Below are 57671 nucleotides of genomic sequence, written 5' to 3' on the forward strand. Positions count from 1 at the left end.
CCACATGTTCGTTCTTATGAGGAGTTACGAGAGGTGTTGGAAGAGAATATCAGCCTCTATCTTGAGTTCTTTGAAGCACTGAAGAAATACCAGTAGACTACTTAGAAGTTATAGGGAATCATCTAGAATTTTCTAGGTGATTTCTTTTTGGTATGGTAGAATAAATGTGTAGATTTTTGAAAACTTTATACCATGCCAAACAATTATATTCGATAAAGTAGATATAATTGGAGATTGATATGAAATATGAAGATGTAAAACAAAGATTATTTGCTATTATTGATAGTTATATTGATGACACCGAAATTCGAAAAAAGCTTTTGGAACAGGCACAAGCAGTGCGATTAGTAAGAGGGGTGTTGTACAGTTTAGACAAATATAAAAATAGAGATTTTACGATATCAGATTCAGAGTTTTGTAAAGATTTATTTTTCCATTTTGGATGACAAATTGTAAATTTGCTACAATATATATAAGAGGTTATCCTCAGTTAATTACAGATAGAACAAAAAAATATAAACTTTAAAGATGTAACAATAATAGGAGATTAATTTGATGTTGAGTTACACAGAAGCAGAAAATATTTTATTAAATATTTTAAATGACTATATCAATGGAGTCGAAAAAGCAATAATTTTAGAGTTAATTAAATCAGGTTCATGGAAGGCGGCAATATATGAAATTGATAAAAAAAATCAAATCATTAACCCAAAGTGATCATCAAAAATTAAAAGAGGTCTTTGGGCTATATTGCTAGATTAATAATTGTATATCAAAAATAAATAGGACCTGCTATTGCAAAACTAACCTCTCAGTCAAGTTATGACATTCCTAAAAATGATAAGGGTTATACTAAATCAAATTTAAAATTGTGTCAAGATGTCCATAAAGAATATAAGGCAGAGAATGTTTTAAAAGGATATAGAGAAAAAGAGTTTACTTTACCAAGTGGTAAGAGGGTTGATTTTATTGATTTTGAAAATAATATTGTTTATGAGCTAAAACCTAATAATAAAAATCAAATTAGGAAAGGGGATAAGCAACTACAGGGCTATATTGACGAATTAATTTCTGAAACAGGTGAACAATGGACAGGAGTACTGGATACTTACTAATTGAGGTATAAAATGGAGTTAAAAGAATTTAAAAATATTGTATTTGATATTTTGAAGAAGAATGGTTTTAAATATATAAAAAGTAAATATTGTTTTGAGAACGATGAACTATTAGTTTTTATTGAATTCCAAAAGTCTAACTTCTCTAACGCTTACTATATTAATTACTATTTCGTCATTAAGGACTTGCACAAAAGAATTGAAAAATTGACTATAAAAATAAGAGACTTTGGAGCAAGGTTTGCTTATTATAATTATGAAGGTGAACTTGTTAATAATGAGTTTGAACTTGAAGAGATTTCAAATGAGAATTTAACATTTTCTATACAGAAGGAGTTAGATGAAGAAGTGTTTCCTGCATTTAATAAGGGAATTTATGATTATTTGAGTTCTAGACCTATTATGAAGAAAATGAGCAGCAAAGCTACAAAAAAATATCTTGAAGAACAGACAAAAATATCTTGAAGAACAGACAAAAATATCTTGATTAAGACTGGTTGTTTGAAGAAAATGTAAAAAAAGTAATACGTAAAAATCCAGCTATGCTATATAAAGATTTTTGGAGGAATTTTGGAAGATGGTTTATAAATTTGGGAGAAATGCAAATTTTTTAGATACTACTTCAGTCGTAATTCTTGATGATAGCAACATAAAGGAAGTTTGTTATTTAGATTATAAAAAAGGGTGGTTTAAATTAGCATTTAAAGCTGGGGAAATGCTTGAACTATCTTTGATTCCAGAATTGATATTTTATTACAATTCATCTGTAGGTGGAGAATTTTATGAGACTATAATTAATGCTTTTGGTCTATTGACTATTCGATCTGATGTGATGGAGGCTTTTATAGAGAATGGAGTAACTGGATTGCAGTACATCCCTATTATTATTGAGGATAAAGAAACGGGTTATCGAAATACAGATTATTACATTGTTAATTTTCTGACCCAATTAGATGCTGTTAATTTAGAGTTTAGCAAGTTTAATTATAATGCAAAATATAATATGTATTCGTTTTGGGGAAATCGAATTAGTTTTAATTCTCATATTATTGATGGTATAGATATATTTATTGATAAGAAAGCAAGTATGTCAGTTTTTGTCTCTGAAAAAATTAGGCAAATTTTCATAAAAAAGAAATGGAATACAATGATATTTACTGAATTAAATATTGTTTAGAATTTTTCTTTAAAAATCTTATTACCCCACTACGGGTACAGCAGGTGAGTTCTTCTATGTTAATGATATTTACCGTGTAATTACTGGTACAGACCCTATTACTGGTGAGAAAGCTAGTCGTTTGGAAGCAGCGGCATGGCTGGCAACGGACCTCATTAGCATGGGAGGTTCAAAATTCGGTAAACTGGCTAAAGTTGCGACTAAGGCTGACAATCTATTTGATGTTGTTAAAGGTTCAAAAATTATCACTCGAGCTAACAAAGCGATTGATAGTACCAAAACCTTCATAAAATCGAATGTAGGCAAACTTCTCGACACCCCATTTGGTTTCCCTCCGCAACTCGCAGGAGTTGGTGGTATGACCATGAACGCAGGTGGAATCACTTTGCGTGAAGTTGGACAAAACGCCAAGAAAGGTTTTGACAATCTTTGAGATGATCCTACTTAAAATAGAGGACCACATTTTAATGGTATGGAAGGAAATCACTATGATTATTGAAAAAGAGGAAAATATTGATATTTCATATTTAAATGTTAATCTCTCTGAAAATATAGTTGCGACACGTTGGGAAATAAGTAGACAATGTAATAAAAGAAAAGAATACTTAGAATACATGGTTAATCAACTTTATATTTTTTCGAAAAAGATTCGATTTAAATTGGTTGTTGCAGTAGGGGATGATGATTTTAATGAGTCAACTAGGATTATTAACTATTATAAACTTTGGAAATCGTTATCAAAATATAATCTAAATGTGATAAATGGGAAGTACTCAGAAGAAATATCTCTTAAAAAAGATACTATGATTAGATTCTTTGGTGGAATTGAACTTTTAGAGGAACAGTCAGTTTCGGGTTGTGTTGATGTTATACTTACAAGAATGACTTCACATTTATTACTATTACCTTCTAATTTGAGTGTAGAAGAGATAATAAAATCTGGTTTTTCTAGGGGTTTATCTGAAAATAGTAGCTATATTTCAAATGTTGTCAATCAAGGGGGAGTTGTGCTATTTCGAGAAGGATACTTTGATGATATAAATACTGGTTTTATAGGCTTTGGACCCGAAAGATTGATGAGCCAAACATTGTTTGGAAATTAGAGCTTATATTGTTATTTTCAATTATTTATTGATAATTTTTGGAAAATCGCTCTAGTTCACGAAATCATCTAGACTTTTCTAGGTGATTTCTTTTTGGTATGGTAGAATAAATTTGTAAACCTTTGAGAACAGATTATCATGTGGAAACTGTCTAGATAGCTCTGCTATTTTCACAAAAGCTAAAAACTCTTAAACACGTATCCACACTTATAGCTCAGTTTTAATGGATAAAGGAATACCACGAATGATGGCGTGGTTGTATGATATGTGTGACTTAGACATGGGAACAATAGCGTATGGATAAGTTATGGCAAAATAGTAAGGATGGTTTCTCATTGTTGGAATTTCAGTTTAAAATTCCTTACAGGGGTCGATACTGATATTAGAAGTAGGGGGTAAAATCGTGATTAATGATGTGAAGGAAAAATCTCAGGATATCATTCGCAATTCTAAAGTGCTAGATGTTAGTGCTGAAAAATCAAGAAACGAGATACGTTTACGTTGGGGTGAATTAGTAGAAGATAGATATACTGCGGAAGCAAAATTTGGTGAGAGTAGTGATTTTGAAATCGCAATGATTGCATTAAAAGGCAACAAGTCTGAAATTGTCCTTGATTTTCCATTTTGTCATTTTTATAGACTAACAGAACGAGAATTATCTCTGTACCTATATCAAGTTCCAAGCGTATCCGAACTAGGGATAGAGTACCCTTTGTATAAAATAGTTAATAGTTTGCTGGTTGAACAAGTGGTTCAAGTGGCTGGTGGGGTATTGGAAAAAGAAGAATTAGAACATTATCAAATTCTCTCAACAAATATAGTTATTGACGTCATTCTATACAAGGGAGAAGAAATTTTAATTCATGATGAAGGGATAAATGATGGCCAAGTGGGTTGATATAGGAGGCAAAATTGAGAATGATTGGTACCAAGTTCGATGTCAGATAGATCAAGACATGAACCTAAAAATTTATCTTGATGGGTTGAAAAATCAAGAAAATCATTTCTGCATAGATTTTGAGAAAATATTATTTTGTAAAGTTATTGATGAAGGGTGGGATTTGAATCCGTGTGAATATTGGGATGATCCTAAAAATATTCCGATGATACATAAAGCTATTTTGGTAGAACTTCTTGATAGCCATTTAAAAAGAATTATACGAGAAAATCATCAGGTCCCATTCCGTCATTATCAAATTCTTGGTATTAATTTTGGTATCGATGTTATTTCGGATAGTCAGCCAATTATCAACAAGTTAAAGGAGAATTAGAAGGTTTAAGGATGTTAATTGACATTGAGGAGTAGTAATCTGTACTTCTCATTGTGGAGAAAGTTAAAATAGCTAAGCTAACATATCAAAACTCTAGAATAGTTATTGAAATCATCTAGACTTTTCTAGGTGATTTCTTTTTGGTGTGGTAGAATAAATGTGTAGACCTTTGAGAACAGATTATCAGGTGGAAACTGTAATGAATTTAATAAAAAATAAGAAGAACTACTTTCTGTGTGTTCTTGCAATCTTTCTAGTACTATTTATTACTATTACTTGCTCAAGAGTTTTTTCAAACAATGTGTATTATTTAGATGCTGACGGGAAGATTGAATTAAATATTAAGGGGAACTATGATAATCTTGATGCATATATGACGTTTGAGATTGCTAGTGAGTCGAAAAATGGAAAGATACGACTATCAGGTAGAAATATTTTGGCAGATATAGACTCCAATATTATTTATAATATTGAAAAACAGCAAATTGAAAAATGGATAGATACAGATAACGACGGGGTGTCAGAATTAACTATTTTACCAAATGATACTTCGCAAAGTATATATATAGATTCAAAAGGACTTGTTATAAAGCTACCGAATCAATATCGTTTTTCAATAAATTCTCCTAAAGATTTTTCAATTGTAGTTGAGAATATATCAAATACTTCAGTATCGTTTTCTAAAAATGTAAAATATAACTAGTAGGTTAGGTTGTTGCGGACACCTACGATGCCTTCCTGTTTTACAATATGCAATAATTATTTTACAGATTAAGTACTTATTAGCTTATGCTAAAGTATTGGTGAGGGGCAGTCGGATTAGTTTTAACATTTGAAACGCTATCAATAATTTTATCGACTTGAAATCATCTAGACTTTTCTAGGTGATTTCTTTTTGGTATGGTAGAATAAATTTGTAAATTTTTGATAACAAAATATCAGGTGGAAACTGTTAAGTAGCTCATCAATTTATTCAAGATTTGAGCCAATGATGTGGAGGTATATATGAATCACAAATTTTCAAAATATTTTTTTATAATTGTCATAATTGTCACGAGCTCATTTCTGATTTTTAAAGTTTTTAATTACTATAGTCAAAAGGTAAAATATAATTCCTTAGAGAATGTATTCTTAGAAATGAACTATGCCGAGGTATATAGTGGGGCACTGAAAGGCTTACCAGATTTGAGTACTGTTTTAGGAAGTCCGCAATCATTTAGAGAACCGGATAGAATAACAGAGTTGCCCGTTCTTGTTAATGCCCCAGATGGAGGGGAGGTATCTATATTTGTTGGTCTGGAACAAGCGTTCAGTATTGAGTATTCAAAAAAATTAGGGAATGATACTTATTTATATATAGACTATGAGTATAGGGATAAGAAATTACTAGGAAGCATTGAAATTTCTAATTCAAATAGCTCTTTAGTATGGGCTAAGTCTGACTATTGGATAGATAAAAAAAGGGGTGAAGCGGTAAATCTGCAAGAACATCTAGAGAGTTCCTATTGGTTTTCTTCCTCCAAAGGCCTCCCTTCTTTGCAATTAACTGAAAAAGAAGAAGTATTAAATTATTTGAAAACGTATGGTATAGATGCTACTTGGTTAAGGGAAAAATCATCCTATATTTTGAATAATGTTGTTCTCAAGACTTGGTTTGAAAAGGGGAGTCAACGCTATTCGTTTGACAATCTTGGGGATGTTAAAATTATAGAATCAAGTGTATTAAAATAAATTGCAAACTTATCTATTGTAGTACAGATTTCTTCATTTTAGAGTCTAAAATCTGACAGTTTCACTCAAAGTCCATGTTTCTCATTGATAAACCACAAATATAGAAAAAAAACGGATAGCTCCAAGAGAAAATACTACTTGTATTGTTATACTGATAGTAGTTAAAAGTCTTTTATTTGCTAGAGACTCTCATCTTAGTAAGGAAGGGATAGTCTAGAAATGGGACGATTAGCTTGCCAATATTTTTGTAGCTAGCGCAAAAATAGATCAAATAAAAGAAGGAGACTCTTATGAGCAAACGTAAAATTATATCAAGTTTATTTTTAAGTGCTACCGTACTGGGAGGATTGCTGTTTACACAGACACCAACCGTAAAAGCAATTGCGTCAGACGGAAATGTGCAAATAACAAATAACACCCCTCAAAATTCACCTATCTTTTCTCTAGGGGATCCTATTCAAGAAACTAACTATAACGAATCGGTCAAAAAGTCAGTATCCATTGATGCAACGATTGGAGACTCTGAAAATGAAGTAAAATGGACGGTAAACTTTGATTCTACCCTTTGGAACCTTCGATATGATAAGGGAGGATATTATTTTATCATCCCTGATGGTATGCAATTGAAAAAACTTGTTAATAAGAAAACAGGAGAAAACTTGTTGGACAAATTCTCAACCGATGTTAATGATGATAAAAATGGTTCAGACAGCAAGTACCGTCACTTTAAGAAGGGTAAAGAAACACATTGGGAACGAAACTTTGATAGCCAATGGGGTTGGTCAGCAGGACGTGTAGGCAGTTGGCAAGTAAACCAATGGAAAGATGAAAATGCGTTTTCAGATATTTATTATATAGATAATCCTAGCAGTGATGGTCTGGCAACCTATGAATTGGTCACAGAAGTAACAGATCCAAGCAAAGCTAACAAATCCTTCCCTCTGGTAGCAGTCATGAAGAACTATTACGCTAAAACTTGGTATCTTGGTGAACCAGCTTCGTTGGCAGGACGCGAGGTAACTATTGAACCTCGTCAAACGAATTAAAAAGATTCGCAAGGAAATGTTTTTTCTAGGATTTTGGCACCAGTATTCCTTCAAAATTGAGAAGGTTTGAGGGTTTTAAGCCAACCAGTGGCAATCGTGTGTAGTTAAGGCTACTACGATTGCCTTTTTCTGCGAGTCCTCGTCTTTTTGCTTGAATAAACTAGTTCTTGTATAATATGATGAGGAAATGGGTGTATCCAGGGCTGTTGATACTCAATAAAAATCAAAAGTAGCCTAGGAAACGAAGCCGATGACAGAACTCTGTTGTTTTCTTATTTCAAGGCAACAGGCTAAAAAGCCCCACAGGAGTTTTTCACTCATCGAGGCAAGTTGACAATGGATAATTTTGATATTTAAAGAGTATGAAATCTGAAAAACAGTATAATAGAACCTAGGACACAGAGCTATTTTTTTAGAAACTGTGGTATACTTTAGACATACTGCCTGACATCGCTTCAGTAATCTCTGCTTAGAAAGGATTTATCATCTTGCAATACAAACACCTACTCTTTGATCTTGACCATACTCTTCTTGATTTTAGCCGTGGAGAAGAAGTAGCCTTAACCCAGTTTTTGACAGCTATGGAGGTTGAAGATATTCAAGCTTTTAAAGAAGTCTATCGACCGCTCAACCAGGCCATGTGGAAGGATTTGGAAAAAGGGAACATTACAAAGAAAGAGCTAATAAACACCCGCTTTTCACGGACCTTTGCCCACTTTGGTCGGCAAGTTGATGGAAGGGAGATGGCCTTGCGCTACCAAGAATTTATTGGGCGGCAGGGACAAATTTTTGTAGGTGCAGATAAGCTTTTGCAGGAATTGACACACCGAGGCTACCAGATTTATGCGGCGACCAACGGCGTGACCTATATACAGGAAAATCGCTTGCTTCACTCACCGATTCAATCGTATTTTAAAGAAGTGTTTATTTCTGAGCAGATGGGGACGCAAAAGCCTGCGGCTGATTTTTATGAAAAAATAGCAGAGCAGATTTCAGGTTTTCAGTTTGACCAAGCCTTAATGATTGGGGACAGTTTGACAGCAGATATTCAAGGCGGCAATAATGCTGGCATGGATACTGTTTGGTACAATCCGACTCATATGATAAACAAGAGTAAGGCAGTTCCAACCTATACAATTAGTAGCTATCAAGAATTATTGGACTTACTATAAAATGTTTTAAAATTCTATAAGATTTTTCGTATATTTGTAATAAAAAACACACTATAAGGAGGAAAACGTGAAAAGATTACTGAGACGCATTCGTCCAACCAAGCCCCTAAAAGAACTCACTTGGATAGATTTGATTATTATCACAACGATTTTATGTGGTAATGCTATTTATACCTCAACCATGCAATGGATAGCATCATTTTCCGCAACAGAAACCGTTGAAACAGGGGTTCTATCGTTTAGTCCAGCCGATAATTGGTGGGCTCTAGCCAATCAAGGAAAGTTATTCCTGTTTGCCCTGGTTTATTTATTGATTCGGAATTATGATTTCAAGCAGCTAAAAGTAAAATTAGAGTGGAGAGTTTTACTCTGGGGACCACTGATTTTCATCGGTGCTGGTCTGATTAGTGATTTGGCATTTACAGCTTTTTCATATATTCCAGGTCTGACTGGTGGGTATAATTTCCTCGGATACTTGCCTTACTATGACTGGAATATTATGACGGTGCTCAACCGTTTCCTATCTGTTGACTACAGCACAGTTATCTATTCCTTGTTTAATGGCTTCTATGAAGAGTTCTTTTTCTTAGGCTTATTGTTGAGTACAGATAAGAAAAAGCGTTCGCTGGTTTTACTCTTTTCAACAATTGTCCGTATATCTTTCCATACCTATCAAGGAATGGTATCTGCTCTTGTTATTGGTGTAGCCTTCGGTCTTTTCTATTACTACATGTATACAAGGAAAAATGATAATTTATTGCCCTATTTCTTAGGACATGCTCTTGCGGATATGGTTGGTACAAGTTTCTTCTCGTTGTTTATTGCAGGATAAACAATGCAGAGAACGGACATCAAGCTAATCGAGAAAAATTTCTTTCTCCCTACAGCTGACAAACGGATGATGATATGTAGTTTCTATCAACTCGGTATCATCACCCGTTTTATTGTGCGGATATTTAGTCATTTGAATTAGTTTTGCTACATGGTCTCTTTCGATTGCTTTATCATATTTTTTATCCCATATTTTTTTGAATTAATGGTTTATTTATGTTAGAATGTATTTTTATACATCAAAAAGGAGTATAGATATGAAACAAATAAAGAATCGTTTAAAAAAACATATGTTTTGGATTGGACTCGTTTCGTTGGTATTGATGCTCGTTGATAATGTCCTATTTTGTTATTTTAATATTGAATGTAGTCGTACCTTAAACCAAATCGAGCAGACGATTTGTATCATCCTTAGTATTCTTGTATTTTTAGGAGTGCTAAATAATAAACCGGATGTGAAGGTAGAAGACATCCTAAAAAACGGTATGTCATCTAAAAATCAACAATAATGTTTGTTTAGAAACTACTGATGAGGTATCTAGTTGTACTTACAGTTCAGTATCTCTAGCTAAGACGGATTTTTCAAAATATAGTCAGTATTTCCTCAAAAACTATTTTGTATGTAAATTACTTTACTTGTGATACGACTATTTAACATCATATATGTCCACCAGTCGAAAGGCTGGTGTTTCTATTTATGACACGTAGGTTATCAGGAATGCCAGTATTTGAAGGAAAAGAATCGAGAGAAATTCAATGAACACTAAAAATATCAATAGTAGTTAAAATCATAAGCCGTCATTAGACGGAGTTTTATGATTGTGCTACAATAGACATAATTATAAGAGAACGGGGTGATGATAATGAAACGTACTATTCTATTATGCTTGCCGACTATACTGTTACTAGCAGCATGTCATCAAAAGCCGGATCAGACCAATACTACAAAAAAATCGTCAACAGTTATTTCGACTACTTCAAGTCAGTCTACTTCAACAACTTCGGAGCAGTCAACAAGCAGCTCTACATCGGTGGAAACGAATCAAGAAGTAACAAGTACAGAGACTCAGGTAAATTTTAACGGTTCCTATTATAGTGTACAAGGAAAATATGGCGAAGTGATTATCGCCAATAAAAAACATCCGCTTGCAGCTGATTATGCACCGGGCGAAAATCCTGAAGCCTTAGCAGCTTTTCAACGTTTAATAGCAGATATGCAGGCGCTAGGATTTGGTATCTCCAATAACTACAGTGGATTTCGTTCCTATGAAACTCAGGCAAACCTCTACCAGTCCTATGTAAATCAAGAAGGACAAGCAGCGGCAGATACGTATTCTGCAAGAGCTGGATATAGTGAACATCAGACAGGATTAGCCTTTGATTTATTGGATACAAGTGGTAATTTATTAGAAGAACCCAATGCTTCTCAGTGGTTGGCTACGAATGCACATCTATATGGCTTTATTGTCCGCTATCTTCCAGGAAAAGAATCTAGCACAGGCTATATGGCAGAATCCTGGCATGTGCGATATATTGGTCAAGAAGCGACAGATATTTACAATTCAGGCTTGACCTTGGAAGAATATTTTGGTGTACCAGGTGGAGACTACTAATATTACATTTAGTCAGAAATAAGTCGAAAAATTTGTCCGTATAACTAACTCGTGATATAATAAACCATCATAATTTTGGAGGTCCATCATGCTTAAAGCAATGGAAGTATACTTGGTTACTAATGGTAATGGTTTGGAAGCTATCGAGTTTTATAAAAATGCTCTTGGGGCAACAGTGGAGCAAGTAAATCTATTTAAAGATTTCTTACCAGACTGCCCTGCTGAACTAGAAAATTACGTGATGAATGCACAGTTTCGTTTGAATGGTCAACGGTTTATGTTGTCAGACAACAACCCAGAAATGCCTTATACAGTAGGTGACAATATTACAGTTGCGCTTATCACAGATGATGCTGAGACAGCGCAGGAACTATACAGCAAGTTATCCGTAGATGCAACTGCTATCAATATGGAACTTCAAGCAGTTCCTTGGTCTCCTGCCTATGGCAATGTAACAGACAAGTTTGGTATCTCTTGGCAAATCAACACTGAAGTAGAAGGCTACGGTCAGGAATATTACGCAGAAAACTAAAATAGATTGGACAAGGCATTGTCCAATCTATTTTAGTTTTTGCCAATAAGCTTTGTAGATATATAGTTGAAGAGCAGCAGATAGGATGAGCAGTAAGGTCATCAAGGCTGAGCTTACATAAGCAGCACCAATAGTGCCAGCTAATATGATGCTGACAACTAGAATGATGGCTCCGAGAAACATTGTTCCTATGATCGATCCAGCAATCAACCATTGACCCGCTCCGCGACCAAATAACTGGTTACTATTTTGCCAGTTGAGCATGAGGAGTCGTTGGTCACGCCAGTAATAAATCTGACCAGTTAGCAGGGCTGAGATAATGATGCCGATTGTAAAGAAGAATGCTAGAATGAATTTGACTTTCATGAAACCTAGCGCCAAAGCAAAGTAAAGTAGAGTCGGTAGTGCAAATTGCACGGCAGCCAATACCCAGAATTTTTGGATGATAAATTTTTTGAAACTTATAGGAAGTGTTCGGATGAAATGATAATTTTCCTTCTCCAATGACATGGCGACTCCGATGAAGGTTGTAGAACCAGCAAATAGACTGCCAAGCAAGAATCCAGCTAATAGAGCAATACCAAAGAAATCCCATTCAACTGAACTCAGACCACCATTCTCCATGAAACGGCTAAAACTTGGAAAAAGAGCCACTCCCATGATGATTGGTTGTATCATGGTTTGGACCATGAGGTTGCTATCTTTAAGAGTAGATAGGTGGTGTTTCACTAAAGCCTGGTTGAGATTGCTAGGAATCTTGGCAGATTTAGCATTATTGGTCCGTTTTGTCGAAGCATTTTCAATCGCCAAAACTTGATTAAAGTAGTTGGGAATGACAGTTTTAAACGCAAACACAATAAGTCCAATCATCAAAATGAGAGGAAGTCCAAAATGAAGGAGTGTTTCTAGTGAGATAGTATGGCTGACCAAGTAATGGAATCCAGCAAATATAGGTATGATAGGAAAATCAACAAAGCCACCAGATTCGAGTGAAACGGTCTGCTGAGATTGCAGGAACATGAGTGCAGCAAAAGCCAGCAAGGAAGAACCTGTCATCAGGATTGTAGAAATCAATGTTTTACGAGGGCTTTTTGTCAGAACTTCCCCAACAAAGTGCATGATAATCAGATTGACTAAATTAACTAAAATCCAGAGTATCAAAAAGGAAGGAATGGAAGCTAAGGCGAGGAGCGGACCGCCAATTTGCCAGTAAGTGATTAGAAGTAAAGACAGACATGGCATGAGGAAGGGTAAGACCATCCCTTGTGCAGAGAGGATTTTAGCGAGGAAGACTTCTTGTGGCTTCAGGGGAAGTGCTAAATACAACTTTGTATCCTTACTATCGTAGAAAACGGAGAAGAAACCTGTAAAACCGTAGACAATAGCAATAATGGTAAAGAGCGCTAGTTGCAGAGAAAAGAAACCGATGGACTGACTATAATCTACTCCCATGAAAAAGACAGAATAGAGAAGTCCGAAACTCAAAACCATAAATACTTGTTGCAAGAGGACACTTTTATAGGCTGAAAAGGAGGTGTCTTTGCGCTTGCTTTGTTTCTTCTTGACGGAAGCTAGAAGTTGAGGATTGGAATAAAGAATATTAATCTTTACTAGTTCCCAAATGATGGATTTACTCATACTTCCTCACCTGCCTTCACTTGTTGGCGTCCAGCTAATTCCAAATAGATGGTCTCCAAATCTTTATCTGGATACTGTGATTTGAGTTCATCTAGACTTCCTACGAAAATGAGTTGCCCTTTTCGAAGAATAGCAATGCGGTCACAGAGTTGTTCAGCTACTGAAAGGACGTGTGTAGAAAATAGAACGGTGTGACCAGATTGAGCATGTTCTTTCATCATTTGTTTTAGGTCGAAAGAGGCCTGAGGATCCAGTCCAGTTAGGGGTTCATCCAAAATCCAAATATCAGGGTTAGGGATCAATGCACCAATAATAATGGTTTTCTGACGCATACCGTGTGAAAAACTATCAATAGGTTCATGCTGGCGCGCGGTCATATCAAATAGACTAGATAGTTTAGTGATACGGTCATCAACTGCATCCTTTTCTACACCATAGACCTTGCCCATAAAGTGCCAGTATTCAAAAGCTGTTAGGTGTAGGAAGATGTCTGGCGAATCTGGAACGTAGGCTATCCGTTTCTTGACTTCATCGCGGTTCTCCTCTAGATTTAAACCATCAACTGAGATAGTTCCATAACTGGCTTCGATTATCGAAGTCAATAGACTGATTGTCGTTGTTTTTCCTGCCCCATTGTGACCAATTAAACCGAAAATCTCGCCGCTTTCAATTGTCAAATTTAGGTCATCAAGTGCGATTGTTTCGCCGTATGTTTTTGTGATATGGTCAAATTGTATCATAGTAACCTCCTTGTTATTCGTGAACTAAAAGTAGGAGCTTGCTAGGTATTCCAAGCCTTATTCCAATGTTCTTCGAATAATATATACAATTAATTACATTTATTATACTGCTGAATTAGTACAAAAGCAATAGTTTCTATCAATATTTTTGTAGTATGGATGCGGATATATTCCAAGAAGTCGAGTATCGTCATTTAGTTTTTCTTTTATTACTTCGACGTAATAGGAAACTCCGTTTCCTTATTTCCAACTTCAAACACTCCACTGGATTGTTTGAACTCGCCTTGCCTAACTTTAGTTATGCCTGCGGCTTTTGAAGCGAACTTGGTTCGCGCTATTTCCAGCCTTCAAAGGTTCCCCAAACCTTTGAAGCGAGTACTAAAAGTAAACTAAAAGACTATATACAATGGAGTGGAATAAGCTCGATTATCAGAAAATTTGCTATAATAGACCTATGAACGATTTGATCAAGCATAAGTTGGAGTTGCTGCCGGACAGTCCGGGTTGCTACCTCCATAAAAACAAGTACGGAAAGATTATCTATGTGGGCAAGGCCAAAAACCTGCGCAATCGGGTGCGGTCTTATTTTCGTGGCGCCCATGATACCAAGACAGAGGCCTTAGTATCTGAAATTGCCGACTTTGAATTTATCGTGACGGATTCCAATATCGAGGCGCTCTTGCTGGAAATCAATCTGATTCAGGAAAACAAGCCTCGCTATAACATCATGCTCAAGGATGATAAGTCTTATCCCTTTATCAAAATTACCAAGGAACGTCATCCACGGCTGATCATTACACGGCAGATAAAAAAAGATGGCGGTCAGTATTTTGGTCCCTATCCAGATGTGGGTGCGGCTAACCAGACACTCAAACTATTGGAGCGTCTGTATCCTTTCCGCAAGTGCAAATTGCCTGAGAATAAGTATTGTCTTTATTATCATTTGGGGCAATGTCTGGCCCACGGGGACAACCAGCCCAGCCTGTCTGACTATGACAAGATGAGTAAGGAAGTGGCCCAGTTCTTGACAGGTCATGATGATAAGATTGTCAAGGAAGTGCAGGAAAAGATGAAAGTGGCTGCTGGCAATTTAGAATTTGAAAAGGCTGCGGAATACCGAGATGTCCTGCAATCCATTTCCACCCTGCGGACCAAGCAACGTGTGATGGCTCATGACTTGCAAAATCGAGATGTCTTTGGCTACTATGTGGACAAGGGCTGGATGTGTGTGCAGGTTTTCTTTGTTCGGCAGGGGAAACTGATTGAGCGGAATGTCAATCTTTTTCCATACTACAATGATGCGGACGAAGATTTTTTGACCTACATCGGTCAGTTTTACAGGGACCAGCAACATTTGATTCCGTCGGAGGTCTTGATACCGCAGGATATTGACCAAGAAGCCGTAGAAGCTCTGGTGGATACGAAGGTGCTTAAGCCCCAGCGTGGCGAGAAGAAGCAGCTCATCAGTCTGGCGACCAAGAATGCGCGTGTTAGTCTGGAGCAGAAGTTTAATCTGTTGGAGAAAAATCTGGAGAAGACTTATGGTGCTGTGGAGAATATCGGTCAGCTTTTGGGGATTCCAACGCCTGTGCGGATTGAGGCTTTCGATAACTCCAACATCATGGGGACCAGTCCTGTGTCGGCTATGGTGGTCTTTGAAAATGGGGTGCCTAATAAAAAAGAATACCGCAAGTATAAGATTAAGACGGTGGAGGGGCCAGATGATTATGCATCCATGCGAGAAGTTTTGCAGCGGCGGTACAGTCGGGTGCTGCGGGACGGTTTGACACCGCCTGATTTGATTATCATTGACGGTGGTCAGGGGCAGGTCAATGTTGCCAAGCAGGTCATCGAGCAGGAGTTGGGGATGTCCATTCCCATTGCAGGTTTACAGAAGAATGACAAGCACCAGACGCACGAGTTGCTTTTTGGCAATCCATTGGAAGTAGTTGAGTTACCTCGCAATTCACAGGAATTTTTCCTCCTGCATCGGATTCAAGATGAAGTTCACCGCTTTGCTATCGAGTTTCATCGTCAGGTTCGGTCAAAAAATTCCTTCTCATCCAAATTGGACGGCATAGAAGGCTTGGGACCAAAACGCAAACAGGCTTTGATGAAGCATTTCAAGTCTATTGGCAATATCCAGTCAGCAAGTTTGCAGGAAATCGCAGAAGCAGGAGTGCCGTATAAGGTGGCGGAGAAGGTTAAGGAGAAGTTGAAGTAAAACCAAACGGTGTAATAATATCCAAAAATCTAATAAAAATACATCAAAGTGCTTTACAATTTTGGTAATTTATATTATAATATATATATAAAGTACTTGATAAGCTTCAATTTATTGCTAATAAAATAGAGGGTTAGGTAAGGTTATGCAAAGATATATCACACATGCAGTTGGATTGTTGTTCATATTGTGTATGTTACTGCCGTTTGCATATACTACGGACAGTGAAAATTATTCTGTTTTCCTTGTGTCAGGTTGGCGGTATTTCAGCCAAAACTTGTTTTCCTTGTCCTCTATTCTAATCTTTTTAGCATTCTTTTTCATCAATTATCAAGGTCATAAAAATATTCAACTGGTTATTTTTGTCATGACTTTTATGCTTACATTGTATTTTTATTGCTTACCCATTCTGGCTCTAGGAGAAGAATTCTGGAGTCGTATAATCGAATTGCCTATTGCTTATTACATTTGTGGTTTACTTATGCTTGTTGGAGTTGGATTAAAAGTAAAACGTTTGGTATCTGTTTAATTGCCTAATATTTCTGAAAAGCACGAGGACTGTCTTTCTAGTCAAAAGCTGGAAAGCAGTCCTTTTTAGATAATCTGGTAAATCTTGTCTTCTGGCAGGTAGAGATGAGATTTGAAAGCTATACTAATTTATGGTAAAATGAATTATCAATGACTGATTAAGGAGAAAGCAATGGCGTTCGGCGAAGAAAAACACAAGAAAACAACATTTGAAAAAGTAACTTTAGTAATTGTTGTCGTGATGGTTGTCGTGACATTAGCTGGCTTGATTTTACCAGCCATTAATGCATTGATGAATTAAGAATCTGTATTCACTGTTCAGCACTTCTATACTAAGGCTAGTTTTTAAGCACTCATCGTTAGTTTTTTAAGAAAATACAGTCAGTATTTTGAAAAACTACCTTGATTGGCTAAAAACGATTTCTTATATATAAGCACTTCGCTTGTGAATACAGGTCTAAAACGCTTTTAAGCGTTTTTTTCTAGGAAAGAATAGGGTAAATTATGAGTATGTTTTTAGATACTGCCAAGATTAAGGTCAAGGCAGGGAAAGGTGGCGACGGGATGGTCGCCTTCCGCCGTGAAAAGTATGTACCTAATGGCGGTCCTTGGGGCGGTGATGGTGGCCGTGGCGGAGACGTTGTTTTTGTTGTAGATGAAGGCTTGCGTACTCTCATGGACTTCCGTTACAACCGTCGTTTTAAAGCTGACGATGGTGAAAAAGGGATGACCAAGGGCATGCATGGTCGTGGTGCGGAAGACCTGATTGTTCGAGTACCACAGGGGACAACTGTTCGTGATTCGGATACTGGCAAGGTCATCACCGACTTGGTTGAAAATGGTCAAGAATTTGTTATTGCCCACGGTGGTCGTGGTGGTCGTGGAAATATTCGTTTTGCGACACCTAAGAATCCAGCGCCCGAGATTTCTGAAAATGGAGAACCAGGTGAGGAACGCAATCTTGAATTAGAATTGAAAGTGTTGGCTGATGTAGGTCTTGTAGGTTTCCCATCAGTTGGTAAGTCAACGCTTCTCAGTGTTATTACAGCAGCTAAACCTAAAATTGGTGCCTACCATTTTACAACCATTGTGCCAAATTTGGGAATGGTTCGGACCAAATCTGGCGAGTCATTTGCTGTGGCAGACCTACCAGGTTTGATTGAGGGTGCTAGTCAGGGTGTTGGATTGGGAACGCAATTCCTTCGTCACATCGAGCGGACACGTGTTATCTTGCATGTTTTGGACATGTCAGCAAGTGAAGGTCGTGATCCTTATGAAGATTACGTAGCCATCAACAATGAATTGGAAACCTACAATCTTCGCCTCATGGAACGTCCTCAGATTATCGTTGCCAATAAAATGGATATGCCAGAAGCGGCAGAAAATCTGGAAGAGTTCAAGAAGAAATTGGCAGCCAACTACGACGAATTTGACGAACTGCCACAGATTTTCCCAATCTCAGGGATTGCTCACCAAGGTTTGGAAAATCTTTTGGAAGCCACAGCTGAGTTGCTCGAGAAAACGCCTGAATTCTTGCTCTACGACGAATCAGATTTCCAAGAAGAAGAGGCATACTATGGCTTTAACCCAGATGAGCCAGAATTTGACATCAGTCGTGCAGACGATGCAAGCTGGGTTCTATCTGGTGATAAACTAGAAAAACTCTTCACCATGACTAACTTTGATCGTGATGAATCTGTCATGAAATTTGCACGCCAGTTGCGTGGCATGGGTGTCGATGAAGCCCTCCGTGCCCGCGGAGCCAAAGACGGCGACACAGTTCGCATCGGCAAGTTCGAATTTGAGTTTGTGGATTAACGTAGCAGTTTGACTGCAAGTTAACTTGCTAGTCAAACTACGCCAAGTCCTAGGGGACCTTGGCTAGCTACCTTACTAACTTCACCCAAATGGTAGTATCGACCATTTGGGCTCCGTGTCGTAACGTTGGAACTACCTCTAAGTCCTAAAGGACTTGATGTAGTACGGTAGCCGCTATGGCGGACTACCTACCAACCTTACTAATTTCATTCAGTTAATGATCGTTTGTAAACAATCTATAAAATAGTTGGAGGTTTATATGGGTGATAAACCAATATCCTTCAAGGATAAGGATGGAAATTTTGTCTCAGCAGCCGATGTATGGAATGCTGAGAAATTAGAAGAACTTTTTAATACACTTAATCCTAATCGGAAATTTCGTTTAGAAAGAGAACGATTGGCAAAGGAAAAAGAAAAAGAATAAATCCCAAATCTGCTTGTTAGCGTAAAAACAGGCAGATTTTTTATATCTACTTTTAAATGCGATATTTATCAATATAATATTATGTCTAAAAATGCATTTACATGTATAAATGGCGTAAATATTCACTGAAATATTAATAAATATAATTTTTAAGGAAATTGGACATTATTGTTTGGCGTGTTCAATTATTTATAGTATAATACAATAGATAGTTACTGAATTTTTAATGATTTTTTGTAAAATCTGTAAAATTTTTGTAATTAATAAATAAAAAATTGGGGGAGGTTTTTTCGATGCGTAAAGCTAAGAAAAAGTCGTTTAATTGGTACGGAATGAAGCAACATTTCTCAATCCGTAAATATCATTTTGGTGCTGCAAGTGTCTTGCTTGGTATGTCATTGGTGATGGGGGCTGGTGCACAAACTGTTAAAGCAGAAGAGACCGCGGCATCCTCAGATGCGACTACTGCAAGTAGTACATCGGCTACTTCGACAGAATCAAGCACAAGTACCGAGGAAGCTGTTGCTTCTACTTCCAGTCTGACTATTGATGCTCAGACTGTCACTGACCAAGAACGTATAGCAACAATTAACTATATCGTTACATATGTATTGGAAGATGGTACAGTTGTGAATGCAAGCATTGAAACTGCAACGATCAATACAACTGAAGAAGTGGCTAAGGCAACTATTCCAGTTTATGTTGAGCTACCAGCAGGTTATGAGTTGGCTACAGGTCAATCCGCAAATGTGACTCAAGAAGTTGTAGAAAATGGTCAAAATGTTGTAACAGTTAAAGTAGTTAAAAAAGTTGAGACAACTTCATCAACAACTCCAAGTTCAACTACTGCTTCATCAACTACTGCAAGAACAGTTTCATCAACAGTAGCTTCAACGACTGAAACTTCAACATCTACAGCAACACCAGCAACTGTAGAAGAAGCTAAAACTGTTCTTGAACAAGTATCTTCGGAAGCAGAGCTTTTAGCAAATGAGGCTAATCATTTGGTTGCTGCAGATAGCACAAATGAAGCGTTGAAAACAGCAGCTGCCGCAACTAAATTGGTTGTAACAGAAGCAACAGTGGTATTGAACGATTCAACTGCAACGTTTGAAGCCGTGAATGCTCAAATTGATGCTGTTCGTTCGAACGTAGAAGCACTTGTTCTTGAGTTGCGTAAGTACTCAGAAAATGGTGATATTGTTGTAATGTTGGCAACAACTTCATCAACAAGCAACCTTACCTATGGTTTGCTTAACCAAGGACCAGGCTCAGACTTCGAAACACTTCAAACATCAGGTCAGGGTGCAATTGCAGATGGATTTACTGTGTCGCCAGACATGGATGATCCTGCAGGTGCTACAATAACTCGTCCAATTTTTACAGAAACTGCAGAATTGAAGAATGATCCGACTGCGGGTCGCTATACTTTCCTTGTTTCTAATCTTGATCCATACGCATTGGTTAATGAAACAGCTAGTCGTCAAAATTTGTATATGACTGTTTCTAGAGATATGACTGACCCAACGAATACAGATGTGTATGTTCGTATCGTCAACAAGGATACACAAATTCTACTTGGCGAAACCGTTGTATCTCTTGGGGATACAACAAAAGTTTTGAACGGTCAAATCGCAAATGTAACAATTACAGTTCCTAATCCAGCAACTAACTCATATGTTCCTCATACCTTGAACTTTACTGTCACTTATGAAAAAATAACACTTGGAGGAAAAGAGACAGATCGGTTAGAGTTTTATTATGGCAGTGCGGAGTCTCCTGATTTACGTACTAGAGCTGTTTGGCAGTCTAATGGTTTAGTGCAAAAAGGAGATCCAGTTCACAAACTTTGGAGTTATGTTCCGAAAATTGCTACTCAAACGACTTATTACCGTGTACAAGGTACTGATGAATTGATTGGAACCTATGTTATTAGTGGTCTTGAAGGTGATAAATTTACTTCTTCAACACAGCGTGATGTGACAAATTATGAATATGTTTCAGGTGCACAAGAATCGGGACAGATTTCAGAAGGATATGCTATTGGTACGACAGCAATCACAGTTGCTCCTTCACGTGCTGGGTTTATTGAGCGCCGTGTGAAAACATTTGTTTCAGAGGATGGAGATATTGTTATTACCATTCAACGTAAAGCCGCTGATGCAGATGATTCTACTTATGAGACTGTTTATACAACAGGTGTTTTGGATAATTTGAAATATTGGACGGCAGAGACCACACTCGAAGGGTACGATGCAACACGTCCATACTCATTCCCAGGTAAAACTGCATTTTGGACACTGTATAATGAGTTTGCAGAAGCTAACGTTGATACAACTTACTATTATGTTCAAAAAGGTTCAGTTGAAGTTTTCTATGTTGATGAAAAAGGAAATATCCTTCAAGATAGTAAGGTAGCCGTTGCTCACGGAGATACAGGATCAGGCTACGATACAACTACACTTCGTGATGCTACCATTGTAAAAGATGGCGTTACTTACTACTACAAAAACATTGATGGTGTTGGCAATGCAGGAGTATTTGCCGCTACTACACATGCAGATGATGAGCGTACAGTAGAAGAAATTACTGCTGAAACTGGAACAGTTGCAAGCAATACTATAAAAGAACTAACGTATGTTTATGTTCCTGCTGGCCATGTAAATATCAACTATGTCAACGAAGCTGGCGATGTTATCAAAGCTAAAGTTGTTGATACAGTTGATGGGGAACCAGGGACCACTTATGATGCGACACAAGATGGTGAAAAACCAACAACAATTGTTGCAGAAGATGGCAAGACATATACATTTAAAGAAGTTTCAGCAACTTCAGCGGGAACAACTGGCGAGATCGAGGCAGGTGTTACTAAAGAAGTTATCTACGTTTATGAAGAAGTAAAAGGTAATGTTGTTGTTAATTACGTTACAACAGACGGTACCGTTATTCAGGCACCTGTAAATGATACAACAAATGCTTCAACAGGTACGACTTACGATACTACAGATAACAAACCAACAACAATCACTACAGCAGATGGTAAATCATATCGTCTAGTTCCTGCACTTACCATTGGTAATGAAAAAGGCGAGGTCGTTGTTGGTACAACAGAAGTTACCTATGTGTATGAAGAAATTAAGGGTGATGTTGTAGTTAACTATGTAAATACTGATGGTGAAGTAATTGCCGCACAAGTAGTAGATACCAAGACAACTTCAACTGGCACAGCCTATGATACAACTGATCACAAGCCAAATAAAATCACTACTGAAACTGGCGAAGTTTACTACTATAAAGAAGTTCAAGCTGGTTCAAACGAAACAGGTAAGGTTGTAGAAGGTACAACAGAAGTCACTTACGTATATGAACAAGCTGGTAATGTTGTTGTCAACTACACACTTGCTGACGGTACAGTTATCAAGGATCCAGTAAACGACGAAACAAACGCGAAACCAGGTAGTCCATACGATACAAAAGATAACAAGCCAGAAACAATTACTACTACAGATGGCAAAGTTTACAAACTTGTTCCAGCTGCGACAATTGGTAATGAAACTGGTGACGTTGAAGCAGGTAAGACAACAGAAGTCACTTACATCTACGAAGAAGTAGTCAGCGATGTTGTTGTTGAATACTACGATACAGAGGGCAATGTCATTGCGAAAACTGTAACAGATACAGATGATGCTTCAGTTGGTACAGTTTACAACACAGACGAAGACAACCGTCCTGCGACTATCACAACTGATGATGGCACCGTTTACTACTACAAAGAAGTGAAGGATACTTCTGCTCCAACAACTGGTAAAGTAGCAGAAACAACTACAACTGTTCAATATGTTTATGAAAAAGCTGGTAACGTTGTTGTTAACTACATCGCAGAAGATGGTACAGTTATTAAGCAACCTGTAAATGACGAAACCAACGCTAAACCAGGTACTGAATACAACACAACAGATAACAAACCAACGACTATCACTACAGAAGATGGTAAGACTTACGAATTGATCCCAACTGCAACAATCGGTAACGAAACTGGTAACGTTGAAGCAGGTAAGACAACAGAAGTCACTTACGTCTACAAAGAAGTGAAAGGTTCAGTTGTTGTTAACTACGTAACTACTGACGGAACTGTTCTCCAAGCACCTGTTACAGACACACCAGAAACTTCAACAGGTACTCCATATGACACAACAGATGTTAAGCCAGAAACAATCACAACAGCAGACGGCAAGACATACAAACTTGTTCCAGCCCTTACAAAAGGTTCTGAAACAGGCGATGTTGTTCCAGGCGTAACTGAAGTAACCTATGTGTACGAAGAAGTGAAAGGTGATGTTGTTGTTAACTATGTCAATACTGACGGAAAAGTTATTGCAACTCCAGTCGTAGATACTAAAGCAACATCAACAGGTACAGCTTACGATACAACCGACAACAAACCAGAGAAAATCATTGAAGATGCGACTGGTGATGTATACTACTACAAAGAGGTTCAAGCTGGTTCAAACGAAACAGGCAAGGTTGTAGAAGGTACAACAGAAGTCACTTATGTATACGAAAAAGCTGGTAATGTTGTTGTTAACTACATCACAGAAGATGGTACAGTCATCAAGACACCTGTTAATGATGAAACAAACGCAAAACCAGGTAGTCCGTATGATACGACTGATAACAAACCGAAGACAATTACTACCGAAGATGGTACAACATACGAACTTGTTCGCACCGATGGAAATGAGAATGGTTCAGTTGAAGGTGGTAAAACTACGGAAGTAACCTATGTTTATCGTAAAGTAGAAGCACCGGTTGCTAAAACAGGTAATGTTGTAGTTGAATATTACAATACTGACGGCGAAAAAATCGCAGTGGATGTTGAAGATACACCTGAAACAGCTGTTGGAACAGTTTATGAGACCCTTGATTACAAACCAACAACCATCACTAAAGATGGCGTGAAATACTACTACAAAGAAGTTAAAGCGACATCTGCTACTGAGAAAGGTACTGTAAGCGAAGGTACAACAACTGTTCAATATGTTTACGAACCAGGTGGTTCAGTCACAGTCAACTATGTAACGACTGATGGTACAGTTATCAAGTCTCCTGTGAAGGATGAAGAAAACGCTGAACCAGGTAAGTCTTATACAACAGAAGACAACAAACCAACAACCATCACAACAGAAGACGGTAAGACCTACAAACTTGTTCCAAACGCAACAACGGGTGATGAAAATGGAACAATCACTTCAGGTGAAGATAAGCAAGTAACTTATGTTTACGAAGAAGTGAAAGGAAATGTTGTTGTTAACTATATCGATACAGAAGGTAATGTTATCAAGACACCTGTCGAAGATACTAAGTCTGTATCAACAGGTACAGCATACGACACAACTGACAACAAACCAACTACTATCACGACAGAAGATGGTACAGAGTACAAACTTGTTCCTGTATTAACAAAAGGCGAGGAAACAGGTAAAGTAGTTGAAGGTACAACACAAGTAACGTATGTATACCAAAAAGTAACAACTCCTGCTCCAAAACCAAATGGTAGTGTCGTTGTTAATTATGTCAATACAAATGGTGAAACAATCGCAACTTCAGTAAATGATACAACAGATGCTAAATTGGATACACCATACGATACAACAGATTACAAACCTGCCATTATCAAACACGACGGTGTTACATACTACTACAAGGAAGTGAAATCTGGTGATAGCGAGACAGGTAATGTCGTCGAAGGTACAACAGAAGTCACATACATCTACGAACCAGGTGGTTCAGTCACAGTCAACTATGTAACGACTGATGGTACAGTTATCAAGTCTCCTGTGAAGGATGAAGAAAACGCTGAGCCAGGTAAGTCTTATACAACAGAAGATAACAAACCAACAACTATCACAACCGAAGACGGTAAGACCTACAAACTTGTTCCAAACGCAACAACGGGTGATGAAAATGGAACAATTACTTCAGGTGAAGATAAGCAAGTAACTTATGTTTACGAAGAAGTGAAAGGAAATGTTGTTGTTAACTATATCGATACAGAAGGTAATGTTATCAAGACACCTGTCGAAGATACTAAATCTGCATCAACAGGTACAGCATACGACACAACCGACAACAAACCAACTACTATCACGACTGAAGATGGTACTGTCTATGAAATCGTGCCAGTATTGACAATCGGTTCTGAATCTGGTTCTGTCGTAGAGGGTACAACACAAGTAACCTATGTTTATCGTAAGGTATCTACACCAACTCCAGCAGTTAAGAATGGTACGGTTGTTGTTAATTACGTAACAGAAGATGGTACAGTTATCAAGTCACCTGTGACAGATACGCCAACCTCTCCAGAAGGTACGTCATACGACACAACCGATAACAAACCAACTGAAATTACAACGGAAGATGGTTCACGTTACGTATTGATCCCGTCTAAGACAATTGGTTCAGAGAATGGTACAGTTGTAGAAGGCGAAACTGTTGTTACTTATGTGTACAAGAAAGTTGCGAACTGGATTCCAGAAATTCCGTCAACACCGGAAAATCCAACACCAGTTAACCCAGTTATCCCTTATCCGTTTGACCCAACAAATCCTGATAAACCGGTTGATCCAACAACACCAGGAACAAACGGTGAAGTTCCAAATATTCCTTATGTTCCAGGCTACACACCAGTAGATCCTAAGGACAATACACCATTGAAACCGGTTGAACCAAATGATCCAGGTAAAGGTTATGTACCACCAACTCCAGATGAAACTGGTAAAGATACACCAATTCCTTATGTTCAAAACGGTAATGTTGTTGTTAACTATGTAACAGAAGATGGCACAGTCATCAAGTCACCTGTAAATGATGAAACAGATGCACCAGCTGGTAAATCTTATGATACAACCGACAACAAACCAACTACTATCACTACAGAAGATGGTACAACTTATGAGCTTGTTCGTGTTGATGGTTCAGAAAACGGTACTGTTGTAGGTGGTAAAACAACTGAGGTAACCTATGTTTATCGTAAAGTTGAAACACCAACTAAGAAAGTTGTAACTAACCACGTTGATGAAGAAGGTAATCCGATTGCACCGCAAGAAGAAGGTACAACACCTGATAAATCAATCCCAGGATATGAGTTCACAGGTAAGACGATTACTGATGAAGATGGCAATACAACCCACATCTACAAGAAAACACCAACTAAGACAGTCATAACAAAACACGTTGATGAAGAAGGTAATCCTGTTGCACCACAAGAAGACGGTACAACACCAAATAAATCAATTCCTGGTTATGAATATGTACGTACTGTAGTTGATGTTGAAGGTAACACAACGCATATTTATCGCAAAGTTTCTAATAAGCCGACCCCACCTGCTACAGAAACTCCTGTGAAGCCTCAGCCAGCAACTCCGACTCCAACTGCGGATAAGGCGAAACAATTGCCAAATACTGGTGAAGCTTCATCTTCAGCTGGCGTCCTTGGTGCAGCGATGCTGGTTGCAGCAATCGCTCTTGCAGGCAAACGTCGTCGTAACGAAGACTAATTATGTTTCTTTACACGAATTCTTCCCCCGATAGAATAAGTGAAGAAATTTAGATAAATGTAGAAAGAATTACCTTTCTGAAAAAATGGTCCATTGGACCATTTTTTTTGTTTGAATTTTGATATACTAGACATAGTATATTCAATGAAAGAATGAGAATTTGATATGAAATTAGTCTATACAGATATTCGCAATCCTCTGACGCAGTATTTAACGGATACCGCAGCAGAATTTGCTAAGGAAGCTAAGCGAGTTTTTTACATTGCTCCAAACTCTCTATCTTTTGAGATGGAGCGCAAGGTCTTGGAATATTTGCCTGAACAGGCAACTTTTGATATTATCGTGACCCGTTTTGGGCAATTGGCCCGCTATTTGATGATTGATAGGAAAGAAGCAGGTCAACCGCTGGATGATGTTGGTCTGGCTATGATTTTCTTTCGTGTTCTATCGCAATTTGAAGACGGCGACTTGAAAGTCTATGGTCGTTTACAGACAGATTTTGGGTTCATTAACCAGCTAGTTGCTTTATACAAAGAATTGCAACGGGCAAATATGTCTATTTTGGACTTGGAAGCCATGGAGTCACCAGATAAGCAGGCTGATTTGGTAAAGATTTTTCTGGCTGTAACAGACATTTTGTCCAATGAAGGCTTTGAGCATCAGTCTAAGTTAGCACAGCTGATTAGCTTGGTGGAAACTGGTCAGTTGGATGAGCAGTTGAAGAACATTGTGCTGGTGGTAGACGGATTTTCTCGTTTTTCGGCAGAAGAAGAAGCTTTAGTAAGTGCTTTAAATGAACGGGTGTCGGAAATCCTGATTGGTGTATATGCCAGCAAAAAAGCTGTGCAAGCGACCTATGCGGAAGGGAACGTTTATCAAGCCAACGTTGACTTTTTACGTCAGTTATCAACGCAGTTCCAGACTAAGGCTACTTATATTGGTCAAGAGCCAGTCTTGGACAGTATTGGTAAATTTTCAAAGAATATGGAAGCCTATTATGACTACAGCGGGACCATGATAGACTTGACTCCAGCAGACCAAGAAAAAATCCAACTATGGGAAGTCGTCAACCAAAAAGAAGAAGTTGAGCAGGTTGCGACTGCAATTCGTCAGCATGTGCATCAAGGGGCTCGCTATAAAGACATCTTATTACTTTTGGGTGATGTGGATAGCTACAAGTTGCAGATTGGCAAGATTTTTGACAAGTATGATATTCCTTACTATTTTGGTAAGGCAGAGGAGATGAGTCATCATCCCCTGGTCCATTTTGTGGAGTCCTTGGAACGCTTGCGTCGCTATCGTTTCCGTGCGGAAGACCTGCTCAATCTCCTCAAATCTGGTTTGTACGCCAGCATTTCCCCAAAGGAGCTGGACCTATTTGAGTCTTACATCCTCTTTGCGGATATGAAGGGGCAGGCTGCTTTTTCGCGGGCTTTTTCGGTCAATGGCAGAGCGGACTACGATGCTGAAGCCATCAAGGAGAAAAGGCTTGTCTATGATTTGACTGTCTTGGAACCCCTACGTGCTAAGATTATGGAGCCTTTGAACCAGCTGTTTAAGGCTGGACCACAATCTGGAACTGCCTTGCTTGAGAAATTTATGGCTTTTTTGGAGGCAATTGAGCTTCCTAAAAATATGGAAAAAATGTCTCGAAATTTGAGTGAGGTAGAGCAAGAAAAAGAAGAGCAGGTCTGGAAAAGTTTTACCCATATTCTAGAGAATTTTCATCAGATTTTCGGAAAAGAAAAATTGAAAATGGATGATTTTCTGGCTATTTTACAGGCCGGCATGCAGGCTAGTCACTATCGTACCGTTCCTGCAACGGTTGATGTGGTCAATGTCAAATCCTATGATTTGATCGAGCCGCACACTGCTAAGTATGTTTATGCTATCGGAATGGGCCAGTCCAATTTTCCAAAAGTTGCCAAGAATACCAGTCTATTGACAGAAGAAGAGATGGAAAAAGTCAATCTTGTCTCGGCTAGTTCTTCACGTTTTGATTTGGTCAGCCGTGAGAATATCAAGAAGAACCATGCTGCTATGATGTCTCTGCTGAATGCTGCGACGGAACAGTTAGTCATTTCAACTCCTCAGATTTATAACGAAGGCGAAGATAGTCTTTCCCCTTATATTAAAATTCTCCAAAAAATGGGGTTGAAATCCGAAGAACGTGGAAGGATGAAAACACTTAGTCCACAAGACATCGGTCACTACAAGAGTCTCTTATCCCGTTTGATTGAGTCAGAAAGACCATCTCTTGAACATGAAGAATGGGAAGGGCAGACGGCCTTCTGGACAGTCTTGGTTCGCCATTTGAAGAAGAAATTGGAGTCGCAAGGCATTGAAATTCCGACCATTACTGGCGAAATAACTTCTAAACAACTTGCAGCTGATACCTTGGCTGCTTTATATCCAGAGGATAAGCCGCTCAATCTTTCAGCATCCAGCTTGACCAATTTCTACAATAACCAATATCTTTACTTTGTCCGTAATGTTCTTCGCTTGCGGGAACAGGAATCTATCCATCCGACGGCCTTTCAGCATGGTTTGTTCTTGCATCGGATTTTTGAACGAGTGGTCATGGATCAATCTGAACTAGATTTTGATCAAAAAGTGGACAAGGCCATCCTGCGAACTCGTGACGAGGCAGAATTTGCTATGTTCTATAACCAGGATGCGGATGCTCGCTATACGGAGGAGGTGCTGGATAAGATTGCTCGTTCCAGTGCAACCATTTTGCGGGATAATGATTTGGTTGAAATTGATGGTCAGGAAAAGAGTTTCCGTCAGGATAAGGCGCTGGTTTTTGACCTTCAAAATGGTAAGAGTGTGCATGTAAATGGTACAATTGACCGCTTGGATACCTTACAAATCAATCAAGCTGTCGGTGTTGTGGATTACAAGTCCAGCGACCAATCTTTTTCAGTTGGGGATTTTTACAATGGTCTTAAACCTCAGTTGGTGACCTATCTGGCAGCCTTACAAGAGCTGGATGAAACCAAGGATAAACCTGTTTTTGGGGCTATGTATTTGCATTTGCAGGATCCGATTATCAAGTTAAAAGACACGAAGAATGTAGAACAGCTAGAAGGAGCTGCCAATACGAGCTTGGTTTACAAGGGACTTTTCTTGAAGGAGGGAAGTCTGGGGCTCAATCATTTTTATCAGACTCGTAACCAACTCTACACGGAAGATGAGTTTGCAGTCTTATTGAACCACAACCAAGAACTCTACAAACAAGCTGCCAAGGACATTCTGGATGGTCGCTTTGCCATTAATCCTTATACCAAAGATGGGCGTTCGGTGGCAGGTGAGCAGTTGAAGGCAATCACTGGTTTTGAGGCGGATCGGCACATGGGCATGGCGCGGCGGTTGGTCAAAGAGGCCAAGCGTCAAGATTGGATGGAACGAATGAAAGGAGGTCAGGACTAATGGCTTTTGAACAATTTTTAAGCGCGGAAGAAATCAAGGCTGTGCAGCTGGCGGAAGCTAATTCTGATAAGCAACAAAAACGCACACCTGAGCAGATTGAAGCCATCTACACGCACGGTCAGAATGTTCTGGTCTCTGCATCGGCAGGGTCAGGAAAGACCTTTGTTATGGTTCAACGGATTTTGGATAAGTTGAAGCGTGGTGTGGGAATCGACCAGCTCTTTATCTCGACCTTTACAGTCAAAGCGGCTGGTGAGTTGAAGGAGCGAATCGAGAAAAATCTCAACGAAACCATTGCTGAGACGACCGATATGGAATTGCGTCGGCATTTGTCGGCCCAGTTGGCAGATTTGACTAAGGCGGATATTGGGACCATGGACTCCTTTACGCAGAAATTGGTCACAACCTACGGTTATAGCCTTGGTATTTCTCCGCAGTTTCGGATTTTACAGGATGAAACAGAAAAAGCGAGTCTGAAAAAAGAGGTTTTTGACCAGCTCTTTGCAGATTATCTTGAACTGGATGAAAGTGGTGCATTCCGCAAACTGGTTCGCAATTTTTCAGGCAACCGTAAGGATAATAGTGGTTTTCGTCAGGTTGTTTATCAGGTGCATGATTTTAGCCAATCGACGAGCAGTCCAACTAAATGGCTGAAAGAGCAGGCTGTTCAAGCTGATTTGTACAGTCAAGAGCGTATAGAGCAGATCTTAGAGCAAGGTTTTAAGGAAAAAGTGTTAGACAAGCTCTATCAAGCTGCAGATTTCTTCCGCTACCATGTGGAATGGGGCAGAAATGACTTTGGTTCCGCCAAGTATTTTGCAAATGTGGAAGAAGTCTTGGATTTGTTGACGGGTTTAGATAGTCTGGACCAGAAGGACTTGATGGAGCGGGTTGAAAGAGTCCTTCTCATCAATGATCAGTCCAGAGGCAAGGGCCTGACCAATGCCAATCGACCAAAAGATGAGCATTTGATAGCCTTTAAAGAAGAATACAATGCTGGCAAGAGCCAGATTATCTCAGGACTACGAGATTTGGGTCAGGAAGTTTATGAATTGACCCTGCTGAAAGATTATCAGGTTCAAGCTTTGCCACTGCTTGTATTATTACGTGACTTTGTCTTGGATTTTTCGCAGGCTTATCTGGATGTCAAAATCAAGGAAGCAGCCTTTGAATTTGGCGATATTGGGCATTTCGCTATTCGTATTTTAGAAGAAAATGTGGACATCCGCCAGTTTTTCCAAGAAAAATATCACGAAGTCATGGTGGACGAGTACCAGGATAACAACCATAGCCAAGAACGAATGCTGGACCTGCTGTCCAACGGTCACAACCGCTTTATGGTGGGCGACATTAAGCAGTCCATCTATCGATTCCGTCAGGCGGATCCGATGATTTTTCAAGAGAAATTTGATCTGTATCAGGCAAATCCTCAGGCTGGGAAATTGATTTTGCTCAAGGAAAACTTCCGTAGTCAGATTGAGGTCTTGGAGGCAACAAACGCTATTTTCACGCGCCTGATGGACCGTCATGTAGGGGAAATCAAGTATGACGACACCCACAGTCTAGTGGCTGGTAGTCCTGGTCAAAAAATTGCCCAGCCCAAGCATGAAATGGAATACTTCATTTACGACCAGCAGGAGAGCGCACATTCTTCAACGGATGCTGAGGAGGATGCTCTTCTTACTGCAGGTGAGATTGAGGTCGTTGCAAAAGAGATTATTCGTCTTCACAATGAAGAAGGGGCAGACTTCAAGGACATCACTCTCTTAGTGCAAAAACGGACGCACAATGACCTCATTATGACCATTTTTGAAAAACATGGGATTCCTATTGTGGCAGATGGCGGAGCAGCCTCCTATCTGCAATCTTTAGAAGTCATGATTATGCTGGACACCTTGCGGGTTATCAATAACCCACTCAATGACTACGCCTTGGTTGCCCTTCTCAAATCGCCTATGTTCCGATTCGATGAGGATGAACTGACACGGATTTCCTTGCAGGCTGGGACAGGTTTCTTTTACCAGAAAATGGAATTAGCCCAGCAAACAAATGGGCAACATCCTGAACTGATGTCAGGAGAGTTGAAGAAGAAAATTACGGATTTCTTGTCTATTTTGGAAAACTGGCGTGCCTATGCCAAGCTGCATTCTATTTATGACTTGATCTGGAAGATTTTCAATGAAAAATTCTACTATGACTATGTCGGTGCTCTTCCAAATGGCAGCAAGCGTCAGGCCAATCTATACGCACTAGGTCTGCGTGCCAACCAGTTTGAAAAAACAGGCTATAAGGGCTTGTCCCGCTTCATCGCCATGATTGACCGTGCCTTAGCAAATGACAAGGACTTGGCAGATGTACAAGAGTTTCTACCGCAAAATGCTGTACAACTTATGACCATTCACAAGTCAAAAGGTTTGGAGTTCAAATATGTCTTCCTCATGAATATCGATAAGCGATTCAACTTGGAAGACCATTACCAGTCAGTCATCATCAGCCGGAAAAATGGTCTAGGTATCCAATATTTAGCGGATATGAAAGATAAGGTAAATAGCCCATTGCCTCAGGTGCGAGTCTTAATGAACACCCTGCCTTATCAAAATAATCTCCAAGAGCTAAAAATTGCCAATCTTTCAGAACAAATGCGGTTGCTTTATGTTGCACTAACGCGTGCAGAGAAGAAGCTGTATCTGGTTGGAAAGGGCAATGCTGACAAGTTAGCTGAAAAATACGATGGTAAGAAGGAAGATGGCGTACTTGCCCAATCAACTCGTGAAAGCATGGCGACTTTCCAAGACTGGATTCTAGCCATTGATGAGGCTTTTTCAGGAGAAGACTTGCACTTCAAGAAAGTCTTTGTGACGGATGAGGATTTGACAGAGGAGAAGATTGGTAAACTGACATTGAAGAATAAGCTAGAAAACACCAGCCTTAAAGATATTCGTCAATCAGAAGACATCGCCCAGGCCTTGGACCAATTATCTTCAGTCCAAGAGTTGAATACCCGCTATAAGGCTGCCATCGAATTGCCAAGTTTACGTACTCCAAGTCAAATCAAGAAACTCTATGAGCCTGTCTTGGAACAAGAAGGCATGGAAGTTATGGAAAAATACCAGCCAAAACGAACCTTCAACTTGCCAGATTTCTCCAAGAAGCCAAAAATTACTGGAGCCCAAGTCGGTTCAGCAGTCCATGAACTCATGCAACGCTTAGATCTGTCTTGGTTGGTGACAGAAGATACGGTAAGAGAAGCACTAGAAGCTGTTCATGCTGAGCAAGCGGTTAAAGACAAAATCAATGTTCAGATGATTTTAGATTTCTTTGATACAGACTTAGGAAGAGAAATTCTAGCCAATACGGACAAACTCCACAGAGAAGCTCCATTTGCAAGTTTGCAGACAGATTCTTTGTCGCAGGAACAATTTGTCCTTCGTGGGATTATTGATGGCTACCTATTATATGATGATCATATTGTTCTCTTTGATTACAAGACAGACAAATATGACCAACCAAGCCAACTCAGCCAACGTTACCAAGCTCAAATGCAACTCTATGCCGAGGCATTGAAAAAAGCCTACAAGATAGATCGTGTAGACTGCCGTTTGATTTTGCTTGGCGGGGAGAGGATTGAAGTGGTTGAAGTCAACATATAGTCATTTAGTTGACTTTTATTACTTCGACGCAAGAGGAAACTCCGTTTCCTTATTTCCAACTTCAAACATTCCACTGGATTGTTTGAACTCGCTTTGCCGTACTCTGCAGGGGGTAACTTGCTCCGCAAGTGCTATCTCCAACCTTGCACGGTCACTCGACTGTACAAGCTGTCTGCAGCTATTGAGGCGAACTTTGTTCGCTATATCTCCAACCTCCAAAGGATCCCCGAACCTTTGGAGCGAGTACTAAAAGTAAACTAAAAGACTATAAATTAAAAGCGAGTGGTTAAACTCGCTTTTTCTGTTTGGTTAGATTGAGTCCGAATGGGACAAGGTTCTCTTCTTTTTTTAAAATTCGTTGGATGTTTTCCTTGTGCCGAACGATGACAAATAGCCCCAAAAAGACGATGATGATGGTGAAGAGCCAGTCGTAGCTTGGCAGGATGATTCCTATTACTGGAAATAGCAGAGCTCCTAAGATTGCTAAAGCAGCAGCCAATACGCTGGAGAAGGAAACCATCGAAGTGAGGTAAAGAGAAGTCACAAAAATGATGACTAGATAGAGACAGAAAGCAGGTGCGACGCCTAACAACATACCGGCGGATGTGGCAACAGCCTTTCCACCTTTGAATTGGGCAAAGATAGGGAAAGTGTGTCCCAGTACAGCCATTAACCCAAATACAATCGGAGAAATTCCTTGGGCATGAAAGATCAGCGGAAGCAAGGCTGCCAACGTTCCCTTGAGAAAATCAATTACAAATACAATCGTACCAGCCTTTGGACCTAAAATACGGAATGTGTTGGTTGTTCCAGTATTTCCCGAACCATGTTCACGAATGTTGATATTGAAAAAAGTTTGACCTATCCAAAGTCCTGACGGGATAGATCCCAATAAATATGCAATAAATAGTAAAATAAGATTGACTAACATGTTTTCATTATAGCATATTTTCATCTAATTTAGTCCAAAATCTTATTTTGTGAGCTGTCTCAGCCGATAGGTAGCAGAAATATTTTGCAAAAATGCTAAAAAACTTGTAATATAGAAAGGATGATAAGTATGGAGGTCAATTTTGGCTAAGAAAGAGATTGATATAAATAATTACAATGATGATGCCATTCAGGTATTGGAAGGCCTAGATGCCGTTCGCAAACGCCCTGGTATGTACATCGGATCCACAGACGGAAATGGCTTGCACCACATGGTCTGGGAGATTGTCGACAACGCTGTCGATGAAGCCCTGTCAGGTTTCGGTGATCGGATCGATGTGACTATTAACAAGGACGGTAGCCTGTCTGTGTCTGACCGTGGACGCGGAATGCCTGTCGGTATGCACGCAACAGGCAAGCCAACGGTTGAAGTCATCTTCACCGTTCTCCACGCAGGTGGTAAGTTCGGTCAAGGTGGCTACAAGACTTCAGGTGGTCTCCACGGGGTTGGTTCTTCGGTGGTCAATGCCCTGTCCAGCTGGTTGGAAGTTGAGATTACCCGTGACGGTGCTGTTTACAAGCAACGGTTTGAGCAGGGCGGAAAGCCAGTCACGACTTTAGAGAAGATTGGTACCGCTCCAAAATCAAAAACAGGTACAAAAGTTACCTTTATGCCTGACGACACCATTTTCTCAACGACCGATTTCAAGTTCAACACCATTGCCGAACGCCTGAAAGAATCAGCCTTCTTGCTCAAACAAGTCACCATGACCTTGACAGATGAGCGGACGGGTGAGCAGGAGGAGTACCACTACGAAAATGGTGTCCAGGACTTTGTATCCTACCTCAACGAAGACAAGGAAACTCTGACACCTGTCCTCTATTTTGAAGGAGAAGATGCAGGATTCCAGGTCCAAGTGGCCATGCAGTACAACGACGGCTATTCAGACAATATCCTGTCCTTCGTTAACAACGTTCGGACCAAGGACGGTGGTACCCACGAAACAGGTCTCAAACTAGCCATTACCAAGGCCATGAACGACTATGCTCGTAAGACCAACTTGCTCAAGGAAAAGGACAAGAACTTGGAAGGCTCTGACTACCGTGAAGGTTTGTCTGCGGTCCTTTCTATCCTTGTACCAGAAGAGCATTTGCAGTTCGAAGGGCAGACCAAGGACAAGTTGGGAAGCCCACTTGCTCGTCCTGTGGTGGACGGCATTGTATCGGACAAATTAACCTTCTTCCTTTTGGAAAATGGCGAGCTAGCATCTAATCTAGTCCGCAAGGCCATTAAGGCGCGTGACGCCCGCGAGGCTGCGCGTAAGGCACGTGACGAATCCCGAAATGGTAAGAAAAACAAGAAGGACAAGGGACTTCTGTCAGGTAAGCTAACCCCAGCCCAGTCTAAAAATCCAGCTAAAAATGAACTCTATCTGGTCGAGGGAGATTCAGCCGGAGGCTCTGCCAAACAGGGCCGTGACCGCAAGTTCCAAGCCATTCTACCTTTGCGTGGTAAGGTTATCAATACCGCCAAGGCAAAAATGGCGGACATCCTCAAAAACGAAGAAATCAACACCATGATTTACACCATCGGTGCAGGTGTTGGATCAGACTTTACGCTGGAAGATGTCAACTATGACAAGATTATTATCATGACCGATGCGGATACGGATGGTGCCCACATTCAGACCCTCTTGCTGACCTTCTTCTATCGCTATATGCGACCGTTAGTAGAAGCAGGTCGGGTTTACATCGCCCTTCCGCCACTTTATAAGATGTCTAAAGGCAAGGGCAAGACAGAAAAGATTGCTTATGCTTGGTCTGACGGAGAATTAGAAGATCTCCGCAAGGATTTTGGCAAGGGCTTCATCCTCCAACGCTACAAGGGTCTTGGTGAGATGAATGCCGATCAGCTCTGGGAAACAACCATGAACCCTGAAACCCGTACTCTTATCCGCGTCACCATTGAAGACCTAGCCCGTGCTGAACGCCGAGTATCTGTCCTCATGGGCGACAAGGTCGAGCCACGCCGCAAGTGGATTGAGGACAATGTTAAGTTTACTTTGGAGGAAGCGACAGCTTTTACTAAATAATCTCAGGGAAGTTGAGGTGCCATATGGTTTTAGAAAATAAATTTGGGATTGAAAATTCGGCTGAATTAGCCCGTCTTGAAGAACAAATCAGCAAGAAAAAAGCAGCTCAACTGTTCGAAACTGGCCAGTTATTCCAGATAGAATTTGGGACTTTTGCAGGTTTGGCACACATTCATCAGGCTTTATTTGAGGATATTTACGACTTTGCAGGGAAAATTCGTGATGTCAACATTGCCAAAGATAATTTTCAATTCGCTCCACGAATCTTTCTTGAGCAGTCTTTGGCCTATATTGACAAGCTACCTCATGAAACCTTTGACGAAATCGTTGAAAAATATGCGGATATGAACATTGCACATCCATTCCGAGAAGGAAATGGACGCAGTATGCGTATCTGGTTGGATTGTATGCTACGGGATAGTTTGGGCAAGGTGGTTGATTGGAATAGCATTGATAAAGATGAGTATTTCAATGCCATGGTTAGAAGCCATGTGTCAACAGGAGAGCTTAAATATCTGTTATTGCAAGCCTTAACGGAAGATCTTGGTCAGGCTACTTATTTCAAGGGCATCGACCATTCTTATTTCTATGAGGGTTACAACCTATATCGTACTGAGGATTTGTAAATCTAGCAAAGACAAACTATGTGAGGTGTTTTATGCCATTAAGAGGAAAATTAACTGACCGTTTTCAAAAACGGTTGTCTGAATGGGCTCGAAAGCGCAAGCCATTTAAAAATAAACAGGAGTTGGAAGAGAAATTTGACCAAGCATTGAAGATTTGGCAATCTTCCAAAACTCGGCAACATGCAGAAAGCTTGCTATCTGAGCAAGGAAAATTAGAACATTTTTTACATAGCACGGAACGGAAACTGTCTCGTATGCCTTTTGGTGGAGATAAGTTTGCGGCTATTCCAGGCTTGATTTCCATGGTGCGAAGCTATATCCGTAGAGATTACAGCAAGTTACCCAAAGGGACAATCCTTGCAATTATAGGTGCTTTGATTTATTTTTTCAGTCCTATTGATGCCTTACCAGATTTCATCCTTGGAGCAGGTCTACTTGATGATGCCTTTGTCCTTAATGCCTGTTTGAAATTAATCAAAACAGATGTCGATGACTTTAGAAGCTGGCAAGCAAGTCAGTGGGAAGTGGAAGAGTAGCTATGATAAAGTTTTTAAGAAAAAAGCCAACTATCGAGCAACTTAAGAAAGTTCCGTATGCTTCTCAGCATACAGAGGTTCTACGTTCAATTTGGCGAGCAGATGTGCCTAAATACGGGATTTCTTCTACTTTACAAGGTGAATTACTTCGACAATTAGAAAAACTTCGCTGGGAAGCTCAAGCAAATGGCAATGTCAATTGGTGTGAAGAGCACTCAGACTACTGTCGATTCATAAAGGAGACTCTCTATAAAGGAAAAGTCCTTTCTTCTCAACAGAAGCAAGAGTTAGTTTTAATAATGGATTATCTAAAATCGTGTGGTGAGTATGCTCAAGCTTATCAAGAAAATTTGATTGATGATGAGGAACTAGAAATTGAGAAATTAGCATATGTTGATGATAATCTTTATGATAGAGTAGGGGATATGATTGCTTTCTTTTATCAGAGAACTTAGGTAAAGAACTAATGTTTAGCTAAGGATATAGCAATAGAAATTGTAAGGTCTCTTCCGTTCTCACTACTTAAGGCGATTATCAAAAAAAGTAAAAAAGAAAATTTTTCGACAAGAAACAAAGAAAGGAATGTTCAGCTAGTCTGTCTAACTGAACACGGGACTGAATCGTCCCTTTGTATCTTAATTTATGTCTAACATTCAAAACATGTCCCTTGAGGACATCATGGGAGAGCGCTTTGGTCGCTACTCCAAATACATTATTCAGGAGCGGGCCTTGCCGGACATTCGTGACGGTCTAAAGCCCGTGCAACGTCGGATTCTTTATTCCATGAATAAGGACGGCAACACTTTTGACAAGGGTTACCGCAAGTCCGCCAAGTCAGTCGGGAATATCATGGGGAATTTCCACCCACACGGTGATTCCTCTATTTATGATGCCATGGTCCGCATGAGTCAGGACTGGAAAAACCGCGAGATTTTGGTGGAGATGCACGGAAACAACGGTTCCATGGACGGTGACCCGCCTGCGGCCATGCGTTACACCGAGGCTCGCCTGTCGGAAATGGCAGGTTATTTGCTGGCCGACATCGAGAAAAAGACAGTACCATTTGCCTGGAACTTTGACGATACGGAAAAAGAACCCACTGTGCTACCAGCTGCCTTCCCTAATCTCTTGGTCAATGGAGCGACAGGAATTTCAGCAGGGTACGCGACTGACATCCCGCCGCATAATCTGGCGGAGGTCATCGATGCCGTTGTTTACATGATTGATCATCCGACTGCTAGCTTGGACAAGCTAATGGAGTTCCTGCCTGGGCCAGACTTCCCAACAGGTGCCATTATCCAAGGGGCTGACGAAATCAAGAAGGCCTATGAAACTGGTAAGGGTCGTGTCGTTGTCCGTAGCCGTTGTGACATTGAGCAACTCAAGGCAGGTAAGAAACAGATTGTCATAACCGAGATTCCGTACGAGGTCAATAAGGCTGTTCTGGTCAAGAAGATTGATGATGTCCGTGTCAACAACAAGGTGCCTGGTATTGCTGAGGTGCGTGATGAGTCAGACCGTACAGGTCTGCGGATTGCCATTGAGTTGAAAAAAGACAGCGATGAGCAAACCATTCTCAACTACCTTTACAAATATACCGACTTACAAATCAATTACAACTTCAACATGGTGGCGATTGACAATTTCACACCGCGTCAGGTTGGCTTGCAGAAAATTCTGTCTAGCTACATCGCCCACCGCCGTGAGATTATCATTGCTCGTTCTAAGTTTGACAAGGAAAAGGCAGAGAAACGTCTCCATATCGTAGAAGGCTTGATCCGTGTTATTTCTATTTTGGACGAGGTCATTGCCCTTATCCGTGCCTCTGAAAACAAGGCGGATGCTAAGGAAAACTTGAAAGTCAGCTATGAGTTTAGCGAGGAACAGGCAGAAGCAATCGTGACCTTGCAACTCTACCGCTTGACCAATACCGACATTGTGACCTTGGAAAATGAAGAAGCAGCCCTACGCGAGCAGATTCAGACCTTGGCAGCCATTATCGGCGATGAGCGCACCATGTTCAATCTTATGAAGAAGGAACTGCGTGAGGTCAAGAAGCAGTTTGGCAACCCTCGTTTGAGTGAATTGCAGGATCAGGCAGAAGCGATTGAGATTGACACCGCCAGCTTGATTGTCGAAGAAGAAACTTTTGTCAGCGTGACCAAGGCGGGTTACATCAAACGGACCAGTCCACGTTCTTTCAATGCCTCAACCCTTGAAGAAATGGGCAAACGAGAGGATGACCAGCTGATTTTCTTGCAGAATGCCAAGACAACCCAGCATCTCCTGCTCTTTACCAATCTTGGAAATGTTATCTACCGACCTGTCCATGAACTGACAGATATTCGTTGGAAAGACATCGGTGAACACCTGAGTCAGACCTTGATGAACTTTGATACCAATGAAGAGGTTATCTTCGCTGAACTGGTTGAGAATTTTGAAGAGGGAACTTATTTCGCGGTAACTAAATACGGTCAAATCAAGCGTGTGGAGCGGAAGGAGTTCACGCCATGGCGGACTTATAAGTCCAAGTCAACCAAGTATGCCAAACTCAAAGATGCGGATGATGTGGTCATTACCGTATCGCCTGTGGTCTTAGACGACATCATGCTCATGACAGAAAAGGGCTACGCTCTGCGATTTAACATCGAAGAAGTGCCAATCATCGGTGCCAAGGCGGCCGGTGTCAAGGCGGTCAACCTCAAGGATGGGGATGTGGTGGCTGCGGCCTTTATCAGCAATACCAGCTCCGTCTATCTCCTGACCCAGCGTGGTAGTTTGAAGCGGATGGCGGTGGAGGAAATCCCTGTGACCAGCCGTGCCAAGCGTGGTTTGCAGGTGCTTCGCGAACTCAAGGCTAAGCCTCACCGTGTCTTTGCGGCAGGTCCAGTCTTGACGGACCAGGGGGATTTTGACCTCTTTAGCACGGCAAATGAAGATGAAACGACAAGTCAAGTGCTTCATGTGCAGTCCAAAACGGGCAAACTCTATGAGGTTGATGTGACCCAGCTTAGCCTGTCTGAACGAACCAGCAACGGCAGCTTCATTTCGGATACCATTTCTGATGAGGAAGTCTTCAGAGCCTGGATAGACTAAAAAGATGAAAAGATTGCTCGCAAAGCAGTCTTTTTGCTATACTGTAGGAGAGGTAAATGCTATGAAAATTATCAAATTATTTTTCAGTATAAAAGTCTATCTATGGCTTGTTCTGTCCTTCCTTCTGTTATTGTGTGGTGTATGGGGATACGGCTACATCTCTGGTGAAAAGAGTAATCAGCAGGAAGTGAGTGTCCATACGGCTATTCAGTCTGTCGAGCAAGTCAATGAATTGGTATTTCTAAATACGGCTGTCCAGAAAATTGTGACCGCTAAAAACTACACGGTCTTATTTGGTCAAGAACTGCCCTTCTCAGAAAAATCAGCCCTCTTAATTATCAAGTACAAGGCGAAATTTGGTATTAAAAGTCCTGTATCCATTGAACATCTTTCTGAAAATAGGTACAAAATTACCCTTCCAGCCTTTGAAGTCATTGGATTGGAATTAGATGCAGAAGAACCTTATACCTTATATGATAAGAGTGGTGAGATATTGAGTTTTGCGACGGAAGAAATCGATACTGCCCAACTCATCACAGATGAATTTCAGTCAGCAGAACAAGAAACGTTTCTAGCAGATTATCAGGAAGACATAAAAGAGTCAGCAAAAAATTACTATCAAAATTTGTTTAAGGCAATTTCTCCTGAAATTGAACTAGAGTTTGTTTTTAACGAGTAAAAGTCTGGTTTACCAGGCTTTTTCTTATATTCACAAAATTTTCTGAATTTTTAATTGAAAATCACTTTCAAAAGTAGTAAAATAATAAAAAATAAATTTGGAGAAACTATATGACAGTGAACATTGACTGGGAAAACCTTGGTTTTTCTTATATGAAACTACCTTACCGCTTTATCGCTCATTTCAAAAACGGCAAATGGTCTGAAGGGCAATTGACTGAAGATGCGGACCTGCACATTTCAGAAAGCTCACCAGCCCTTCACTATGGTCAGCAAGCTTTTGAAGGCCTCAAGGCCTATCGCACGAAGGAGGGAAAACTCCAGCTCTTTCGTCCAGACCAAAACGCTGAGCGCCTGCAACGAACAGCTGACCGCTTGCTCATGGAGCCTGTACCGACTGACCTTTTCATCAAGGCTTGTAAAGAGGTGGTCAAAGCCAACGCGGACTACGTTCCTCCCTATGGAACTGGTGGCACGCTCTATCTCCGCCCGCTCCTGATTGGTGTCGGCGACATCATCGGCGTAAAACCAGCAGAAGAGTACATTTTCACCGTTTTTGCCATGCCGGTCGGAAACTACTTCAAGGGTGGTTTGGCTCCGACCAACTTCCTCATTCAGGACAAGTACGACCGTGCGGCACCAAATGGAACAGGGGCGGCTAAGGTTGGTGGTAACTATGCAGCATCGCTCTTGCCGGGCCAATATGCTAAAAAGCAGGGCTTCTCAGATGTCATCTATCTGGACCCAGCTACCCACACCAAGATTGAAGAAGTAGGGTCTGCTAATTTCTTTGGTATTACAGCCAATAACGAGTTTGTCACACCGATTTCGCCATCAATCTTGCCGTCCATTACCAAGTATTCTCTCTTGTATTTGGCAGAGCATCGTCTGGGAATGAAGGCAGTGGAGCGAGAAGTCCTTGTCGAAGAATTAGACCAGTTTGTCGAAGCAGGAGCTTGCGGAACAGCTGCAGTTATCTCACCAATTGGTGGTATCCAGATTGCAGACAAACTCCATGTTTTCCATAGTGAAACAGAAGTAGGACCTGTCACTCGTAAATTATATGACGAATTAACAGGTATCCAGTTTGGTGATATTGAAGCGCCAGAAGGCTGGATTGTCGAAGTAGAATAATTTCAGAAGGCTTGCACTTGCAAGCTCTTCTCTTTTTTTGTAGAATAGTAAAAGTGAGGTTTGAAAATGAGTAAAAAAGATAAAAAAATTGAAATTCAGATTGAAGATAGCAAAGTTCTTGTCAATAGAGAAGAGTTCCCTGGCTACCGCCTTGTTATAGGTAAAAAAGTAATTGGAGAAATTGCAGAATTGGCTGAAAATAACTTTGCAGTTATTAAAAATGGAAATACCGAAAGCTTTTACAAAAAATTAGAAAAAGCAGTCGGAAATATTATTGAAAATTATAATTTAAGTCACTAAAAGGCTTGTAATAGTCGCTATTTTATGTTAGAATAGTGACTGTTAGTGCACGGAGAGATAGCGAAGAGGCTAAACGCGGCGGACTGTAAATCCGCTCCTTCGGGTTCGGGGGTTCGAATCCCTCTCTCTCCATGTCTAAGATACTAAGGGCGTCAAACGCATAGTAAAAATAGGAAGTTGACTGCAAATCCTGATTTGCTAGGCGACTTATCTTTTTTACACAGCGTTTAGCCCGAGTTCATTTCAGAATGCTATCTTAGAAAATGTTTTGGGGTATCGCCAAGCGGTAAGGCAAGGGACTTTGACTCCCTCATGCGTTGGTTCGAATCCAGCTACCCCAGTAAAGGTACTAGATATAGTCTAGTTCGTCAAAGATGTCTAATTGTTGTTGTCCTTGCGTGTGCCTTAAATAAAATATATTTTATGTTGGGTCGAAAGACCTGATTGTCGGAGGTTTTTTTATAATGAACGAATTTGAAGATTTGTTGAACAGTGTAAGCGAAGTTACACCTGGTGATGTGGTAACTGCAGAAGTATTGACAGTTGATGCTGGTCAAGCAAACGTAGCTATCTCAGGTACTGGTGTTGAAGGCGTATTGACTCTTCGTGAGTTGACTAACGACCGTGATGCTGATATCAACGACCTTGTAAAAGTTGGTGAAACACTTGAATTGTTAGTACTTCGCCAAGTTGTTGGTAAAGATACAGACACTGTTACTTATCTTGTATCTAAAAAACGTTTGGAAGCACGTAAAGCATGGGACAAGCTTGTTGGTCGTGAAGAAGAAGTTGTTACAGTTAAAGTAACTCGTGCCGTTAAAGGTGGTCTTGCAGTTGAATTTGAAGGTCTTCGTGGTTTCATCCCAGCTTCAATGATCGACAGCCGTTTCACTCGTAACACTGAGCGTTTTGTAGGTCAAGAATTTGATGCTAAAATCAAAGAAGTTGATCCTGCTGAGAACCGTTTCATCTTGTCACGTCGTGACGTTGTTGAAGCAGAAGCTGCAGCTGCACGTGCTGAAGTATTCGGTAAATTGGCAGTTGGTGAAGTTGTGACTGGTAAAGTTGCACGTATCACAAGCTTTGGTGCTTTCATCGACCTTGGTGGTGTAGATGGTTTGGTGCACTTGACTGAATTGTCACACGAGCGTAACGTATCTCCTAAATCAGCTGTAACAGTTGGTGAAGAAGTTGAAGTTAAAGTTCTTGCAATCGACGAAGTTGAAGGTCGCGTATCATTGTCATTGAAAGCTACACAGCCTGGTCCATGGGATGGCGTTGAGCAAAAATTGGCAGCTGGCGATGTCATCGAAGGTAAAGTAAAACGCTTGACTGACTTCGGTGCTTTCGTTGAAGTATTGCCAGGTATCGATGGTTTGGTACATATCTCACAAATTTCACACAAACGTGTTGAAAATCCGAAAGACGCTTTGTCAGTAGGTCAAGAAGTAACTGTTAAAGTTCTTGAAGTGAACGCAGCTGATGAGCGTGTATCACTTTCTATCAAAGCTTTGGAAGAGCGTCCAGCAGCAGTTGAAGGTGAAGAAAAAGCTGAAAAACGTGCTCCACGTCCACGTCGTCAAAAACGTGAAGAAAAACGTGATTACGAATTGCCAGAAACTCAATCTGGATTCTCAATGGCTGACCTTTTCGGTGACATTGAATTGTAATTCATATAAAAACTTGCCTTGTGCAAGTTTTTCCTTTCCACCCTTAGTGTAATGGATATCACGTAAGATTCCGGTTCTTGAGATGGGGGTTCGATTCCCTCAGGGTGGACTAAATTGAAAAGCCTGGATTAACAGGCTTTTTTGTTATATTATATCAAGGAGGCTATGATATGTTACATTTTGAAAATGACTATAACAAAGGTGCCTATCCTGCCTTGCTAGAAGCCTTAGTTGCAAGCAACCAAGAAGGTTTATCTGGATATGGCACTGATAAATATACTGAATCTGCTATCGAAAAAATTAAAGTGGCAACTGCCTGCCCTCATGCACAAGTTACGTTTTTAGCAGGTGGCACTCAGACCAATCAAATTGTCATTTCGTCTATGTTAGCTTCCTATGAAGGAGTCATTGCAGCGGATACTGGTCATATTGCAGTTCATGAAGCGGGGGCAATTGAATTCACAGGCCATAAAGTGTTGGCCTTACCGCATACGGATGGCAAACTTGTTGCAAGTGAAGTTGAGAACTATATTTCCGATTTCTACGCAGATGCTAATCATGCCCATATGGTTCATCCTGGTATGGTCTATATTTCCCATCCAACAGAGTATGGTACACTTTATAGCAAGTCAGAGTTGGAAGAATTATCCCAAGTTTGCCGCACCCATAATATTCCGATTTTTTTAGATGGAGCTCGTTTGGGTTACGGTCTTGCAGCTCGCGATACGGATCTTGATTTGCCAACAATTGCAGAGCTGACCGATGTTTTTTATATCGGAGGGACAAAACTTGGTGCTTTGTTGGGAGAAGCTCTGGTCTTCACCAAGAATAATCAGCCTAAGAATTTCGTATCGATCGTCAAACACCATGGTGCCTTGTTGGCGAAAGGACGAGTGACGGGTGTCCAGTTTGATTGCTTATTTACTGATGACTTGTATCTTGAATTGGGGCGTCATGCTATCGCAATGGCAGAGCAACTGATCCAGATTTTGGAAGAGAAAGGCTTTCAATTCTATCTCAAATCCCCGACCAATCAGCAATTCGTTATTGTTAAGAATGAAGAATTGGATAGATTGACAGAAGCTGGAATTGCCTATGGCTTCTGGGAAAAATACGACGATAGCCACAGTATCATCCGCTTTGCGACCAGCTGGTCAACTAGTCAAGCAGATATTGATGAATTGAGAAATAGATTATAGCAAGCAAAAAAGAAAGGGTTAGCCTTTCTTTTTAGTCTGTAAATAATGATAGCGATAAACTGCATAACGTTCAATAAGGCGGTAGCCTATTCCTCCTGCGATTGCATGTACAATCAGGGCAATATGCAATTCTAGTGGTGCTTTTATAGTGATACCAAATAGAATACCGATTACAGTCCATCCTAGTATCACCCACCATAAGTACTTAAATGGAGCATACTGGCCATTCTGGTCTTTAACTTCACTGGAAACCCTGATTGAACAGCCGGTTAATACTCCCATGGGGAGCAATGAACGAGTATCAAATGGTTCTGGTAAAAATGACGATAAGGCGAAGATTTGTATAAGCGCAAAAATCAGTAGCCAAACGAAAATCGGCGTTTTTAGAATGACGTATTTCATATTGTACCCTCCTGAAATTAGTATATCAAATCCAAGAAAGTAAAACAAATATTTATGTGCTATTGATTAGAAGTCGTTTCGGATGCCCCACTAGTTACCTCTGTATTAGTGCTGGTTTCTGTCATTGTCTCCGAAGCTTGGGTAGCAGACATTTCTGTAGACGAGGAAGAGGCAGTAGACTCTACTGAAGAGCTGGTCTCGGTTTGGGTTGAGGATGTTGTTTCGGAGCTTGAACTTGTTGAATCTTGTTCTTCTGTTAACGGATTGCCGGTTGATGATTGGCTGGGGCTAGTGGCACTGGATGATGAAATGGTAGTACTTGGAGATGTTGAGGATGTTGCAGGTTTTGCTGTAAAGGTGTAGATAGTGATGCAGGCAGTGATAATCCCTAAAATAGATCCGATAAAGGTTAAATATTTTTGAAAATTAGTTAAACCAGCCGGTTTTTTATTTGTATTCTTACGTGTATTCATGATGTACCTCCACCTTTAGTTTAAGATAGGAAGTTTAAAACTATCTTAAAGATTGCCGAAAGGCATGAAAACATGATAAAATAGGACTATTGCAATAAAAGGAATGAAAAAATGATCTATTTTGATAATGCAGCAACGACACAGGTCTATCCAGAAGTTCTCAAGACCTATACGGAAGTGGCGACAAAAATCTGGGGAAATCCCTCTAGCCTCCATAGTCTCGGCAGTCAAGCAACCCGTATTTTAGAAGCATCCCGTAAGCAAATCGCAGAATTGCTAGGCAAGGATAGCAAAGAAATCTTTTTCACCTCAGGTGGTACGGAAGGTGACAACTGGGTCATCAAGGGAGTGGCATTTGAAAAGGCACATCTGGGCAAGCACATCATCGTGTCAGCAATTGAACATCCAGCGGTAAAAGAGTCAGCACTTTGGCTCAAAACGCAAGGTTTTGAGGTGGATTTGGCTCCGGTCAATACCCAAGGTTTTGTGGATGTTTCAGCCTTAGAAAGCTTGATTCGTCCAGATACCACACTGGTTTCTATCATGGCCGTCAACAATGAAATTGGTGCCATTCAGCCCATTCAGGAAATATCTCAACTGTTAGCTGATAAGCCTACCATTTCTTTCCATGTGGATGCTGTGCAGGCTATCGGTAAGGTGCCAACGGAAGGGTATTTGACAGACCGAGTTGATTTCGTCAGTTTTTCAGGTCACAAATTCCACTCTGTCAGAGGAGTAGGTTTCGTCTATGTCAAAGCTGGCAAGAAAATCGCTCCGCTATTGACAGGAGGAGGACAGGAAAGCGACAAACGCTCAACTACTGAAAATGTGGCTGGTATCGCCGCGACTGCTAAGGCGCTCCGCTTGACCTTGGACAAGGCGGTAGATAGCCAGAAGCGGCTGGCAGCTATGAAGCAGATTTTGGTGGATGAATTGGGCAAATACGCTGATGTGACAGTCTTTTCTGGGTTAGAGGACTTTGTGCCAAGCATTGTGACGTTTGGGATTAAGAACATCCGAGGCGAGGTCATTGTCCACGCCTTTGAAGACCACCAGATTTACATTTCGACCACCTCAGCCTGCTCATCCAAGGCTGGAAAACCAGCTGGAACACTGATTGCTATGGGTGTTCCGCAGAAGTTGGCTCAAACTGCCGTCCGTATCAGCTTGGATGATGACAACGATATGGGGCAAATTGAACAATTCCTCACGATTTTCAAACAAATTTATCACAACACACAGAAAGTAAGGTAGAATGAACTATTCAGAAATTATGATTCGCTATGGCGAATTGTCAACTAAAGGGAAAAACAAGATGCGGTTTGTTAACAAACTCCGCAATAATATCAAGCATGTCCTTTCTGTTTACCCAGAAGTGACGGTTTATTTTGACCGTGACCGTGGTCATGTCTATTTGAACGGGGCAGATTATCAGGAAGTTTCAGATTCTTTGAAGAAGATTTTTGGGATCCAAAATTTCGCACCGTCTTATAAGATTGAAAAGTCTGTTCCAGCCTTGAAAGAGGCGGTTGTGGAGATTATGCAGTCCATTTACAAGGAAGGTATGACTTTCAAGATTGCGGCGCGTCGTAGCGACCACAGTTTTGAATTGGATAGTCGTGACCTCAACCAAGTCCTTGGAGATGCGGTTTTTACAGCCATTCCAAATGTACAGGTACAGATGAAGTCACCAGATATTACCTTGCGAGTGGAGATTCGTCCTGACGCTGCTTATATTTCCCATGAAGAAATCAAGGGGGCAGGCGGTCTTCCAGTTGGTACATCTGGCAAGGGTACGCTCATGCTATCAGGTGGTATTGATTCGCCTGTTGCGGGCTATTTAGCACTTAAACGTGGGGTTGAAATCGAAGCCCTGCACTTTGCAAGTCCGCCTTATACTAGCCCAGGTGCACTTAAAAAGGCCCATGATTTGACTCGTAAATTGACTGCCTTTGGTGGTAATATCACCTTTATCGAAGTGCCGTTTACAGAAATTCAGGAAGAAATCAAGGAAAAGGCACCTGAAGCTTATTTGATGACCTTGACACGTCGCTTCATGATGCGGATTACAGACCGAGTACGGGAAGAGCGTGGTGCCATGGTTATTATTAATGGTGAAAGTCTAGGACAAGTGGCCAGTCAGACCTTGGAATCAATGCAGGCTATCAATGCGGTGACAAATACACCTGTTATCCGTCCAGTCGTTACCATGGACAAGTTGGAAATCATTGATATTGCTCAAGAAATTGATACATTTGACATTTCCATCCAGCCATTTGAAGATTGCTGTACCATCTTTGCCCCTGACCGTCCAAAAACCAACCCTAAAATTAAAAATGTCGAGCAGTACGAAGCTCGTATGGATGTAGAAGGATTGGTAGAACGTGCTGTGGCTGGGATTATCGTAACTGAAATCACACCGAAAGAGGAAGTGAAAGACGAAGTGGATAGTTTGATTGAAGACTTACTGTAGCATACAATTATTTCGACATACATGTAAATCCAGTTATTGCTGGATTTTTTAATACGAATCGTTCGGAAAAATCGAATTTGTATGATATAATAAGACTTCAGAAAAATACAAAGGAGTTATTATGAAAAAAGGTGCGCTAACAGGTTTACTCCTGTTTGGTATGTTTTTTGGTGCAGGAAACTTGATTTTCCCACCTGCGCTTGGTGTCTTGTCTGGTGAGAATTTTTGGCCAGCGATTTTAGGATTTGTCGTATCGGGTGTCGGGATTGCCGTTATTGCCTTGATTGTGGGTACATTAAATCCCAAAGGTTATGTACATGAGATTTCTCGTAAGATTTCTCCAGCCTTTGCAACGGTCTATCTTGTTGCCTTGTATTTGGCTATCGGTCCTTTCTTTGCCATTCCGCGTACAGCAACAACGTCCTTTGAAATTGGTATTGCACCATTGTTGGGCGATGCGAATCTGGGGCTCTGGTTGTTTGGCTTTACAGCCCTTTACTTTGTGGCAGCTTATCTGATTGCCCTCAATCCATCTCAAATCTTAAACAGTATCGGACGTATTTTAACCCCTGTTTTTGCCATTTTGATTGTGATTTTAGTGGTGCTAGGTATTGTTAAATATGGTTCTACAAATCCACTTCCTGCAGCCGATGCTTACTCAGCAGGACAGGCATTTGGTACAGGATTTATTGAAGGATACAACACCCTTGATGCCCTTGCCTCAATTGCCTTTAGTGTTGTAGCAGTGAATACCTTAAAACAACTTGGTTTCTCCAGCAAGAAGGAATATGTTTCAACCATCTGGTCTGTTGGTTTTGTTGTAGCCTTAGCTTTCTCAGCACTATATGTCGGTTTGGCTTTCCTAGGTAATCATTTCCCAGTTCCTGCTGATGTTTTGGCTTCCGATACCAACAAGGGTGTTTACATTCTTTCGCAAGCAACACAGGCTATTTTTGGGCCAGGTGCACAAATTTTCTTAGCTGCCATGGTTATCGTTACTTGCTTTACGACAACGGCTGGCTTGATTGTTTCTTCAGGTGAATTTTTCGCTGAGCGTTTCCCACGTTTTAGCTACAAAGTGTATGCGACAATCTTTACTTTGATTGGTTTTGGTATTGCCAACCTCGGTTTGAACAATATCATTACCTTCTCAGTTCCAGTTCTTTTGGTTCTCTATCCAATTACTATCTGTATTGTCTTGATTACAATTGTTAACAAATTTGTACCGCTTTCCACTTATGGTATGCAATTAACTGTGGGAGTAGTGACAGCTTTGTCATTGGTAGAAGTGTTAGCAGGACAATTCAACTGGACTGCTGTTTCAAAAATCATCTCAGCTCTGCCATTTGCCGGACAATCATTAGCTTGGTTATTACCAGCCCTTATCGGAATCGTCCTCTCGTTGTTCTTACCAAACAAGCAGGAGAGCGAAGTTTTCGAAATGTAAGAAAAGTGATACAAAACACTTGCATTTGCAGGTGTTTTTGTTATAATAGGACTGTTGACTATGCACACATCCTGTGCAACCGCACGAATGCCGTTCTTTCGTTGAGAGTAGAGTAAGTGGTTCGTCCCACGGTACTAGGCGAGTCTTCACATCAAATTCGGGCAAGACCCAAAAATCATAGGAGGTGCATAATGAGCACATATGCAATCATTAAAACTGGCGGCAAACAAGTTAAAGTTGAAGTCGGTCAAGCTATCTACGTTGAAAAATTGAACGTTGAAGCAGGTCAAGAAGTTACTTTCGAAGAAGTAGTTCTTGTTGGTGGTGAGAAAACTGTTGTGGGTACTCCACTTGTAGCAGGAGCTACTGTTGTTGGTACTGTTGAAAAACAAGGTAAACAGAAAAAAGTTGTTACCTTCAAGTACAAACCTAAAAAAGGTAGCCACCGCAAACAAGGTCACCGTCAACCTTACACAAAAGTTGTTATCAACGCTATCAACGCTTAATCGCGTAGCTTGAAGCAATCATTACAGAAATTCGGAGGAATAACATATGTTAAACTTGAATCTTGCTAACTTGCAATTTATGGCCCACAAAAAAGGTGGAGGTTCAACGTCAAACGGTCGTGATTCACAAGCAAAACGCCTTGGTGCGAAAGCTGCTGACGGCCAAACTGTATCAGGTGGTTCAATCCTTTACCGCCAACGTGGTACTAAAATCTACCCAGGAGCTAACGTAGGTCGTGGTGGAGATGACACTCTTTACGCTAAAGTAGAAGGCGTTGTACGCTTCGAACGTAAAGGTCGCGATAAGAAACAAGTATCTGTTTACCCAATCGCAAAATAAGTCTGAAAATGGCTTAACAATAGGCTTTCCGAGTTGTTTTCGGAGAGTCTTTTTTGTAATTTGATTTTGCTATTTTTAAAAGTGTACGATAGAAGTGATTCAAGACGGCAATATCTTCTATATAGGATAAAAATATTTTGCCTTCTGTGCTGTTGCGCTTCCTATAAGTTCTACGTTCAGTAGTAGATGAAATGTTCAGAGGAAGTGGTATGGGTTCCAACTTAGTAAAATTAGTCATTAATGATTTGATGAACAGAAATTCCAAAGCCTTTCAAATTGCAGTTGAAGAAGAGAAATTGGGAACCTGGTAGTTATATAAGAGAAGAATAGTCTATTTGCGAAAACGCAAGAGTTCAGCAAATTCTTGCGTTTTTTGATATAATGGTAGAAGCAGTTTTAAGAGGTTTCAAGTATGAATATTCAACAATTACGCTACGTTGTAGCCATTGCAAACAGTGGTACTTTTCGGGAAGCAGCGGAAAAAATGTACGTTTCCCAGCCTAGTTTGTCTATTTCCATTCGTGATTTGGAAAAAGAGTTAGGTTTTCAAATTTTTAGCCGAACTAGTTCAGGAACTTTTTTGACACAAAAAGGGATGGAATTCTATGAGAAAGCTCAGGCTTTAGTTAAGGGATTTGATCAGTTTGAGCATCTCTATTTGCAACCTGAGGAAGGTGAGAAGACTTTTTCAATTTCAAGTCAGCATTATGATTTTCTTCCCCCATTGATTACGGAGTTCTCTCGTAGCCACCCGCAGTACCCTCATTTTCGCATTTTTGAATCGACTACAGTACAGATTTTAGACGAGGTTGCTCAAGGTTATAGCGAGCTTGGTATTATTTATTTGAACGAGAGAAATACAAAAGGAATCATGCAGAAATTGGATAAACTTCACTTGCAAGCTGTAGATTTGTCTGCATTTCAGACTCATATCTACCTTCGTGAAGATCATCCTTTGACAAAGAAAGCTGAGATTGAGCCAGCAGATTTGGTAGGTCTACCTACCGTACGGTTCACTCAAGAAAAAGAGGCTTATCTCTATTATTCCGAGAACTTGATTGATACGTCGGATTCCTCGGTTGTGTTTGATGTGACAGACCGTGCTACTTTGAATGGAATTTTGGAGCGTACGGATGCCTATGCAACTGGTTCGGGCTATCTTGATGATGAGAGTGTCAATGGCATTACAGTAATTCCTCTCAAAGGAAAGGTAGACAATCGCATGGTCTACGTTAAACGAGCCAATGATGAACTTGGTTCTTGTGCCAAAGACTTTATTGAAACCATGCAGGCATATTTTGATAAGAAGAAGGATGAAAATGCGTAAAATTGGATTTCCATTTTTGATGGTAGTATTAATTGGTCTGGACCAGCTTGTAAAAGCTTGGACAGTTGCCAATATTGAATTAGATACGGTAACGGAATTTATACCAGGATTGATGAGCTTAGCTTATCTAAGAAATTATGGTGCGGCCTGGTCGATTTTACAAAATCAGCAGTGGTTTTTCACGATAATGACAATTGTAGCTGTGACAGGCCTAGTGTGGTACTATATCAAACAGATCAAGGGCAATATCTGGACTCTATTCAGTCTGTCTTTGATGATTGCTGGTGCTTTTGGGAATTTTATTGATCGTCTTAGATTGGGATATGTGGTGGACATGTTTCACTTGGATTTTATTAGTTTCCCTGTATTTAATGTAGCAGATGTTTGTCTGACAGTTGGTGTAGGTATTTTATTTATTTGTATTATGAAAGAAGAGAGTAATGGAAGTAAGAGTTGAGGTTGGTGGCATTCGTTTGGATAAGGCATTGTCGGATTTGACGGATTTGTCTCGTTCAGTTGCAAATGAGCAGATTAAGGCCGGTCAGGTTTTGGTCAATGGACAGCCTAAAAAAGCTAAATATAGTGTACAGGTTGGGGATGTCCTAACCTATCAAATTCCAGAAGTAGAAGAAATCGACTATGTTGCTGAGGATATTCCTTTAGAGATTGTCTTTCAGGACGAGGATGTTGCTGTTGTAAATAAACCTCAAGGGATGGTCGTTCATCCGTCGGCTGGTCACACGTCAGGAACGCTAGTTAATGCTCTCCTTTATCACGTAAAAGATTTGTCAGGCATCAATGGTGTCTTGCGACCAGGAATTGTTCATCGGATTGATAAGGATACTTCTGGCCTGCTCATGGTTGCTAAAAACGATGATGCCCATACAAAGCTTGCTGCTGAATTGAAAGACAAGAAATCCCTTCGTAAGTATTGGGCCATTGTACACGGTAATCTACCAAACGATCGCGGAGTAATCGAGGCGCCGATTGGTCGTTCTGAAAAAGACCGCAAGAAACAAGCGGTGACTGCCAAAGGGAAAGAAGCTGTGACACGTTTTCAGGTTCTGGAGCGTTTTGGTGACTACACTTTGGTGGAATTAACCTTGGAAACAGGACGAACTCACCAAATTCGTGTCCACATGGCTTATATTGGTCATCCGGTTGCGGGTGATGAAGCTTACGGTCCAAGGAAAACACTAAAAGGGCATGGCCAATTTCTTCATGCCAGAACGCTTGGATTTACCCATCCGAGAACTGGTGAGGTTGTTGAATTTACGGCAGAAGCGCCAGCTATTTTTCAGGAGACACTTGAAAAACTGCGCAAGGCTGAATAATAGTATGAAAACCTTATCATCTTGCCCATTTTTTCAACAAATGCTATACTAGAAGACGAAAAAATGTAAGGAGTATGAAAAAACATGGAAACTTTACCAAATTGTCCAAAATGTAATTCTGAATATGTCTATGAAGACGGTGCCCTCTTGGTTTGCCCTGAGTGTGCTTACGAGTGGAACCCAGCAGATGTAGCTGAGGAAGAAAGTGGACCTGTTGCAATTGATGCCAACGGTAATCGTTTGGCGGACGGCGATACTGTGACGCTTATCAAAGATTTGAAAGTGAAAGGTGCGCCTAAGGACCTTAAACAAGGTACACGTGTTAAAGGCATCCGTATCGTTGAAGGCGATCACAATATTGATTGTAAAATCGATGGTTTCGGTGCCATGAAGTTGAAGTCAGAATTCGTTAAGAAAATCTAATAAAAAGGACTGGTCAATCCAGTCTTTTGTCGTTTTTGAAAGGATATTATGAAACATCAAAGTATTTTGTTTTACAGTAGATGCCTATTAGCCATTTTAGCCATCACAGGTACCGCCTTAGAAATCATTAAATATGGTATCGGGATGCTCATGTATTATACGGTGCAATCTAATTTATTAGTATCTCTGTTTGCTGTCTATATGGTCTATGCCATGAGTAAAAGTGTGGATTTACAGACGTCACATTTTCTTCGGATAAAGGCTGCTGTGACCATGTCTATCATGATTACTTGTGTAGTCTATCACTTTATGTTGGCACCTTTGGCAGACGATTTCTGGCGTCTTGAAAATCTACTCTGCCATTATATTGTTCCCTTATATTTTTTGTTAGATACCCTAATAGTAGATCGTCAGCAACAGTACAAGTGGTTTGACCCGATTTGGTGGACGCTTTTGCCTGTTCTCTACATGATTTTTGGTCTAGTGAATGGTCTTTTCATAAAAATTCCAATCCCAGATGCTAAGGACAGTCCTTTTGCTTATTTCTTTCTCAATGTCCCTAAGTATGGTTGGACTTATGTTTTGACTTATGCTGGAGTCATCTTTGTCGCCTATCTAGTCTGTGGTTTTCTGTTGGCGGGACTTAAATCCATAAAACTTAAGACTTCATTGTCTTTTGGAAAAAATTCTCAGTAAAATCCGATAATTTCTATATTTTTTCAGAAAAAAATTGTCAAGGCTGAGATTTTATGCTATACTCTGCTTAATAAATCCTTTAAAACCTGTCCAGAGAGGCAGACAAGGAGTCGGATGTTAAGCAGGTTGGTTCTAACTAGCCTATATTTTCATAGTCTCCTTGTATAAGGAGACTTTTTCTATACTTTTGGAGGTCTTATGAAGACAAAAGAAATCGTTGACGATATGACTATGAAACGGGCGATCACCCGTATCACTTATGAAATTATCGAACGGAATAAGAATTTGGATAATATTGTCCTTGCAGGGATTAAAACACGGGGTGTTTTCATTGCAAAGAGGATTCAGGAGAGGCTTAAGCAATTAGAGGGTATCGACGTTCCGTTGGGAGAGTTGGATACCAAGCCGTTTCGAGATGACATGAAGGTAGAAGATGATACGACAAATATGACTGCCAATGTCAACGATCGTGATGTTATATTAGTAGATGATGTGCTTTATACAGGACGAACTATTCGTGCTGCTATTGACAACATAGTGTCCTTGGGCCGTCCAGCTCGTGTTAGTTTAGCGGTACTTGTGGATCGTGGACACAGGGAGTTGCCTATTCGAGCAGATTATGTTGGGAAGAATATTCCAACTAGTCGTTCTGAAGAAATCATTGTGCACATGGCTGAAATCGATGGTCAAGACGCTGTCCTTCTGGTTGAAGGTGCATAGTCGCTTCGTTTACAAATTATCATTCTACATCTAGATCATAAAGGTAGGTATCATCATGACAATTACAAATGGTAAAGTTTCACTCAAACACTTGGTTACAATGGAGACCCTCTCAAATGAAGAAGTATTGGGACTCATTCAACGTGGTATTGCTTTTAAACGCGGTGAAAAGGTAGAGTTGGATCGGAAGTACTATGCTTCTAACCTTTTCTTCGAGAATTCAACTCGGACGCATAAGTCTTTTGAAATGGCAGAGCTTCGTTTGGATATGGGAATGATTGACTTTGATGCTCGTACCAGCTCAGTCAATAAGGGTGAAACCTTGTATGATACTATTTTGACCATGTCGGCACTTGGTGTTGACATTTGCGTGATTCGTCATTCGGAAGTGGATTATTACAAGCAATTGATTGATAGTCCTACCATCCAGACTTCAATTGTCAATGGTGGTGATGGTTCAGGCCAACACCCAAGCCAATCTCTACTTGATTTGATGACTATTTATGAAGAATTTGGAACTTTTGAAGGCTTGAAGATTGCCATTGCAGGTGATATTACACACTCACGGGTTGCTAAGTCCAATATGCAAATTTTGAAACGTCTGGGAGCTGAGATTTTCTTTGCTGGACCGGAGGAATGGTACGCAGAGGAATTTGATGTCTATGGTCAGCATTTGAATATTGATGATATTGTGGAAACGGTAGATGTACTGATGTTGCTCCGTGTGCAACACGAACGACATGATGGTGATGGTGGTTTTTCTAAAGAAACTTATAACCGTTTGCATGGTTTAACAGAGGAGCGCTACAAACGCTTGAAAGATACTGCAATTGTTATGCATCCGGCTCCTGTTAACCGTGATGTAGAAATCGATGACCAATTGGTAGAGGCGCCAAAATCACGTATTGTCCGTCAAATGCAAAATGGTGTCTTTGTTCGGATGGCGATTTTGGAAGCAATTGTCAATGGCAAGGCTTAAACTTTAACTATTTAGAAATTTGTTAGACTTATCTTATTTAATGTCGCTCAGAGTGGCGACGAATAGAAAGGCAAGGGACAGGTCAATGGTTGCAAGCAACTCATTTCCCTACGCCTGCCTCTATGGAGGTCAGGCTATCCCTTGTACTAGTTTGTGCAGTCAATTATTATCGAATTGACCGTACAAACGTCAGACTATTATTTAATTCTATCCGGAGAGATAGAAAATAGAAAGGAGAGTGGGTGCTCTGTTGCTCGGATTTGTAACTGAATTCGGGCTACGGACTGGGTCAAAAAGATAGTTTTTCCTCGAACGCAAGCGTTCTTGGTCAAACTCCTATTTTGACTGTGTCCGCTTAACGCCCTTAATATCTTATTATTATGTCAAAAAGACGTTTGATTTTAGAGGATGGCACTATTTTTGAAGGGGAGGCCTTCGGTGCTGATATTGATGTGACTGGTGAGTTGGTTTTCTCAACTGGGATGACAGGTTATCAGGAATCTATCACGGACCAGTCTTATAATGGTCAGATTTTAACCTTTACCTATCCCTTGGTAGGAAATTACGGGATTAACCGTGATGATTACGAGTCAATCAAGCCGACTTGTAAGGGAGTGGTTGTCAGTGAGTGGGCTCGTCGGGCAAGTAACTGGCGTAACCAGATGACTTTGGATGAATTTTTAAAGGC

Annotated in this window: 52 protein-coding genes, 3 tRNA genes, 1 pseudogene and 1 other annotated feature (1 of these 57 running past the window's edge); of the genes and pseudogenes, 51 read left to right on the forward strand and 5 right to left on the reverse strand. The window is 40.3% G+C overall.

All coding sequences use genetic code 11. The features are described from left to right. Positions 1–239 precede the first annotated feature (239 nt). The 17 genes and pseudogenes from K5Q22_RS08350 (at position 240) to K5Q22_RS08430 (ending at position 11591) form a co-directional block, all read left to right on the forward strand. A complete protein-coding gene (locus tag K5Q22_RS08350; protein WP_029171982.1) occupies positions 240–446 on the forward strand; it encodes a hypothetical protein in 207 nt (68 codons plus the stop codon). Positions 447–555: 109 nt separating this feature from the next. Beyond that, positions 556–717: a hypothetical protein gene (locus tag K5Q22_RS08355; protein WP_153309529.1), complete on the forward strand. Its 162-nt coding sequence runs from the start codon at positions 556–558 to the stop codon at positions 715–717. 110 nt (positions 718–827) lie between these two features. After that, positions 828–1115, forward strand: a complete 288-nt coding sequence (locus tag K5Q22_RS08360) for a hypothetical protein (RefSeq protein ID WP_313777796.1) — start codon at positions 828–830, stop codon at positions 1113–1115. A gap of 12 nt (positions 1116–1127) precedes the next feature. Next, entirely contained in the window at positions 1128–1580 is a 453-nt protein-coding gene (locus tag K5Q22_RS08365) for a DUF4304 domain-containing protein (RefSeq protein WP_024407076.1), read from the forward strand. Positions 1581–1692: 112 nt separating this feature from the next. Further along, positions 1693–2292 (forward strand): imm11 family protein, encoded by a 600-nt coding sequence (locus K5Q22_RS08370; protein WP_172084205.1) that lies wholly within the window; start codon positions 1693–1695, stop codon positions 2290–2292. A gap of 49 nt (positions 2293–2341) precedes the next feature. After that, positions 2342–2725: pseudogene (locus tag K5Q22_RS08375) on the forward strand (pre-toxin TG domain-containing protein); the annotation flags it as partial. A gap of 55 nt (positions 2726–2780) precedes the next feature. Next, on the forward strand, positions 2781–3395 hold the full coding sequence (locus tag K5Q22_RS08380; protein ID WP_205013596.1) for a hypothetical protein: 615 nt from the start codon (positions 2781–2783) through the stop codon (positions 3393–3395). 403 nt (positions 3396–3798) lie between these two features. After that, positions 3799–4293 carry a hypothetical protein gene (locus K5Q22_RS08385; RefSeq protein WP_239514632.1) on the forward strand — a complete coding sequence of 165 codons (495 nt, stop codon included), beginning with the start codon at positions 3799–3801 and terminating at the stop codon, positions 4291–4293. After that, positions 4277–4666, forward strand: coding sequence for a hypothetical protein (locus K5Q22_RS08390; RefSeq protein WP_202846374.1), 390 nt, complete (start codon positions 4277–4279; stop codon positions 4664–4666). Before K5Q22_RS08385 ends, K5Q22_RS08390 begins: the two co-directional genes overlap by 17 nt. Positions 4667–4865: 199 nt before the next feature. Then, complete coding sequence (locus K5Q22_RS08395; protein WP_205013597.1) at positions 4866–5369, forward strand: hypothetical protein; 504 nt, start codon at positions 4866–4868, stop codon at positions 5367–5369. 302 nt (positions 5370–5671) lie between these two features. Further along, complete coding sequence (locus K5Q22_RS08400; protein WP_205013598.1) at positions 5672–6397, forward strand: TipC family immunity protein; 726 nt, start codon at positions 5672–5674, stop codon at positions 6395–6397. Positions 6398–6687: 290 nt separating this feature from the next. After that, positions 6688–7443 carry a translation initiation factor 2 gene (locus K5Q22_RS08405; RefSeq protein ID WP_205013599.1) on the forward strand — a complete coding sequence of 252 codons (756 nt, stop codon included), beginning with the start codon at positions 6688–6690 and terminating at the stop codon, positions 7441–7443. A 488-nt stretch (positions 7444–7931) separates the two neighbouring features. Beyond that, entirely contained in the window at positions 7932–8615 is a 684-nt protein-coding gene (locus K5Q22_RS08410) for a YjjG family noncanonical pyrimidine nucleotidase (RefSeq protein WP_024384418.1), read from the forward strand. 67 nt (positions 8616–8682) lie between these two features. Further along, the gene (locus K5Q22_RS08415; protein ID WP_205013600.1) at positions 8683–9447 is read left to right on the forward strand and encodes a CPBP family intramembrane glutamic endopeptidase; all 765 of its coding nucleotides are present in this window, start codon (positions 8683–8685) and stop codon (positions 9445–9447) included. 256 nt (positions 9448–9703) lie between these two features. Beyond that, positions 9704–9955, forward strand: a complete 252-nt coding sequence (locus tag K5Q22_RS08420; protein ID WP_105151278.1) for a phage holin — start codon at positions 9704–9706, stop codon at positions 9953–9955. Between the two features lie 348 nt (positions 9956–10303). Beyond that, complete coding sequence (gene ldcB / locus K5Q22_RS08425; RefSeq protein ID WP_205013601.1) at positions 10304–11059, forward strand: LD-carboxypeptidase LdcB/DacB; 756 nt, start codon at positions 10304–10306, stop codon at positions 11057–11059. 88 nt (positions 11060–11147) lie between these two features. Next, a complete protein-coding gene (locus K5Q22_RS08430) occupies positions 11148–11591 on the forward strand; it encodes a VOC family protein (protein WP_205013602.1) in 444 nt (147 codons plus the stop codon). 27 nt (positions 11592–11618) lie between these two features. On the opposite strand, the gene K5Q22_RS08435 is transcribed toward K5Q22_RS08430, so the two are convergent. Together K5Q22_RS08435 and K5Q22_RS08440 are read right to left on the reverse strand one after the other, a co-directional pair. Further along, positions 11619–13229 (reverse strand): permease, encoded by a 1611-nt coding sequence (locus tag K5Q22_RS08435; RefSeq protein WP_205013603.1) that lies wholly within the window; start codon positions 13227–13229, stop codon positions 11619–11621. Continuing rightward, a complete protein-coding gene (locus tag K5Q22_RS08440) occupies positions 13226–13969 on the reverse strand; it encodes an ABC transporter ATP-binding protein (protein WP_205013604.1) in 744 nt (247 codons plus the stop codon). The genes K5Q22_RS08435 and K5Q22_RS08440 overlap by 4 nt, the downstream gene beginning before the upstream one ends. Positions 13970–14423: 454 nt before the next feature. Between K5Q22_RS08440 and uvrC the strand changes: the two genes are divergently transcribed. From uvrC to addA, 7 genes are all read left to right on the forward strand, one after another. Next, positions 14424–16193, forward strand: coding sequence for an excinuclease ABC subunit UvrC (uvrC, locus tag K5Q22_RS08445; RefSeq protein ID WP_205013605.1), 1770 nt, complete (start codon positions 14424–14426; stop codon positions 16191–16193). Between the two features lie 700 nt (positions 16194–16893). Next, on the forward strand, positions 16894–17022 hold the full coding sequence (locus tag K5Q22_RS08450; RefSeq protein ID WP_002943675.1) for a DUF4044 domain-containing protein: 129 nt from the start codon (positions 16894–16896) through the stop codon (positions 17020–17022). Positions 17023–17225: 203 nt separating this feature from the next. Continuing rightward, positions 17226–18539: a GTPase ObgE gene (obgE, locus tag K5Q22_RS08455; RefSeq protein WP_032504854.1), complete on the forward strand. Its 1314-nt coding sequence runs from the start codon at positions 17226–17228 to the stop codon at positions 18537–18539. Between the two features lie 259 nt (positions 18540–18798). Continuing rightward, positions 18799–18963: a hypothetical protein gene (locus K5Q22_RS08460; protein ID WP_024384426.1), complete on the forward strand. Its 165-nt coding sequence runs from the start codon at positions 18799–18801 to the stop codon at positions 18961–18963. A 293-nt stretch (positions 18964–19256) separates the two neighbouring features. Then, on the forward strand, positions 19257–26519 hold the full coding sequence (locus tag K5Q22_RS08465) for a MucBP domain-containing protein (protein ID WP_205013606.1): 7263 nt from the start codon (positions 19257–19259) through the stop codon (positions 26517–26519). Between the two features lie 165 nt (positions 26520–26684). Next, positions 26685–29951: an ATP-dependent nuclease subunit B gene (gene rexB, locus K5Q22_RS08470; protein ID WP_205013607.1), complete on the forward strand. Its 3267-nt coding sequence runs from the start codon at positions 26685–26687 to the stop codon at positions 29949–29951. Continuing rightward, complete coding sequence (gene addA / locus K5Q22_RS08475) at positions 29951–33601, forward strand: helicase-exonuclease AddAB subunit AddA (RefSeq protein WP_205013608.1); 3651 nt, start codon at positions 29951–29953, stop codon at positions 33599–33601. Before rexB ends, addA begins: the two co-directional genes overlap by 1 nt. 286 nt (positions 33602–33887) lie before the next feature. Here addA and plsY read toward each other — a convergent pair whose 3' ends face one another. Further along, positions 33888–34532, reverse strand: a complete 645-nt coding sequence (gene plsY / locus K5Q22_RS08480; protein ID WP_105202382.1) for a glycerol-3-phosphate 1-O-acyltransferase PlsY — start codon at positions 34530–34532, stop codon at positions 33888–33890. 142 nt (positions 34533–34674) lie between these two features. Between plsY and parE the strand changes: the two genes are divergently transcribed. The 13 genes from parE to K5Q22_RS08545 all read left to right on the forward strand — a co-directional run bounded on the left by parE (position 34675) and on the right by K5Q22_RS08545 (position 45863). After that, a complete protein-coding gene (parE, locus tag K5Q22_RS08485) occupies positions 34675–36624 on the forward strand; it encodes a DNA topoisomerase IV subunit B (RefSeq protein ID WP_002935482.1) in 1950 nt (649 codons plus the stop codon). A 23-nt stretch (positions 36625–36647) separates the two neighbouring features. Next, on the forward strand, positions 36648–37250 hold the full coding sequence (gene fic, locus K5Q22_RS08490; protein WP_172115729.1) for a protein adenylyltransferase Fic: 603 nt from the start codon (positions 36648–36650) through the stop codon (positions 37248–37250). A gap of 32 nt (positions 37251–37282) precedes the next feature. Further along, a complete protein-coding gene (locus K5Q22_RS08495) occupies positions 37283–37786 on the forward strand; it encodes a YkvA family protein (protein WP_172115728.1) in 504 nt (167 codons plus the stop codon). 2 nt (positions 37787–37788) lie between these two features. Beyond that, complete coding sequence (locus K5Q22_RS08500; protein WP_105179465.1) at positions 37789–38241, forward strand: hypothetical protein; 453 nt, start codon at positions 37789–37791, stop codon at positions 38239–38241. Between the two features lie 187 nt (positions 38242–38428). After that, the gene (gene parC / locus K5Q22_RS08505) at positions 38429–40882 is read left to right on the forward strand and encodes a DNA topoisomerase IV subunit A (RefSeq protein WP_205013609.1); all 2454 of its coding nucleotides are present in this window, start codon (positions 38429–38431) and stop codon (positions 40880–40882) included. Between the two features lie 61 nt (positions 40883–40943). Next, positions 40944–41561 carry a DUF4230 domain-containing protein gene (locus K5Q22_RS08510; RefSeq protein ID WP_205013610.1) on the forward strand — a complete coding sequence of 206 codons (618 nt, stop codon included), beginning with the start codon at positions 40944–40946 and terminating at the stop codon, positions 41559–41561. 110 nt (positions 41562–41671) lie between these two features. Further along, positions 41672–42694, forward strand: coding sequence for a branched-chain amino acid aminotransferase (locus tag K5Q22_RS08515; RefSeq protein WP_105116002.1), 1023 nt, complete (start codon positions 41672–41674; stop codon positions 42692–42694). A gap of 66 nt (positions 42695–42760) precedes the next feature. After that, a complete protein-coding gene (locus tag K5Q22_RS08520) occupies positions 42761–42994 on the forward strand; it encodes a DUF2969 domain-containing protein (RefSeq protein WP_012775068.1) in 234 nt (77 codons plus the stop codon). 51 nt (positions 42995–43045) lie between these two features. After that, a tRNA-Tyr gene (locus K5Q22_RS08525) sits at positions 43046–43126 on the forward strand. Between the two features lie 137 nt (positions 43127–43263). Then, positions 43264–43335: transfer RNA gene (locus K5Q22_RS08530), tRNA-Gln, on the forward strand. A gap of 123 nt (positions 43336–43458) precedes the next feature. Further along, the gene (gene rpsA, locus K5Q22_RS08535; protein WP_013730343.1) at positions 43459–44664 is read left to right on the forward strand and encodes a 30S ribosomal protein S1; all 1206 of its coding nucleotides are present in this window, start codon (positions 43459–43461) and stop codon (positions 44662–44664) included. A gap of 37 nt (positions 44665–44701) precedes the next feature. Continuing rightward, positions 44702–44773: transfer RNA gene (locus tag K5Q22_RS08540), tRNA-Arg, on the forward strand. 61 nt (positions 44774–44834) lie between these two features. Then, positions 44835–45863: a low specificity L-threonine aldolase gene (locus K5Q22_RS08545; RefSeq protein WP_205013611.1), complete on the forward strand. Its 1029-nt coding sequence runs from the start codon at positions 44835–44837 to the stop codon at positions 45861–45863. 18 nt (positions 45864–45881) lie between these two features. Here the strand turns inward: K5Q22_RS08545 and K5Q22_RS08550 are convergent, their stop codons facing one another. Together K5Q22_RS08550 and K5Q22_RS08555 are read right to left on the reverse strand one after the other, a co-directional pair. Continuing rightward, a complete protein-coding gene (locus K5Q22_RS08550) occupies positions 45882–46265 on the reverse strand; it encodes a hypothetical protein (RefSeq protein ID WP_044667794.1) in 384 nt (127 codons plus the stop codon). A 59-nt stretch (positions 46266–46324) separates the two neighbouring features. After that, complete coding sequence (locus K5Q22_RS08555) at positions 46325–46738, reverse strand: DUF6556 family protein (protein ID WP_032501593.1); 414 nt, start codon at positions 46736–46738, stop codon at positions 46325–46327. Between the two features lie 111 nt (positions 46739–46849). On the opposite strand from K5Q22_RS08555, the gene K5Q22_RS08560 reads away from it, so the two are divergent. The 14 genes from K5Q22_RS08560 to K5Q22_RS08625 form a co-directional block, all read left to right on the forward strand. After that, positions 46850–47992: a cysteine desulfurase family protein gene (locus K5Q22_RS08560; protein ID WP_205013612.1), complete on the forward strand. Its 1143-nt coding sequence runs from the start codon at positions 46850–46852 to the stop codon at positions 47990–47992. 1 nt (position 47993) lies between these two features. Next, complete coding sequence (gene thiI / locus K5Q22_RS08565; protein ID WP_205013613.1) at positions 47994–49211, forward strand: tRNA uracil 4-sulfurtransferase ThiI; 1218 nt, start codon at positions 47994–47996, stop codon at positions 49209–49211. Between the two features lie 118 nt (positions 49212–49329). Continuing rightward, on the forward strand, positions 49330–50658 hold the full coding sequence (gene brnQ / locus K5Q22_RS08570; RefSeq protein WP_398578143.1) for a branched-chain amino acid transport system II carrier protein: 1329 nt from the start codon (positions 49330–49332) through the stop codon (positions 50656–50658). 67 nt (positions 50659–50725) lie between these two features. Beyond that, positions 50726–50814, forward strand: a sequence feature (ribosomal protein L21 leader region). Between the two features lie 35 nt (positions 50815–50849). Then, positions 50850–51164 carry a 50S ribosomal protein L21 gene (gene rplU / locus K5Q22_RS08575; RefSeq protein ID WP_002941330.1) on the forward strand — a complete coding sequence of 105 codons (315 nt, stop codon included), beginning with the start codon at positions 50850–50852 and terminating at the stop codon, positions 51162–51164. A gap of 46 nt (positions 51165–51210) precedes the next feature. Continuing rightward, entirely contained in the window at positions 51211–51504 is a 294-nt protein-coding gene (gene rpmA / locus K5Q22_RS08580) for a 50S ribosomal protein L27 (RefSeq protein WP_009909754.1), read from the forward strand. Between the two features lie 209 nt (positions 51505–51713). Further along, entirely contained in the window at positions 51714–51815 is a 102-nt protein-coding gene (locus tag K5Q22_RS08585) for a transcriptional regulator (protein ID WP_205013615.1), read from the forward strand. A gap of 101 nt (positions 51816–51916) precedes the next feature. Further along, positions 51917–52831, forward strand: a complete 915-nt coding sequence (locus tag K5Q22_RS08590; protein ID WP_114866508.1) for a LysR family transcriptional regulator — start codon at positions 51917–51919, stop codon at positions 52829–52831. Next, on the forward strand, positions 52824–53288 hold the full coding sequence (lspA, locus tag K5Q22_RS08595; RefSeq protein WP_205013616.1) for a signal peptidase II: 465 nt from the start codon (positions 52824–52826) through the stop codon (positions 53286–53288). The genes K5Q22_RS08590 and lspA overlap by 8 nt, the downstream gene beginning before the upstream one ends. Next, on the forward strand, positions 53272–54165 hold the full coding sequence (locus tag K5Q22_RS08600) for an RluA family pseudouridine synthase (RefSeq protein WP_029171823.1): 894 nt from the start codon (positions 53272–53274) through the stop codon (positions 54163–54165). The genes lspA and K5Q22_RS08600 overlap by 17 nt, the downstream gene beginning before the upstream one ends. A gap of 84 nt (positions 54166–54249) precedes the next feature. Further along, the gene (locus K5Q22_RS08605; protein ID WP_012775074.1) at positions 54250–54588 is read left to right on the forward strand and encodes a zinc ribbon domain-containing protein YjdM; all 339 of its coding nucleotides are present in this window, start codon (positions 54250–54252) and stop codon (positions 54586–54588) included. A gap of 48 nt (positions 54589–54636) precedes the next feature. Next, positions 54637–55284, forward strand: coding sequence for a Pr6Pr family membrane protein (locus K5Q22_RS08610; protein WP_205013617.1), 648 nt, complete (start codon positions 54637–54639; stop codon positions 55282–55284). 198 nt (positions 55285–55482) lie between these two features. Continuing rightward, on the forward strand, positions 55483–56004 hold the full coding sequence (pyrR, locus tag K5Q22_RS08615; protein WP_011922318.1) for a bifunctional pyr operon transcriptional regulator/uracil phosphoribosyltransferase PyrR: 522 nt from the start codon (positions 55483–55485) through the stop codon (positions 56002–56004). Between the two features lie 55 nt (positions 56005–56059). Further along, positions 56060–56983, forward strand: coding sequence for an aspartate carbamoyltransferase catalytic subunit (locus K5Q22_RS08620; RefSeq protein WP_205013618.1), 924 nt, complete (start codon positions 56060–56062; stop codon positions 56981–56983). Positions 56984–57363: 380 nt separating this feature from the next. Then, positions 57364–57671 carry the 5' portion of a carbamoyl phosphate synthase small subunit gene (locus K5Q22_RS08625; protein ID WP_029171820.1) on the forward strand. Its footprint extends 772 nt past the window's final position, so only the first 308 of its 1080 coding nucleotides appear in the window; its start codon is at positions 57364–57366; its stop codon lies off the right edge, out of view.

The organism is Streptococcus sp. 2018162 (genome assembly GCF_019754175.1).
Taxonomy (GTDB): domain Bacteria; phylum Bacillota; class Bacilli; order Lactobacillales; family Streptococcaceae; genus Streptococcus; species Streptococcus hashimotonensis.

Excerpts from the sequence above, each read along its gene's own strand:
- K5Q22_RS08350 (WP_029171982.1), top strand. The coding sequence starts at position 240 with ATGAAATATGAAGATGTAAAACAAAGATTATTTGCTATTATTGATAGT.
- K5Q22_RS08355 (WP_153309529.1), top strand. The coding sequence starts at position 556 with ATGTTGAGTTACACAGAAGCAGAAAATATTTTATTAAATATTTTAAAT.
- K5Q22_RS08365 (WP_024407076.1), top strand. The coding sequence starts at position 1,128 with ATGGAGTTAAAAGAATTTAAAAATATTGTATTTGATATTTTGAAGAAG.
- K5Q22_RS08370 (WP_172084205.1), top strand. The coding sequence starts at position 1,693 with ATGGTTTATAAATTTGGGAGAAATGCAAATTTTTTAGATACTACTTCA.
- K5Q22_RS08380 (WP_205013596.1), top strand. The coding sequence starts at position 2,781 with ATGATTATTGAAAAAGAGGAAAATATTGATATTTCATATTTAAATGTT.
- K5Q22_RS08390 (WP_202846374.1), top strand. The coding sequence starts at position 4,277 with ATGGCCAAGTGGGTTGATATAGGAGGCAAAATTGAGAATGATTGGTAC.
- K5Q22_RS08395 (WP_205013597.1), top strand. The coding sequence starts at position 4,866 with ATGAATTTAATAAAAAATAAGAAGAACTACTTTCTGTGTGTTCTTGCA.
- K5Q22_RS08400 (WP_205013598.1), top strand. The coding sequence starts at position 5,672 with ATGAATCACAAATTTTCAAAATATTTTTTTATAATTGTCATAATTGTC.
- K5Q22_RS08405 (WP_205013599.1), top strand. The coding sequence starts at position 6,688 with ATGAGCAAACGTAAAATTATATCAAGTTTATTTTTAAGTGCTACCGTA.
- K5Q22_RS08420 (WP_105151278.1), top strand. The coding sequence starts at position 9,704 with ATGAAACAAATAAAGAATCGTTTAAAAAAACATATGTTTTGGATTGGA.
- ldcB (WP_205013601.1), top strand. The coding sequence starts at position 10,304 with ATGATAATGAAACGTACTATTCTATTATGCTTGCCGACTATACTGTTA.
- K5Q22_RS08430 (WP_205013602.1), top strand. The coding sequence starts at position 11,148 with ATGCTTAAAGCAATGGAAGTATACTTGGTTACTAATGGTAATGGTTTG.
- K5Q22_RS08435 (WP_205013603.1), bottom strand. The coding sequence starts at position 13,229 with ATGAGTAAATCCATCATTTGGGAACTAGTAAAGATTAATATTCTTTAT.
- K5Q22_RS08440 (WP_205013604.1), bottom strand. The coding sequence starts at position 13,969 with ATGATACAATTTGACCATATCACAAAAACATACGGCGAAACAATCGCA.
- uvrC (WP_205013605.1), top strand. The coding sequence starts at position 14,424 with ATGAACGATTTGATCAAGCATAAGTTGGAGTTGCTGCCGGACAGTCCG.
- K5Q22_RS08450 (WP_002943675.1), top strand. The coding sequence starts at position 16,894 with ATGGCGTTCGGCGAAGAAAAACACAAGAAAACAACATTTGAAAAAGTA.
- obgE (WP_032504854.1), top strand. The coding sequence starts at position 17,226 with ATGAGTATGTTTTTAGATACTGCCAAGATTAAGGTCAAGGCAGGGAAA.
- K5Q22_RS08460 (WP_024384426.1), top strand. The coding sequence starts at position 18,799 with ATGGGTGATAAACCAATATCCTTCAAGGATAAGGATGGAAATTTTGTC.
- K5Q22_RS08465 (WP_205013606.1), top strand. The coding sequence starts at position 19,257 with ATGCGTAAAGCTAAGAAAAAGTCGTTTAATTGGTACGGAATGAAGCAA.
- rexB (WP_205013607.1), top strand. The coding sequence starts at position 26,685 with ATGAAATTAGTCTATACAGATATTCGCAATCCTCTGACGCAGTATTTA.
- addA (WP_205013608.1), top strand. The coding sequence starts at position 29,951 with ATGGCTTTTGAACAATTTTTAAGCGCGGAAGAAATCAAGGCTGTGCAG.
- plsY (WP_105202382.1), bottom strand. The coding sequence starts at position 34,532 with ATGTTAGTCAATCTTATTTTACTATTTATTGCATATTTATTGGGATCT.
- fic (WP_172115729.1), top strand. The coding sequence starts at position 36,648 with ATGGTTTTAGAAAATAAATTTGGGATTGAAAATTCGGCTGAATTAGCC.
- K5Q22_RS08495 (WP_172115728.1), top strand. The coding sequence starts at position 37,283 with ATGCCATTAAGAGGAAAATTAACTGACCGTTTTCAAAAACGGTTGTCT.
- K5Q22_RS08500 (WP_105179465.1), top strand. The coding sequence starts at position 37,789 with ATGATAAAGTTTTTAAGAAAAAAGCCAACTATCGAGCAACTTAAGAAA.
- parC (WP_205013609.1), top strand. The coding sequence starts at position 38,429 with ATGTCTAACATTCAAAACATGTCCCTTGAGGACATCATGGGAGAGCGC.
- K5Q22_RS08510 (WP_205013610.1), top strand. The coding sequence starts at position 40,944 with ATGAAAATTATCAAATTATTTTTCAGTATAAAAGTCTATCTATGGCTT.
- K5Q22_RS08515 (WP_105116002.1), top strand. The coding sequence starts at position 41,672 with ATGACAGTGAACATTGACTGGGAAAACCTTGGTTTTTCTTATATGAAA.
- K5Q22_RS08520 (WP_012775068.1), top strand. The coding sequence starts at position 42,761 with ATGAGTAAAAAAGATAAAAAAATTGAAATTCAGATTGAAGATAGCAAA.
- rpsA (WP_013730343.1), top strand. The coding sequence starts at position 43,459 with ATGAACGAATTTGAAGATTTGTTGAACAGTGTAAGCGAAGTTACACCT.
- K5Q22_RS08545 (WP_205013611.1), top strand. The coding sequence starts at position 44,835 with ATGTTACATTTTGAAAATGACTATAACAAAGGTGCCTATCCTGCCTTG.
- K5Q22_RS08550 (WP_044667794.1), bottom strand. The coding sequence starts at position 46,265 with ATGAAATACGTCATTCTAAAAACGCCGATTTTCGTTTGGCTACTGATT.
- K5Q22_RS08555 (WP_032501593.1), bottom strand. The coding sequence starts at position 46,738 with ATGAATACACGTAAGAATACAAATAAAAAACCGGCTGGTTTAACTAAT.
- K5Q22_RS08560 (WP_205013612.1), top strand. The coding sequence starts at position 46,850 with ATGATCTATTTTGATAATGCAGCAACGACACAGGTCTATCCAGAAGTT.
- thiI (WP_205013613.1), top strand. The coding sequence starts at position 47,994 with ATGAACTATTCAGAAATTATGATTCGCTATGGCGAATTGTCAACTAAA.
- rplU (WP_002941330.1), top strand. The coding sequence starts at position 50,850 with ATGAGCACATATGCAATCATTAAAACTGGCGGCAAACAAGTTAAAGTT.
- rpmA (WP_009909754.1), top strand. The coding sequence starts at position 51,211 with ATGTTAAACTTGAATCTTGCTAACTTGCAATTTATGGCCCACAAAAAA.
- K5Q22_RS08585 (WP_205013615.1), top strand. The coding sequence starts at position 51,714 with ATGGGTTCCAACTTAGTAAAATTAGTCATTAATGATTTGATGAACAGA.
- K5Q22_RS08590 (WP_114866508.1), top strand. The coding sequence starts at position 51,917 with ATGAATATTCAACAATTACGCTACGTTGTAGCCATTGCAAACAGTGGT.
- lspA (WP_205013616.1), top strand. The coding sequence starts at position 52,824 with ATGCGTAAAATTGGATTTCCATTTTTGATGGTAGTATTAATTGGTCTG.
- K5Q22_RS08600 (WP_029171823.1), top strand. The coding sequence starts at position 53,272 with ATGGAAGTAAGAGTTGAGGTTGGTGGCATTCGTTTGGATAAGGCATTG.
- K5Q22_RS08605 (WP_012775074.1), top strand. The coding sequence starts at position 54,250 with ATGGAAACTTTACCAAATTGTCCAAAATGTAATTCTGAATATGTCTAT.
- K5Q22_RS08610 (WP_205013617.1), top strand. The coding sequence starts at position 54,637 with ATGAAACATCAAAGTATTTTGTTTTACAGTAGATGCCTATTAGCCATT.
- pyrR (WP_011922318.1), top strand. The coding sequence starts at position 55,483 with ATGAAGACAAAAGAAATCGTTGACGATATGACTATGAAACGGGCGATC.
- K5Q22_RS08620 (WP_205013618.1), top strand. The coding sequence starts at position 56,060 with ATGACAATTACAAATGGTAAAGTTTCACTCAAACACTTGGTTACAATG.